The 57,671-nt window shown below is 44.7% G+C and carries 52 protein-coding genes (1 of these 52 running past the window's edge); 31 read left to right on the top strand and 21 right to left on the bottom strand.

What is annotated here, in order from left to right; all coding sequences use genetic code 11:
* Positions 1 to 738, top strand: the 3' portion of a protein-coding gene (gene rlmF, locus ACYVGZ_RS09900; RefSeq protein ID WP_460754713.1) for a 23S rRNA (adenine(1618)-N(6))-methyltransferase RlmF. 225 nt of this gene lie to the left of the window's left edge; only the last 738 of its 963 coding nucleotides appear in the window; its start codon lies beyond the left edge, outside the window; its stop codon occupies positions 736 to 738.
* A gap of 25 nt (positions 739 to 763) precedes the next feature.
* The gene (locus ACYVGZ_RS09895; protein WP_460754710.1) at positions 764 to 1,480 is read left to right on the top strand and encodes a 1-acylglycerol-3-phosphate O-acyltransferase; all 717 of its coding nucleotides are present in this window, start codon (positions 764 to 766) and stop codon (positions 1,478 to 1,480) included.
* On the opposite strand, the gene ACYVGZ_RS09890 is transcribed toward ACYVGZ_RS09895, so the two are convergent.
* From ACYVGZ_RS09890 to ACYVGZ_RS09880, 3 genes are all read right to left on the bottom strand, one after another.
* The gene (locus tag ACYVGZ_RS09890) at positions 1,477 to 2,844 is read right to left on the bottom strand and encodes a DUF3482 domain-containing protein (protein ID WP_460754707.1); all 1,368 of its coding nucleotides are present in this window, start codon (positions 2,842 to 2,844) and stop codon (positions 1,477 to 1,479) included. The two genes, ACYVGZ_RS09895 and ACYVGZ_RS09890, sit on opposite strands and share 4 nt — an antisense overlap.
* A gap of 1 nt (position 2,845) precedes the next feature.
* A complete protein-coding gene (locus tag ACYVGZ_RS09885) occupies positions 2,846 to 4,162 on the bottom strand; it encodes a DUF2868 domain-containing protein (RefSeq protein ID WP_460754704.1) in 1,317 nt (438 codons plus the stop codon).
* Between the two features lie 68 nt (positions 4,163 to 4,230).
* A complete protein-coding gene (locus ACYVGZ_RS09880) occupies positions 4,231 to 4,692 on the bottom strand; it encodes an Lrp/AsnC family transcriptional regulator (protein WP_460754701.1) in 462 nt (153 codons plus the stop codon).
* A 137-nt stretch (positions 4,693 to 4,829) separates the two neighbouring features.
* Here ACYVGZ_RS09880 and ACYVGZ_RS09875 point away from each other — a divergent pair, with 137 nt between their 5' ends.
* The 3 genes from ACYVGZ_RS09875 (at position 4,830) to ACYVGZ_RS09865 (ending at position 8,810) form a co-directional block, all read left to right on the top strand.
* Positions 4,830 to 5,771 carry a DMT family transporter gene (locus ACYVGZ_RS09875; RefSeq protein ID WP_460754698.1) on the top strand — a complete coding sequence of 314 codons (942 nt, stop codon included), beginning with the start codon at positions 4,830 to 4,832 and terminating at the stop codon, positions 5,769 to 5,771.
* A gap of 28 nt (positions 5,772 to 5,799) precedes the next feature.
* The gene (locus ACYVGZ_RS09870) at positions 5,800 to 6,987 is read left to right on the top strand and encodes an amino acid aminotransferase (RefSeq protein ID WP_460754695.1); all 1,188 of its coding nucleotides are present in this window, start codon (positions 5,800 to 5,802) and stop codon (positions 6,985 to 6,987) included.
* A gap of 209 nt (positions 6,988 to 7,196) precedes the next feature.
* Positions 7,197 to 8,810 (top strand): methyl-accepting chemotaxis protein, encoded by a 1,614-nt coding sequence (locus ACYVGZ_RS09865; RefSeq protein WP_460754692.1) that lies wholly within the window; start codon positions 7,197 to 7,199, stop codon positions 8,808 to 8,810.
* 70 nt (positions 8,811 to 8,880) lie between these two features.
* On the opposite strand, the gene ettA is transcribed toward ACYVGZ_RS09865, so the two are convergent.
* Both ettA and ACYVGZ_RS09855 read right to left on the bottom strand, forming a co-directional pair.
* Positions 8,881 to 10,542: an energy-dependent translational throttle protein EttA gene (gene ettA, locus ACYVGZ_RS09860; protein WP_460754689.1), complete on the bottom strand. Its 1,662-nt coding sequence runs from the start codon at positions 10,540 to 10,542 to the stop codon at positions 8,881 to 8,883.
* A gap of 100 nt (positions 10,543 to 10,642) precedes the next feature.
* Entirely contained in the window at positions 10,643 to 11,548 is a 906-nt protein-coding gene (locus ACYVGZ_RS09855) for a DMT family transporter (RefSeq protein ID WP_460754687.1), read from the bottom strand.
* A gap of 147 nt (positions 11,549 to 11,695) precedes the next feature.
* On the opposite strand from ACYVGZ_RS09855, the gene nrdR reads away from it, so the two are divergent.
* The 5 genes from nrdR to ACYVGZ_RS09830 all read left to right on the top strand — a co-directional run bounded on the left by nrdR (position 11,696) and on the right by ACYVGZ_RS09830 (position 15,641).
* The gene (gene nrdR / locus ACYVGZ_RS09850) at positions 11,696 to 12,193 is read left to right on the top strand and encodes a transcriptional regulator NrdR (protein ID WP_460754685.1); all 498 of its coding nucleotides are present in this window, start codon (positions 11,696 to 11,698) and stop codon (positions 12,191 to 12,193) included.
* Between the two features lie 23 nt (positions 12,194 to 12,216).
* Complete coding sequence (gene ribD, locus ACYVGZ_RS09845; protein WP_460754683.1) at positions 12,217 to 13,335, top strand: bifunctional diaminohydroxyphosphoribosylaminopyrimidine deaminase/5-amino-6-(5-phosphoribosylamino)uracil reductase RibD; 1,119 nt, start codon at positions 12,217 to 12,219, stop codon at positions 13,333 to 13,335.
* Positions 13,336 to 13,524: 189 nt separating this feature from the next.
* Complete coding sequence (gene nusB, locus ACYVGZ_RS09840) at positions 13,525 to 14,025, top strand: transcription antitermination factor NusB (RefSeq protein ID WP_460754682.1); 501 nt, start codon at positions 13,525 to 13,527, stop codon at positions 14,023 to 14,025.
* 112 nt (positions 14,026 to 14,137) lie between these two features.
* The gene (gene thiL / locus ACYVGZ_RS09835) at positions 14,138 to 15,112 is read left to right on the top strand and encodes a thiamine-phosphate kinase (protein WP_460754680.1); all 975 of its coding nucleotides are present in this window, start codon (positions 14,138 to 14,140) and stop codon (positions 15,110 to 15,112) included.
* Positions 15,113 to 15,161: 49 nt separating this feature from the next.
* A complete protein-coding gene (locus ACYVGZ_RS09830) occupies positions 15,162 to 15,641 on the top strand; it encodes a phosphatidylglycerophosphatase A family protein (RefSeq protein ID WP_460754678.1) in 480 nt (159 codons plus the stop codon).
* A 59-nt stretch (positions 15,642 to 15,700) separates the two neighbouring features.
* Here the strand turns inward: ACYVGZ_RS09830 and ACYVGZ_RS09825 are convergent, their stop codons facing one another.
* From ACYVGZ_RS09825 to ACYVGZ_RS09815, 3 genes are all read right to left on the bottom strand, one after another.
* Positions 15,701 to 16,732 carry a Fe(3+) ABC transporter substrate-binding protein gene (locus ACYVGZ_RS09825; protein WP_460754676.1) on the bottom strand — a complete coding sequence of 344 codons (1,032 nt, stop codon included), beginning with the start codon at positions 16,730 to 16,732 and terminating at the stop codon, positions 15,701 to 15,703.
* 146 nt (positions 16,733 to 16,878) lie between these two features.
* On the bottom strand, positions 16,879 to 17,679 hold the full coding sequence (locus ACYVGZ_RS09820; RefSeq protein WP_460754674.1) for an amino acid ABC transporter permease: 801 nt from the start codon (positions 17,677 to 17,679) through the stop codon (positions 16,879 to 16,881).
* A 62-nt stretch (positions 17,680 to 17,741) separates the two neighbouring features.
* The gene (locus ACYVGZ_RS09815) at positions 17,742 to 18,530 is read right to left on the bottom strand and encodes a transporter substrate-binding domain-containing protein (RefSeq protein WP_460754672.1); all 789 of its coding nucleotides are present in this window, start codon (positions 18,528 to 18,530) and stop codon (positions 17,742 to 17,744) included.
* A 162-nt stretch (positions 18,531 to 18,692) separates the two neighbouring features.
* Here ACYVGZ_RS09815 and ACYVGZ_RS09810 point away from each other — a divergent pair, with 162 nt between their 5' ends.
* The 13 genes from ACYVGZ_RS09810 to ACYVGZ_RS09750 all read left to right on the top strand — a co-directional run bounded on the left by ACYVGZ_RS09810 (position 18,693) and on the right by ACYVGZ_RS09750 (position 31,196).
* On the top strand, positions 18,693 to 19,493 hold the full coding sequence (locus ACYVGZ_RS09810) for a hypothetical protein (RefSeq protein WP_460754669.1): 801 nt from the start codon (positions 18,693 to 18,695) through the stop codon (positions 19,491 to 19,493).
* A gap of 36 nt (positions 19,494 to 19,529) precedes the next feature.
* Positions 19,530 to 19,985, top strand: coding sequence for a GNAT family N-acetyltransferase (locus ACYVGZ_RS09805; RefSeq protein WP_460754667.1), 456 nt, complete (start codon positions 19,530 to 19,532; stop codon positions 19,983 to 19,985).
* Between the two features lie 14 nt (positions 19,986 to 19,999).
* Positions 20,000 to 20,551, top strand: coding sequence for a DJ-1 family glyoxalase III (locus ACYVGZ_RS09800; RefSeq protein WP_460754664.1), 552 nt, complete (start codon positions 20,000 to 20,002; stop codon positions 20,549 to 20,551).
* Positions 20,552 to 20,796: 245 nt separating this feature from the next.
* On the top strand, positions 20,797 to 21,927 hold the full coding sequence (gene carA / locus ACYVGZ_RS09795) for a glutamine-hydrolyzing carbamoyl-phosphate synthase small subunit (protein WP_460754662.1): 1,131 nt from the start codon (positions 20,797 to 20,799) through the stop codon (positions 21,925 to 21,927).
* 23 nt (positions 21,928 to 21,950) lie between these two features.
* On the top strand, positions 21,951 to 25,166 hold the full coding sequence (carB, locus tag ACYVGZ_RS09790; protein WP_460754659.1) for a carbamoyl-phosphate synthase large subunit: 3,216 nt from the start codon (positions 21,951 to 21,953) through the stop codon (positions 25,164 to 25,166).
* Positions 25,166 to 25,642: a transcription elongation factor GreA gene (greA, locus tag ACYVGZ_RS09785; RefSeq protein ID WP_460754656.1), complete on the top strand. Its 477-nt coding sequence runs from the start codon at positions 25,166 to 25,168 to the stop codon at positions 25,640 to 25,642. The genes carB and greA overlap by 1 nt, the downstream gene beginning before the upstream one ends.
* Positions 25,643 to 25,839: 197 nt before the next feature.
* Positions 25,840 to 26,811 carry a transposase gene (locus ACYVGZ_RS09780; RefSeq protein WP_460754653.1) on the top strand — a complete coding sequence of 324 codons (972 nt, stop codon included), beginning with the start codon at positions 25,840 to 25,842 and terminating at the stop codon, positions 26,809 to 26,811.
* A 258-nt stretch (positions 26,812 to 27,069) separates the two neighbouring features.
* Entirely contained in the window at positions 27,070 to 27,702 is a 633-nt protein-coding gene (locus ACYVGZ_RS09775; protein WP_460754651.1) for a class I SAM-dependent methyltransferase, read from the top strand.
* 122 nt (positions 27,703 to 27,824) lie between these two features.
* Entirely contained in the window at positions 27,825 to 28,481 is a 657-nt protein-coding gene (locus ACYVGZ_RS09770; protein ID WP_460754648.1) for a nitroreductase family protein, read from the top strand.
* A gap of 116 nt (positions 28,482 to 28,597) precedes the next feature.
* Positions 28,598 to 28,960: a hypothetical protein gene (locus tag ACYVGZ_RS09765; RefSeq protein ID WP_460754645.1), complete on the top strand. Its 363-nt coding sequence runs from the start codon at positions 28,598 to 28,600 to the stop codon at positions 28,958 to 28,960.
* 47 nt (positions 28,961 to 29,007) lie between these two features.
* Entirely contained in the window at positions 29,008 to 29,349 is a 342-nt protein-coding gene (locus ACYVGZ_RS09760) for a zinc ribbon domain-containing protein YjdM (protein WP_460754643.1), read from the top strand.
* A gap of 87 nt (positions 29,350 to 29,436) precedes the next feature.
* A complete protein-coding gene (locus tag ACYVGZ_RS09755) occupies positions 29,437 to 30,633 on the top strand; it encodes a DUF3500 domain-containing protein (RefSeq protein WP_460754640.1) in 1,197 nt (398 codons plus the stop codon).
* A gap of 38 nt (positions 30,634 to 30,671) precedes the next feature.
* Positions 30,672 to 31,196, top strand: coding sequence for a hypothetical protein (locus ACYVGZ_RS09750; RefSeq protein WP_460754637.1), 525 nt, complete (start codon positions 30,672 to 30,674; stop codon positions 31,194 to 31,196).
* Positions 31,197 to 31,198: 2 nt separating this feature from the next.
* On the opposite strand, the gene queE is transcribed toward ACYVGZ_RS09750, so the two are convergent.
* A complete protein-coding gene (gene queE, locus ACYVGZ_RS09745) occupies positions 31,199 to 31,894 on the bottom strand; it encodes a 7-carboxy-7-deazaguanine synthase QueE (protein WP_460754634.1) in 696 nt (231 codons plus the stop codon).
* On the bottom strand, positions 31,891 to 32,247 hold the full coding sequence (locus tag ACYVGZ_RS09740; RefSeq protein WP_460754631.1) for a 6-pyruvoyl trahydropterin synthase family protein: 357 nt from the start codon (positions 32,245 to 32,247) through the stop codon (positions 31,891 to 31,893). The genes queE and ACYVGZ_RS09740 overlap by 4 nt, the downstream gene beginning before the upstream one ends.
* A gap of 285 nt (positions 32,248 to 32,532) precedes the next feature.
* Here ACYVGZ_RS09740 and ACYVGZ_RS09735 point away from each other — a divergent pair, with 285 nt between their 5' ends.
* Positions 32,533 to 33,669 carry a Fic family protein gene (locus ACYVGZ_RS09735; protein ID WP_460754628.1) on the top strand — a complete coding sequence of 379 codons (1,137 nt, stop codon included), beginning with the start codon at positions 32,533 to 32,535 and terminating at the stop codon, positions 33,667 to 33,669.
* Positions 33,670 to 33,691: 22 nt separating this feature from the next.
* Here the strand turns inward: ACYVGZ_RS09735 and ACYVGZ_RS09730 are convergent, their stop codons facing one another.
* The 9 genes from ACYVGZ_RS09730 to dksA all read right to left on the bottom strand — a co-directional run bounded on the left by ACYVGZ_RS09730 (position 33,692) and on the right by dksA (position 43,895).
* Positions 33,692 to 34,342: a hypothetical protein gene (locus ACYVGZ_RS09730; protein ID WP_460754626.1), complete on the bottom strand. Its 651-nt coding sequence runs from the start codon at positions 34,340 to 34,342 to the stop codon at positions 33,692 to 33,694.
* Positions 34,343 to 35,319: 977 nt separating this feature from the next.
* Positions 35,320 to 36,966: a glucose-6-phosphate isomerase gene (pgi, locus tag ACYVGZ_RS09725; RefSeq protein ID WP_460754623.1), complete on the bottom strand. Its 1,647-nt coding sequence runs from the start codon at positions 36,964 to 36,966 to the stop codon at positions 35,320 to 35,322.
* 29 nt (positions 36,967 to 36,995) lie between these two features.
* Positions 36,996 to 37,847: a pantoate--beta-alanine ligase gene (panC, locus tag ACYVGZ_RS09720; protein ID WP_460754621.1), complete on the bottom strand. Its 852-nt coding sequence runs from the start codon at positions 37,845 to 37,847 to the stop codon at positions 36,996 to 36,998.
* Positions 37,844 to 38,671 (bottom strand): 3-methyl-2-oxobutanoate hydroxymethyltransferase, encoded by an 828-nt coding sequence (gene panB, locus ACYVGZ_RS09715; protein ID WP_460754618.1) that lies wholly within the window; start codon positions 38,669 to 38,671, stop codon positions 37,844 to 37,846. The genes panC and panB overlap by 4 nt, the downstream gene beginning before the upstream one ends.
* A gap of 4 nt (positions 38,672 to 38,675) precedes the next feature.
* Positions 38,676 to 39,161: a 2-amino-4-hydroxy-6-hydroxymethyldihydropteridine diphosphokinase gene (gene folK, locus ACYVGZ_RS09710; RefSeq protein WP_460754615.1), complete on the bottom strand. Its 486-nt coding sequence runs from the start codon at positions 39,159 to 39,161 to the stop codon at positions 38,676 to 38,678.
* 5 nt (positions 39,162 to 39,166) lie between these two features.
* Complete coding sequence (gene pcnB / locus ACYVGZ_RS09705) at positions 39,167 to 40,597, bottom strand: polynucleotide adenylyltransferase PcnB (RefSeq protein WP_460754613.1); 1,431 nt, start codon at positions 40,595 to 40,597, stop codon at positions 39,167 to 39,169.
* 552 nt (positions 40,598 to 41,149) lie between these two features.
* A complete protein-coding gene (locus ACYVGZ_RS09700) occupies positions 41,150 to 42,517 on the bottom strand; it encodes a sigma-54-dependent transcriptional regulator (RefSeq protein WP_460754610.1) in 1,368 nt (455 codons plus the stop codon).
* Positions 42,518 to 42,586: 69 nt separating this feature from the next.
* Positions 42,587 to 43,459 carry a tRNA glutamyl-Q(34) synthetase GluQRS gene (gene gluQRS / locus ACYVGZ_RS09695; RefSeq protein ID WP_460754607.1) on the bottom strand — a complete coding sequence of 291 codons (873 nt, stop codon included), beginning with the start codon at positions 43,457 to 43,459 and terminating at the stop codon, positions 42,587 to 42,589.
* Position 43,460: 1 nt separating this feature from the next.
* Complete coding sequence (dksA, locus tag ACYVGZ_RS09690) at positions 43,461 to 43,895, bottom strand: RNA polymerase-binding protein DksA (protein WP_460754604.1); 435 nt, start codon at positions 43,893 to 43,895, stop codon at positions 43,461 to 43,463.
* 156 nt (positions 43,896 to 44,051) lie between these two features.
* On the opposite strand from dksA, the gene ACYVGZ_RS09685 reads away from it, so the two are divergent.
* Entirely contained in the window at positions 44,052 to 45,224 is a 1,173-nt protein-coding gene (locus tag ACYVGZ_RS09685) for an aminotransferase class I/II-fold pyridoxal phosphate-dependent enzyme (RefSeq protein WP_460754601.1), read from the top strand.
* 19 nt (positions 45,225 to 45,243) lie between these two features.
* On the opposite strand, the gene lptG is transcribed toward ACYVGZ_RS09685, so the two are convergent.
* Both lptG and lptF read right to left on the bottom strand, forming a co-directional pair.
* The gene (gene lptG, locus ACYVGZ_RS09680) at positions 45,244 to 46,305 is read right to left on the bottom strand and encodes an LPS export ABC transporter permease LptG (protein ID WP_460754598.1); all 1,062 of its coding nucleotides are present in this window, start codon (positions 46,303 to 46,305) and stop codon (positions 45,244 to 45,246) included.
* The gene (gene lptF, locus ACYVGZ_RS09675; protein ID WP_460754595.1) at positions 46,302 to 47,417 is read right to left on the bottom strand and encodes an LPS export ABC transporter permease LptF; all 1,116 of its coding nucleotides are present in this window, start codon (positions 47,415 to 47,417) and stop codon (positions 46,302 to 46,304) included. Before lptF ends, lptG begins: the two co-directional genes overlap by 4 nt.
* A gap of 122 nt (positions 47,418 to 47,539) precedes the next feature.
* On the opposite strand from lptF, the gene ACYVGZ_RS09670 reads away from it, so the two are divergent.
* The 6 genes from ACYVGZ_RS09670 to purL all read left to right on the top strand — a co-directional run bounded on the left by ACYVGZ_RS09670 (position 47,540) and on the right by purL (position 57,346).
* The gene (locus ACYVGZ_RS09670; RefSeq protein ID WP_460754592.1) at positions 47,540 to 49,003 is read left to right on the top strand and encodes a leucyl aminopeptidase; all 1,464 of its coding nucleotides are present in this window, start codon (positions 47,540 to 47,542) and stop codon (positions 49,001 to 49,003) included.
* A gap of 157 nt (positions 49,004 to 49,160) precedes the next feature.
* Positions 49,161 to 49,571 (top strand): hypothetical protein, encoded by a 411-nt coding sequence (locus ACYVGZ_RS09665; RefSeq protein WP_460754590.1) that lies wholly within the window; start codon positions 49,161 to 49,163, stop codon positions 49,569 to 49,571.
* Between the two features lie 114 nt (positions 49,572 to 49,685).
* A complete protein-coding gene (locus tag ACYVGZ_RS09660; protein WP_460754588.1) occupies positions 49,686 to 52,469 on the top strand; it encodes a valine--tRNA ligase in 2,784 nt (927 codons plus the stop codon).
* Positions 52,470 to 52,540: 71 nt separating this feature from the next.
* Positions 52,541 to 52,801 (top strand): cold-shock protein, encoded by a 261-nt coding sequence (locus ACYVGZ_RS09655; protein WP_460754585.1) that lies wholly within the window; start codon positions 52,541 to 52,543, stop codon positions 52,799 to 52,801.
* A 39-nt stretch (positions 52,802 to 52,840) separates the two neighbouring features.
* Positions 52,841 to 53,329 (top strand): tRNA adenosine(34) deaminase TadA, encoded by a 489-nt coding sequence (gene tadA / locus ACYVGZ_RS09650; protein ID WP_460754582.1) that lies wholly within the window; start codon positions 52,841 to 52,843, stop codon positions 53,327 to 53,329.
* Positions 53,330 to 53,446: 117 nt separating this feature from the next.
* Positions 53,447 to 57,346, top strand: coding sequence for a phosphoribosylformylglycinamidine synthase (purL, locus tag ACYVGZ_RS09645; protein WP_460754579.1), 3,900 nt, complete (start codon positions 53,447 to 53,449; stop codon positions 57,344 to 57,346).
* Positions 57,347 to 57,671: the final 325 nt, after the last annotated feature.

The raw sequence follows: 57,671 nt of genomic DNA, 5'->3' as shown, positions 1-57,671 counted from the left end.
CCACAAGGCTATTTATGTCCACCTATTCCGGGGCGCGCAGACTATATTCATTATCTGGCAGACCTATTGGCGAGCAGTAATCAAGGAGTCATTCCCCGAGGCAAAGGAGTGAAGGTGCTCGATGTCGGCGTTGGTGCTAATTGCGTGTATCCGATAATAGGACGCCAAGAATATGGGTGGCAGTTTGTCGGGAGTGATGTGAACCCAGTTGCGATAGCGACCAGCGACACAATTGTTCGCTCTAATCCCGCTCTAAAAGATACTATCGCAGTGCGTTTACAGACTGAGAAAAATGCTATTTTTTCTGGTATTTGGAAAGCAAATGAACGCTTTGATGTCACCCTTTGCAACCCTCCTTTTCATGCCAGCAATGACGCCATGTCGAATGAAAACCAGCGTAAATGGCGCGGCTTAAAAAAAGCCCCACAAGGGGCGGCTTCGAAGCTCAATTTTGGTGGAACAGATTTAGAGCTTTGGTGTGAAGGTGGGGAAACGGGTTTTATTACTCGTATGATCACAGAGAGCATAGAGTTTAGAGATCAATGCTACTGGTTTACCTCCTTGGTGGCTCGTAAAGAAAGTCTTAATAGTATTTATAATGCGTTGCAAAAGGCGGGTGCAGTGCAAGTAAAAACCATTGAAATGGCACAAGGAAACAAAGTTAGCCGGTTTGTCGCATGGAGCTTTTTAGCCAATGATCAAAGAGATTATTGGCAGGATACCTATTGGCGTGATTAAGCCAAAATGAGTGTGAGTATTTGACATGTTACTGTTGTTTCGCGGCCTTGCTTTATCTGTGTTAATCCTATTTGTTACCTTGTTCGGTATTCTTTTTTGTCTGGCGATTTTAACGTCTAAAGATAGGGTGTTTTATATAGCTAAAGTCTTTAGCTCGGTGAGTCGTTTATTTGGGCTGAGTGTAGAGACTCGCACTGACCCTGAGTCAGTAAAAGTTCAACAGGCTGTTTACCTTGCTAATCATCAAAATAATTTTGATATGTTTACTCTTTCCGCAGCGGTGCCAAGAGGGGTTGTTACTGTCGGTAAGTCCACCTTAAAGTGGTTGCCTTTCTTTGGTCAGCTATATTGGGTCAGTGGTAATGTGTTGATTAATCGTAATAACAACGAAAAAGCCATAGCCACCATAGACCAAGTGGTCGCCAGTATGAGAGCTACGGGATTGTCCATTCTCATGTTTCCTGAGGGCACACGCAGTAGAGGGCGAGGTTGGTTACCCTTTAAAAGGGGGGCATTCTTCGCTGCTGTACAAGCTGGTGTGCCTATTGTGCCTATGGTGTGTAGTGATACCCATAAACAGGTGAAGTGGAATCGTCGTGATAATGGCAAGGTGATTGTGCAAACACTTGCCCCCATTTATACCGATGGCTTGTCAGAAGAGGATGTGCCAGCCTTATTAGAAGACTGTCGGCACAAAATGCAGGAAGCAAAACGTCTACTAGACCAAGAATTAGCTTCCTAGGCCTGTGGCGCCTTTAATAGCTGCGCTTTAAGAATGGCGTGAATTGAAACCAGCTCTGAAGTCTCTTTACCCAAATCCTGTGTTGCTAATTCAGGATGTTGACGTACTTTGGCCCAAATAGGTTGAAGTTGGCTGATTAGGTTTTTACCTTCAGATAGTTTTGATGATTCAAGGGTATAGGTTTGTTGTGAAGCGTGCCCTCTATGGTGCAAATGTGCAATCGCACTCAAGCCTCTTAAAGCAAGTAACGACAGAGTGGCATCTTGGCTACAAATAAAATAACGCCCTGTTAGTTTACTTTTGATGGTGTCTTTATAGTGGCGACCCGTTTTCCAGCTGGCTCCTAAAAGAGCCCCAACACTGGTGGCTGTGCCTAGTGTAAGACCGGCTGACATAACATCAATACCCGCACCAATAGCGGCGCCCGTAAGCGCGCTAGTGCCTGTGTCTATTCCCCAAGACTTTAATGTGGCTGGCGCAAAAATGTCTTGCTGCCAACGGCCATTTTTAATGTCGAGGGGGTCACTGACCAAGTCGTCTTCGCGGAACTCATACAAAGTAATGAGTTGCGCCAAGAAGTGCGCTTCATACGATCTTAATTGCTGCTCAAACTGATTGCTTTCGGCTTCATGAGGTGGATATTGGGCGCATTCCAAACGGCTTGCTCCAGCCTTTATTAATAGGCTAGAGAGTTGCCATGTGGCGTTATCTAAGCGCTGTTGTGCAGCTTGTTGCCGGTGTTCTATCAATTTTTCCAGTTCTGTATAGTGATCGGGCAATAGGCTTTGCAAGCTTTGATAGAGGCGTTTTTCGTCCTCGAAAAAGAAGGCTACTGAATCATAGCGAATAGTGGCATGTAGGTGGCGCTCGGCTAGTACGCTGCGCCAAGTTTGCGAGTGAGGGCTGGGGGAGGCACTGAAGTTAAGGACAGGGACGATAGGCTTACTGGCACAGGCTAGGAGGCTTAGTTCATCTAGGTATTTACCTAATGGTGCTTGGCGTAAGTCAATGACATACAAGATAACATCGCAGGATTGCAGTTGCTGTAAGATCTTAGTTTCCTGCTCATACTCGTATTTGGCCAAGCTGCTTTGGCAAAAATCGTTCAGCCACGCAAGGTCAGATAACTGATTGTAGGCCGGCGCTTTACGGTTTTCCCAGAGCCCCATTGAATCTTCAAAGCCTGGGGTGTCAATCAAGTTAAGCAGAGGCTTATGGTTAAGAGACAGGGTAACACTCTCAACATGCCTGGTTGTTCCTGCTCTGTTGTCGACTTGGCCAAAATCGTGTCGCTTTAAGAGGGTTCGAATTAAAGACGTTTTACCCGTGTTGGCATGCCCAACAATCAGTACCGAAATAGCCATGTTACTCTCCTGCTGCCAGTTCGGTACAAGCAATATGGAGTTTGCTTGCGAGCCTAAGCCAGTCGTCTTTAAAATCTTCATGGCCCTGAAATAAGGCCAAACATAGATTGGGGTAATGCTTACTCGCTTCCTGTAAAAAACGTTCACTGCCTCTATCTGGGCTGAGTTTAGTGTCTATCAACAAGTAGGTTTTCTGATCATTCCCTTGTGCGATGAAGCTCTTTTGATCGGCTCGATGATTAATAAAAATAAGTCTCTGTACGCTACTCAACTCTTTAGGCAGTGGGGCACTCCATTCAAATAACGCCCAAGGTGCCTTGTCCTTAGTGCTTGCTTGAGTCAAATCAATCCTGGCCTCTGGTGCTGTAGGTTCAGCTTTAGTGTCCCGATCAAGGATTTGCTTTTGCTGGCTTTCATTATTATTAAGCCGATGCAGTAAATTTTGTTCGGCAACCGAATAGGGCAAGCGGCGATTGATCACACTCAGTTTTATTAGACAATATAAGGCGAGTAAAAGACGAGGTAATACGCCGTACAAAAAAAGCGCCGCAAGTATAAAATTTGCCCAGTGTTGGCGAGTGCTTGATTGCTGAATGGTCTGGTTAAGCTGACTCAACTGAATGTCTAAACTGGTAGGCATTGTTATACCTAACCCGGAAGGTAGCCAGGCTAAAGTGCTTGTTAAAGACGCGAAGGCCGTTTCGTCGAGCAAGCTGGTTTCCCAAACAAAGTTAACCTGTTTCGTAAGCAGTAATAAAAAGGTGGTCAACCAAGCCGCGAGCAGGTAAGTCCCCCATGCACTGTGAGTCATCAATCCCATGAGCCAACGGCGAGTATCGGTATGTATTCGGTAGGACATAAACGCTTGTTGAACATCCTTATTTATTTGCAGCAAATTCGCGAGTTTAAGTGACAGTATTCTTAGGGTTCCTAAGGTTACACCGACTTCTTCCTGATGAGTTAGCGGTTTTCTAAACAGGGAAATGAGCCAAATAAACAAGCCAATAAAGTGAGTGCCTAGCAGGAGTGCTAAAAGCCAGAAGATATTGGCATTTTGATAAGTGGCTGAGGTAAAAGCAGAAGGTACGGCTAAACAGCCAAGTAAGCCTGCTAGCAGCACAAGGCCCAGAGCAAGTTGTTTCATATTGCGATTTAAGCGTTGTAACTGACACTCATAGCTGAGATTAGACTGTGGGACAGTAGTATGCGCCAGCGCTTTGCTAACACTGCCGCCTTCATATGAGAAACGCGCTTGGCCTTGTTCTTCAAGATGGGCACAAAAATACAATGCCGCTCGTTTGCCTGGAAATGTCATCATAAACCTTCTTGTTTGTTCAGCGTGCAGAAAGCCTTGGTATTGTTTAGGCCTTTGTTAATGTTTTTACTCTATGTGTTTTCTAAAGGCAAAGGGGCGTCTGATTTGATGGCACGAATGGCAAAATTGCTATGTATATCTTTAACGTAAGGTAAATTCTGAATGGATTTAAGAATTTCTTCATAATCCGCTAAATCTTTACTTACTACCTCAAGCCGATAGTCGGCATAGCCAGAAACCAAATAAGCACTCACAACATTCGCTAAATTTTTCACACTGTGCTCGAAAGCGATGCTGGCGTCTCGGGCATGATTACTTAATCTGACTTCGATAAACACTGTCATGGAAAATCCCGTTTTTTTGCGATCAAGAGAGGCGCGGTAGCCTTTAATCAGCCCTTGTTGCTCTAGCTGCTTTACTCGTCTAAGGCAGGGAGAAGGGGAAAGGTTAATCTGTTCGGCAAGGTCGACGTTTGATAAACGGCCGTTGTCTTGTAACGACTGCAGAATTTTTTTATCAGTGCTTTCTATCATAATTGAAATATATGTTATTTATATCGTTTTTAATTGGTTATATGTTGCTAAATATAGAGCTTTTAGGGTGGAAATAGCAAGGACATGCTCTCGACAATGAGGACATAATAATGTCATCAGAATAGAGGAGTCAGCAAATGTCGCAATTTCAACCAGCACAAGCAACACCTGCTTATCGTCACATTGCAACGGGAAAACTTTGGTATTTAGGTGTGTTTGCCGCTTTGATCACAGTGTGCATCTGGGCAAGCTGGTTAGTCAGTGTTAAGCAAGGAGCTCAATCGGTGTTAACGACATTTGACTTGGCGATTATGCGCTTCGCGATTCCTGCCGTTGTCCTGCTGCCCATTGTTAGTCGGGCGTGGCGAGATATTATTAGGGCTCCAAAATGGACACTCGTAGGTGTTCTAGTGGGGGCGGGTGTGCCTTTCTTCTTTTTAAGTTCGCAAGGCATGCACTATGCGCCAGTGTCACATGCGGGCTTATTAATTCCAGGTACCTTTCCCTTATTTGTGACGGCTATTGCCGTTCTAGTTTTTAAAGAACCGATTAGTCGACCAAGGCTGTTCGGCCTGCTGGGGATATTGTGTGGCGTAGCTACCCTGCTGGGGTCATCATTGTTATCCCTTTCGCTAGATGTATTGAAAGGGGATGTGTTTTTCATTGGCGCCAGCTTTTTCTGGGCTGTGTATACGATTAGTTTGCGTGTTGCCGGTTTGAAGCCCTTGGTTGCAACAGGCTTTTTATGCCTGGTGTCGACACTGGTGCTTTTGGCTTTGCTTATCATGGGTGGAGTAGATTCAGGGTTACAACTTGCTAGCACCCAAGAAATTGTTTGGCAGTTACTGGTACAGGCTTTGTGCGTTGGCTTGTTGGCTGGTTTTAGTTATGGTTACGCGATTAATACTCTTGGGGCTGAGCGAACTGCTGCAATGGGCGCATTAACACCAGTTTTGGCATCATTTCTGGCTATCCCGTTATTAAATGAGTCTGTTGATAGCACCACTATCTTAGGCTTGCTATTTGTTGGTGTAGGTGTTGTTCTCGCCAGTGGTATTGTTAAAACAAGCGATCATTAAGGTCGCAGGAAAACATGAGGAAGCATTGATGTTCGAAAGTTTAAAGCCAGCTGCGAAAGATCCTATTTTATCTCAGTCTTTAGCTTGCCTTCAGGACCCTAGGACCAATAAGTTAGACCTAGGGATTGGTGTGTATCGTAATGAGTTTGGCCAAACACCCGTACTTGATGCGGTGAGGCGAGCTGAGCAGGTGGTTTATAATGAGCAAACGAGTAAAGCTTATGTTGGCTTAGCTGGGTGTGAAATCTTTAATCAACGTGTTATGGACTTGATCATAGGTGAAGACAACGCCAGTCGCTCTCGCGCAGTAGGCGTGCAAACTCCTGGTGCAAGCGGAGCGTTAAGGCTATTAGCGGATGTGATTGCTTTATCCACTCCCAATGCAAAGGTTTGGCTAAGTGATCTGAGCTACGCAAATCATGCTCCGATTATGCGTGCCGCTGGTTTAGAGGTAGCTTACTACCCCTATTTCGATAAGCAAACTAAGGGTGTCAATGAAAATGTGATGCTTGAGGCTTTAAAAAGCCTGGGTACACAAGATATCGTACTTTTACATGCTTGCTGTCATAACCCAACTGGGGCAGATTTGAGTTTCGCTGGGTGGCAAGAGCTAACTCAAATGGCCCTTAGACAAGGCTTTTTACCTTTTATCGATATTGCATATCAAGGTTTTGGGGATGGGATGGATGAAGATGTTGCAGGCTTTCGTTATTTGGCGAATAAAGTCCCCCAGTATTTGCTTGCTGGGTCCTGCTCTAAGAATTTTGGCTTGTATCGAGAGCGGACTGGCATTGCCGCTGTGGTCATGGCATCGAAAGAGCAGGGTGAATGTGTGAAAAGTCGGTTGCTAGAGCTGGCGCGAAGTACCTATACCATGCCACCTGATCATGGTGCCGCAATTGTTCGAACGATCCTGTCTGATGAGGTGCTAAAAGCGTCTTGGCTGGATGAAGTAGGGATTATGAGGGCCCGAGTTCAAGGCGTACGCCGTGAATTGGTTGCTCAATTAAGAGTGGAAACTCAAACAAACGATTTTGATTTTATCGCTCAGCATAAAGGTATGTTTTCCGTTTTGGGTGTTAGTGATGAGCAGGTTACCGCTTTGCGTGAAGAGTATGCCATGTATCTTGTGGCTGGTGGAAGAATGAACGTCGCAGGTGTATTAGAGAAAGATGTCCCATTACTAGCGAGCGCATTAGCGCAGGTTAGCCGTTAAATAAATAAGCCAAGCTAGTTTTGTTGTTCAAAGCACCTGATATGCTTGGCTTTAATTTTTTTCTTGGAGTATTTGGTTAATAACTGTGTTGATTTGTTAAAAGTGACCTTTCGCTTTTGAGTTCCCTTTAGGCTGAGGATATTCTTTCCTTATGAAACTTAAGGACATTCCTGTCTAGTAAGACGTTTAAATCTAATTGGGGATTATTTATGCAGTTCCGCTCCATTCGAGTCAAAAGCTCTTTGCCAGTGTTGATCATGGGGGTGACTTTTCTTGTTGCCATGTTGTTTCTTGGTACTATGATTCAGCAAAGTCGAGAGGCCTTAAAAGAGCAAACAGAGACCTACTTGCAAGCTGTGTCCTTAGTGCTCAATGCGGATAGAGACCTTTATCAAGCGAAGTTAGCGGAACTACATCTAAGAGAAGATGAAGGTGACCCAGCTGAAGAAGAGCAAAGTCGGCTTGAGAATGCCCAACAGGTGAAAGACAGGTTTGCTCAATTCCGTGAATTAATGGCAATTCACAGCGACGTTTTGGCGAAGCTTAATGGCTTTGATCAGGCTTTTGACTCATGGTTGGAATCTTCAAATGCTCTTGTTGCTAGCAACAAAGGGGCTGTGAATTATATTGAACAGAATGACGATACTAACCAAAAATTTTCAGCTTTGAGAGATATTTTAGATCAAGCGGGTGAAGAAGCTAGCAAACAGTCTTTACAAGCTAAACTGTCTATTGAAGAGGTTATTGAACGTGAATTTACCATTGCGACCGTTGTCATAGTGATTGGTTTATTGATTGCTATTTGGTTTAGTTATCAAGCACCTAAAGTACTGTCTTCGCAAGTTAAGTATCTAGGACAACGAATTCGCGAGATCTCCGAAGGCGACGGCGACTTAACCCAGCGAATTGAATTTGATACTCACGATGAACTGGGAGACTTAGCGAAAGAGTTTAATGGTTTCATGGAGAGACTGAGACGTATTATCGGTAATGTGCGTAAGCAGTCTTCTGAACTGGGTAAAACCACGCAAGGTTTAAATTCGGCCTCGGAACAAACAGCAAGTGTGACCACGGCACTGGCCAATGCCTCCGCTTCCATTGTTAGCGCTGGCCATCAAATGGACATGTCGAACCAACAAATGGCTACGGTAGCAAGCGATACAGCGAGCGAGGCTGATCATTCTAATACGCTTACTCAGCAAGGAATCGAGGCGGTACAACGCTCTGAAAAAGCGGTGGCAGAATTAGTAAAAGATATCTCCCATGCCCTAGAGCAATCCGGAGAATTGCAAAAAAGCTCTGACAGTATCGCTTCGGTGCTAGAAGTCATTCATAACATTGCTGAACAAACTAACTTATTAGCATTAAATGCTGCTATTGAAGCCGCCCGAGCTGGTGAATATGGGCGTGGTTTTGCGGTTGTTGCTGATGAAGTCCGTACCTTAGCGACTCGTACCCAAGATAGTACGAATGAAATAGAAGCCATGATTGAGAAACTAAAGTTAAATGTGACTGAGTCTTCCAAGGCGATTGGTAATAGCCAAGATAATGCAACTCAGACGGCAAATAACTTTGACCAAGTGACGCAAGTCTTCCAGGATTTACAAGCATCTTTTGCCAAAGTGCAAGAAATGGCCGCGCAGACAGCCCAAGCGACCCAAGAGCAATCGATTGTGGCAAATGAAATCAATCAAAATATGGTTGCCCTGAAAGATCAGTCTGAATCGGTAAAAACTGTCTCTGAAGAAATCTCTAAACAATCTAAAGACATAGGTCAGTTGTATCAGAAACTGGATGAGCAGGTAGGTAACTTTAAAGTCTAGGGAATGCCGATAAAGAAAAGGCTGATCACTTTACCGTGATCAGCCTTTTTTATGCACAGATGTCTAATGGTTAGGCATCAATGCGTTTGTACTTGATTCGAGTCGGAGTTGCGTCATTGCCGGTACGTTGTTTGTAATCCGCTTCGTACTCTTGGTAATTACCTTCAAAGAATACGGCTTTAGAATCTCCTTCGTACGCCAGTATATGAGTCGCGATGCGGTCAAGGAACCAGCGATCGTGGGAAATCACAATGGCTGCGCCAGGGAAAGCTAATAAGGCATCTTCTAGGGAACGCAAAGTTTCGACGTCTAGATCGTTGGTTGGTTCGTCAAGGAGTAACACGTTACCGCCTTCTTTAAGCAATTTAGCAAGGTGAAGACGGTTACGCTCACCCCCTGACAAATGCTTAACAAACTTCTGTTGGTCAGAACCTTTAAAGTTAAAACGCCCAATGTAGGCACGAGAAGGTACTTTGTAATTGTGTACCGTGATCATGTCCTGACCGTCGGAAATCTCTTCCCATACGGTTTTATCTCCGTCTAGTTCACGCATTTGATCAACGTAAGCCAACTGAACGGTTTCACCTAGGGTTACCGTACCGGAGTCAGGCTGCTCAACACCGGCAATCATTTTGAAAAGTGTGGATTTACCCGCACCATTACCACCAACAACCCCTACAATCGCCCCTGGCGGAACGACCATGTTAAAGTCTTCAAGCAATACTTTATGCTCAAAGCTTTTGTTAACATTGGCAATCTCAATGACTTTAGAGCCTAAGCGAGGTCCTGGTGGAATATAAAGTTCGTTGGTCTCATTACGTTCTTGGAACTCTTGCGAATTCATTTCTTCGAAACGAGCTAAGCGGGCCTTTGACTTAGATTGACGGCCTTTCGCATTTTGACGAACCCACTCAAGCTCAGACTTAATGGCTTTCTTATGGGAAGCTTGCTGCTTCGCTTCATGTTCTAAACGTGCGTCTTTTTGTTCAAGCCAAGATGAGTAGTTACCTTCGTATGGAATACCGTGTCCACGGTCAAGTTCCAGAATCCAGCCAGCGGCGTTATCTAGGAAATAACGGTCGTGGGTAATGGCGACAACGGTTCCTGGGTAGTCTTTAAGGAAGCGTTCTAACCAAGCAACAGACTCTGCGTCCAAGTGGTTAGTAGGTTCATCCAATAAGATCATGTCTGGCTTATCAAGCAATAAACGGCAAAGGGCCACACGGCGACGCTCACCACCAGATAAGTGTTCAACACTCACATCCCAAGGTGGTAAACGCAAGGCGTCCGCAGCCACTTCTAAAGCACGCTCTAGGTTGTGACCTTCTTTGCTTTCAATGAGCGCTTCTAACTCTCCCTGCTCCTTGGCTAGGGCATCAAAATCAGCATCCGGTTCGGCGTATTCAGCGTATACCGCATCCAATCGAGCCATGGCTTCAATCACGTCGGCAAAAGCTTCTTCTACTATGCCACGGACATTTTTTGTTGGGTCAAGGTGAGGCTCTTGCTCTAAATAGCCTATCTTGATGCCTGGCATTGGGCGAGCTTCACCATTGTATTCAGTGTCTACACCCGCCATGATGCGTAATAAGGTAGATTTACCTGAACCGTTTAACCCCAGAACACCGATTTTTGCACCGGGGAAAAAGGATAGGGAAATGTCTTTTAAAATTTCGCGTTTAGGAGGGACAACCTTTCCCACGCGATTCATGCTATATACAAACTGAGCCATAACAGAGTCAACTTATTCCTAATTAAAGAGTACACCAAGACGATCTTTATGATGTCCTGATGCTTGGAAAAATGGTGGCCTAAGAATAGCACATCCAGTGCTAATGCAGAATAATTAGCCCTGCGCCACTGACGACTAATATTGCACCAATCCAAGCGCCCAGCGCCGGACGTTGCTTTGTGGTGATCCATAACGCTGGTAAAATTAGCACCGGGGATGTGGCTGATAATGTCGTAACTAGGCCAACATGTGCGTGGCCGACACCCCATACGAGAGCGCTCATTCCTATTACCATACCGATAGTAGCGAGGCCGGTAATGCCTAAGAAATCATAGCGGGTTAACTGTGTGAAAGGCAGACCAAGCTTATTATCTTGGTGGCGGTAGTAGAAATAATAAGCAAAAATAAGAGCTAAGGCGCCAGCACTGACTCGCAAGGCAGAGACCGCAATAGGGTCTGCGCCATTAAGTAAAGCGGGTTTGCTTAATAAGGCACCACTGGCTTGCCCTAGGGCGCCACCTAACGCTAGCAACACTCCGACTGCTAGTGATCCCTTAGTGTCTTCCCAGGTGTGGTTGTTTTGGCGTTTACCGAATAAGATTGCCGTTGCAACGCCTAGTGAAACCAAAGCACACGCCATTAACTGCTGGAATGATAGGCTTTCGTCTAACAGCAGCCAGCCCAATACTATAGATATTGGTGCGTTGGTCGCGAATAGTACGCCTGCTCTTCTAGGCCCTAGCCGATGAACGGCGCTAAAGAGTAGAGTATCTCCCAAAAAAATACCTAATAGCCCAGAAAGAATAATCAAACCAGAGTGCTCCCATAGCACTGGACTGAAACGGTCGCTAATGAGCGAAATAACAATAAGTAGAGTGCTGGCAATGATAATACGAGTGGTATTAAAACGAATGATGCCAAAGCGAGCTATAAGCCTTGGAGCCATTAAACTGGAAACGGTCCAACACATGGCCGCCATTAAGCCTGCAAGTTCTGGGTAAATCATTCAATATCCTTATTTATGGCGAGTTAATCGTGCGACAAAGATGATTGGGTCAGGTAGCTATCTAGTAGTTGGATTGCTATTATTTGCTCACAATAGCATGCCTATTAAAGACTTATCACCGTCATTATTTTATCAGTTGGAAAAATCATGCGATGCCCATTTTGCGGTACACAAGATACCAAGGTTTTAGATTCTCGGCTAGTTTCAGAGGGGGCGCAGGTTCGTCGACGTCGAACTTGCAATGAATGCCAAGAAAGGTTCACCACATTTGAAGTAGCTGAACTGCAAATGCCAAAGCTTATTAAAAGCGATGGCAGCCGTGTTCCGTTCGATGAAGAAAAGTTGCGCAGCGGAATTTTAAAGGCCATTGAAAAACGCCCTGTTAGCATAGAAGCAGTGGAAACAGCCATCACCCGAATCAAAGAAAAAATGCAGGCTACGGGGGAGCGTGAACTTCCTTCCCGTTGGACGGGAGAAGCCGTGATGGAAGAGCTGCAGCGTTTAGATCAAGTGGCTTATGTTCGGTTTGCTTCGGTGTATCGTAGCTTCAAAGACATTAATGAATTTCGTGAAGAGATCGACCGTTTAGAAAGCTTAAAAGAAGAAATTACCGCCTCTCCAGGCACAGAAAAGAAGGCTAAATAATGACACAAGGGCACGAGTTGTGGATGGCAAAAGCTATCCAGTTGGCACGTAAAGGGCTTTATACTACACATCCAAACCCTCGAGTTGGTTGTGTACTCATAAAGGACGACGTCATTATCGGGCATGGTTTTCATCGCAAAGCGGGTGAAGGACATGCGGAAGTGAATGCGCTGGCACACGCGAAAGAAATGCAACAATCTACCAAAGGGGCTACTGCTTATGTCACTCTTGAGCCTTGTAGCCATCAGGGGAGAACGCCGCCTTGTGCGAGTGCCTTGATCGAGGCTGGGGTTGCTTGCGTGGTATATGGTATGCAAGACCCTAACCCTAAAGTTGCAGGTAACGGTTTAGCAATGCTGGAGCAGGCTGGGGTGAAAGTGATTGGTCCGGTGTTAGAAGCTGAATGTGAAGCTTTGAATCCTGGTTTTTTGAAGCGTATGCGTGAAGGGCTACCTTTTATTCGTGTCAAAATGGCCATGAGTTTAGATGGGCGAACAGCAATGGAGTCTGGTGAAAGTCAGTGGATTACAGGCCCTGATGCGAGGTTAGATGTACAGCGTTGGCGTGCTCAAAGTGATGCTATTGTGACAGGAATAGGTTCAGTATTAATGGATAATCCTAGTATGACGGTCCGAATTGATGAAAATGATCAAGATAGTGACCCTCAGCTGGTTCGTCAACCTCTACGTGTCATTATGGATACAGCGTTGTCCATCTTGCCAGAGGCAAAAATTCTCTACCCTAGCTCGCAAGCTTGTGTTTTTGCAATGCAAGAGGAGGTCGAACCTGAACACTTGAAAGTATTACAAGATAAAGGTGTCAGTGTTCGTTTTGTTGAGCCGGATGAAGATGATCGTTTAGACCTAGTGGCGGCCATGGAGCAATTGGCCGATAGCGGAATAAACGAGGTGCTAGTGGAAGCGGGAGCTGAACTGGCTGGAGGCTTCTTGCAAGCTGGGTTAGTGGATGAGCTGATCGTGTATATGGCCCCTAAACTACTTGGATCGTCTGCAAGGCCATTATTCTCGCTACCTTTAGATGAAATGGCACACGCTCTCGATCTGGATTTAATGGCTACCCGCCAAGTGGGGCAGGACATACGTTTGACATATCGTCCCTTGTATTTAGATGAAGAGTCATGAAAGAAAGCTTAGAGAGTAAGAAAATGCTCTTATTAGGTAAAATAGCTGGCAGATAGCCGAGAAAGATCCTCTTTTTATTGATATAATCGCCGGTCAAAATGACATAGATACTTGCTTTCTTGTGGTTAGAGAAAGCGCTAGTACAGCTGGCTCGATAATTCGGGGCAGACTGCATAACTGAGGCAAAGAATGAGCGAAGTGGAAACAACAAACGAGCAAAGCCCGGCACCGAAACGTAAGGTTAAAAAACCGTCGCGTTCGCAACTGCGTAGTGCTTCACGCCGTTTGGCATTGCAAGCCGTTTATCAATGGCAAATGAACCAGTCGGCGGTAAGCGAAATCGAAACACAGTTTGCACTGGACCAAGACATGGCATCATGTGATAAATTGTATTTCAGAGAGCTACTGCAAGGTGTCGCGTCTCGTGCTAAGTCCCTAGATGACTTGTACGAGAACTTATTGGATCGTGCGTTAAGTGAGCTGGACCCAATTGAATTGGCGGTATTAAGAATTGGTACTTTCGAATTGTCCGAACGTCTGGATGTGCCTTACCGTGTGGCAATCAATGAGAGTGTTGAATTGGCGAAAAGCTTCGGTGCTTCTGAAAGCCACAAATACATTAATGGTATTTTAGATAAATTGGCTCAGCATACTCGTCGCGAAGAAATTGCAGCTCGTCGCGGTAACTAATTTACCTCGATCAAGCAATAGCGATATAAAGGCCCTGCTTCATTTGAAGTGGGGCTTTTTATTAGAGCGGATATGATTGAGATCATATTACTAAGTCGTTAAAGTTGATTCCGTGTGCAAAGCTAGCGAGAGTAAATTGAAAGAATTTGAGCTGATACAGCATATTTTTAAAGCCTCGCAAATGGCGAACATTGAGGGGCGGAGTGATCTACGAATAGGTATAGGGGACGATTGTGCACAAGTAATAGTGCCGCAACAGCGCAGTCTTGTGTTTTCTATTGATACGTTAGTAGAAGGCCGACATTTCCCTTACGATGCAGACCCCTTAGATATAGGTTATCGAGCGTTGGCAACGTGCGTGAGTGACTTGGCGGCCATGGGCGCACAACCGGCGTTCTTTACGCTTGCGTTGACCTTACCTGAGTCGGATCCACAATGGTTGGCTGCATTTGCGAAAGGTATGGCGGAGCTCGCTGAGCCAATAGGTTTGGTGTTAGTTGGTGGTGACACCACTAAGGGACCTCTGACCATTAGTCTACAAGTGCACGGTTATGTAGAAGCTGCACAGGCTGTGTTAAGGTCTGGAGCGAAACTTGGAGACGACATTTATGTCACTGGCACATTGGGTGACGCGGCAGCGGCCTTGCCAATAGTGACAGGGGAGTTGCAAGTATCGAGCGAACGCTTTGACTATTTTTACGAGCGTTACTGGCGTCCAAGCCCTAGGCTGATCGCGGGCATGGCGTTAAAACGCGTAGCGTCTGCCATGTTAGATGTATCGGATGGTATAGCGCAGGACATTCAACATATTCTAACGGCTTCTGGTGTCGGCGCGACTCTCAATGCTCAGTCTATTCCTATTTCAACTCAGCTTAAAAGTTGGCATGCTGATAGTGCAATAGGCATTGCTTTAACAGGTGGAGATGACTACGAACTGTGCTTTACTGCGGCACCAGAGCAAGCCTCAGAAGTGCAATTGATTATGCAAACCTTACATTTGCCTTGTACTCGAATTGGACAGATTTGTGAACAAGGGCTTACTATTCAAGGGTTCGATGGCGATCTGATCGGTTGGCAGCACTTTTAACGCTCAGCGTAAGCTGGCTTTTAACATTGATAATATAACGGGAAATATTATGGCAAATTCTGCCCCGGCGTCAGTATGGCGCAACCCTATTCATTTTTTAGCCTTTGGGCTTGGGTCAGGTGCTGCACCGAAAGCGCCAGGAACGTTTGGTACCTTAGCCGCAGTTCCTCTCTATTTATTAATGACGGGTCTTTCGGATACTCATTACTTCATTATGTTGTGTGTCACAGGGCTAGTAGGCATTTATCTGTGTGGCAAAACCTCACAAGACCTTGGGGTGCATGATCATTCAGGTATCGTTTGGGATGAATTTGTTGGCTATTGGATTACCATGTGGATGGCTCCAGTAGGCTGGTTTTATATTATTCTCGGCTTTGTTCTTTTTCGACTTTTCGACATTTTAAAGCCTTGGCCTATTTCTTGGGCAGATAAACAAGTGCATGGCGGATTGGGGATTATGCTGGACGACATCATAGCTGGAATCATGTCTTTTATCGTGTTGCAAGGCTTAGCTCATTTCGTATTTTAAGCGCATAAAAAAATGCCGCTATGAGAATTCATAGCGGCATTAACGTGTGCAGCGGAAAATTATTTCCAGCCACCTTTATCCATCAGTTCTACTGCTAAGCGGTTATTGTCACCTAACACGCTCAAAGATAGGGTGTCAGAGCGAAATTCGCCAAATGGTTGTAGGCTCTTAGGTGGCGCGACACCTTCAACGACAGGGTATTCATTATTAACATCTGCGTACCACTGTTGGCTCTCATGATTCGTTAGAAACTCCACTAATAAACGAGCATTGTCTTTGTTACTTGCTGATGCTGTCATGCCTATGCCACTCACATTAACGTGGGCACCACGGTCACCTTCTGCTTGGTTTGGCCAGAAAAGAGCAACCTTGTTATAGACTTCGCGATCAGCTGGGTTGCTGCTTTGGCCTAGGCGTCCAAAGTAGTAGGTGTTTGCCAAAGTAATGTTACAAACCCCAGCAGCCACTGCTTTTAATAGATCGGTATCCCCTCCAAAAGGAGGTCGAGCTAGGTTGTTAATGAAGCCGTTGATCCATTCTTGTGTTTTAGCTTCACCGTTTGCATCAATCATTGAAGCAACTAAAGACTGATTGTAAATATTAGAAGAAGAGCGGGTGCAGATTTGTCCTTTCCATTTTGGATCAGCTAAATCTTCGTAGGTTGAAAGGTCTGCTTTATCCACTTTTTCGGGGTTATAAAAAATCACCCTAGCTCTTTGCGAAAGCCCGTACCAGTAATGCTCTCGATCATGCAGGTGGCTTGGTACGACTTCATCTAGTGTGTCTGTTTCAAACGGTTGTAATACCCCTGCGTCTTTTGCACGGTAGAGACGACCAGCATCAACGGTAATGAAAACATCGGCTGGACTGGCATCGCCTTCTACTTTAAGGCGGCTTAGCAAGGTGTCGGCATTGCCTGTTACTAAGTTAACGTTAACGTCGTACTGTTTAGAGTAGGCATCTAAAGCAGGCGCGATTAAGGCTTCTTTGCGAGCGGAATAAACATTTAGTTCGCCGGCCGCTTGAGCTGCGCTCGTCAAAAAAGGTAAGGCAATAGATGTCGCAACAACAGATAAGGAGCTTAGTTTCATTGAACAATCCTATGAATAAGAAAACAACAGGTCAGAGTATAAGTGATATTGATTTTTATTAACAACATGAAAGGTGAGAACTTTACACTCTACTAAGGGGGATATTGAGTATCTTGTGTCAAGATTACGAGCTTTTTGAGCTAACACTAGTGGTGATCGTTGCGTCTTAAATGGGCTTCAAAGGCGCGGATAATCAAGGAGAGACCTAAAGTAAGAACAAGGTACATAAAGGCAACAACATTATAAGTTTCAAAGAACTGAAATGATGACGCGCTGAAGACTTTGCCAAGTTGAGTGATGTCTTGCACCCCCAACACTGACACCAAGGCAGAATCTTTGATCATGGCGACGAAATCATTACCTAGGGGCGGTAAGATCTTACGCATGGCTTGAGGAAGGATGATGAGTCGAAAGCGTTGCCAGCTTGATAAACCAAGCGCTTGAGCTGCCTCTATTTGTCCTTTGCTGACCTCTTGAATGCCAGCTCGAAATACTTCTGCAATGAAGGCGCTATAGCTAATGGAAAGGGCGAAAACGGCGCGCCATAGTAAGGTGAAGTCTCGAGTTCTGGCGCTTTCAACCCAGCCTGCTTCGATAGGCCACTGTAATAGCCAGTTGTACAGAGTGACCATTTCCGGTGCGGCAACAAAGGCAATGTAGAAAAGCAATACAAGGACAGGGATACCGCGGAATATTTCTACGTAAAAACGTGCGACCTCGCGTACCAAACGAAACCTTGAGAACCCAGCAAGGGCGATGATCAAGCCTAAGATGCTCGCCAGAAAGAAAGCAGAAATCGTTACACCTAGAGTGGTGAGTAAGCCCTTACTTAATGTGGTGGCAATACGATGGTAATCTTCATTGGCTACCATGTTCCATGTTAAAAGGAGTCCGATAATAATGGTGGCGACTAGCCACCAAGGGGTACGGTCAAGTGTCTTTTTCAATGTTTGTTCGGCTGTCTAAGTTAGCGAAGGGCATGAAGCATGCCCTGTGTGAGAGCATATGATTATTGATTGTAGTCAAAGAACCATTTTTTATTGAGCGTATCCATTGTTCCGTCTTTTTGCATGCTGCGAATGGCTGCATTTACCGGCTCTACTAGGTCGGAATTGGGAGTGAATATAAAGCCAAAGTCTTCTGTTCCTAGAGGGCCGCCAATGACTTTGAATGCACCTGGATTAGCGCCAATGTAACCACGGGCAGATGTGGCATCCATTAGAACGCTATCCACATCGCCTGATTTTAGCGCTTGAACGGAAGCGCCAAACGTTTCCAAAAGAGTAATGCGAGGGTTATCTTCATTGCCATCTAACACGTCATAGACAGCTACATAGAAGTTCGTCGTACCTGGTTGCGCCCCAAAGTATAGGTCCTCGTTGGCGGCAAATGACTCTGCATCAGTGAAGCGATCTTCATCAGCCCGTACCAGCATAAATTGTTGTGATGTTAGGTAGGGAATGGAAAAATCGATTTCTTGGGCTCTTTCTTCGGTGATGGTGATGCCATCCATACCGACATCGTATTGGCCTTGTTTAACGGCTTGGATCATGGTGTCCCAGCTACTTAATTGCCAATCAACTTTTGCATTTAGGCGTTTGGCGATTTCGTTCATGGCGTCGTATTCCCAACCGATGCCTTGGCCTGTATTCGGGTCAACAAAGTTTAGCGGTGTGTAAGCGTTCTCGGTCACCGCGACAATGGTGCGTCCTTCTAAGTTAGGTAGCTCTTGAGCAAAACTGAATGGGCTCAAAATAAGCAGAGACAAAACTGCTAAGCGCGGAAATATAGAAGGCATGTTATGTCCTCGTAGGATTAGATGTATGAGATGCAAAAAGAATCGTGCATTATACATACAGATGCTGATATCGGCCATTTGATTTTTCTCTATGGTGTAGTAACTAACCCTTGAAAAGCGTATATTCGGTGTTTTTCTTATGCTGAAAGAAGCCTTCTTAATATGACTCGACAATTAACTGCGCAGCAAGCATTTCAGACTCAGTGCTTATCTCAAATGGGAGTGAGTAGCTGGTTGTCTTCAGAGCATGAAGTAGAAGGGGTGGCATATTTTTCATCTCAACCTTGGCCTATGTTGGACGCCTTCGAAATTCAGCCTCCCAAACAAGTGTTAGACGCTTTTGCTCCAGTTACGGCCACTACTCAAAAGCTAGCCCCAGAAGAAAAAGACCAAACGGTTGCCAATTTACGAGAACAGCTTAATACTGGCCCAGAAATCATTGTTGAAGATTTGCAGCCAATAGAAGAGTTGGCGGTGGATATTGAAGTGGAAGCCCCTGCGGTAGACACTGGACAGCGCCGTGCTGCTTTGGATATTCGTTGTTATAACTTGTCAAATAAGTTGTTGTTAATAACGGATTTGCCGCAAGCGTTTTCTGATTTAGACGGTGTCGATAAACTAGCGGTAAACATGGCCCAAGCCTTGCTAAAAAGCTCGATAGACGAGTGGCAGACACGCCAGTTAAATTGGCCTGGAAAGCTTGTTAATCCTCATTTTTTGTATCGTCAAGATTGGCTGTTAGGTGCATTAGAAGGCCAGATTGAAGCCATGCTGACCGATTTTCAAGACCCCCTCAATATTATTATTGCGGGTGAAAATATTGCCAGTTTCTTAAGGGAACATTCGGTTAAGCGAGTCAATTCGGCTAATGTTGCTTATATAGCCAGTTTACCCGAACTGTACCGGATTCCTGAATTACGCAAAGAAGCTTGGCAAGAGATGCAGCAACAACTGTTTTCATAAAAATATTTTATCGCTCATTAAAGGGTATTTTCTTAGATGGACATGCACGTAAGACCGGCTATTTTAGCTGACTTGGATTCCTTGGTGCGCTTAGATCAAGATTCAAATCCATACCCATGGGGGGCGGGCTTAGTGAACGAGGCTCTGCAAAGCCGCTCGAATTGGGTGATAGAAGATACTTCTCGTCAGATTTTAGCATGGTTGTGCTCCTCCCCAGTTATTTGTGAGCAATCTGAACTTGAGTTGGTTTTGGTTGCCACTCAGGCTCGTCGCCAAGGATTAGCGCGGTGTGTGATTAATGTGTGGCTGTCGAGTCTTTCCCAGCAAGGTGCCAAAGAGTGTTTATTAGAGGTTCGTGAATCAAATATTGGGGCGATTGAACTCTATAGAAAGCTTGGCTTTAACCAAGTGGGGGTGCGTAAAGGGTACTATCCTAGTGACAATGGTCGAGAGGCCGCACATCTTTATACCTTGGTACTTCAAGCTCACTAATAAAGGAGAAACCTATGACAAAAGTATTAGTTCCTATAGCAAACGGTAATGAAGAAATCGAAGCGCTTACTATAATCGATGTGTTGCGCCGTGGGGGTGTGGAAGTGAGTGTCGCCAGTATTCATGAGTCTAAACAGGTGGAATTGGCTCATGGTTGCATATTGCAAGCCGATTGCTTGCTGCCTGAGGTACAAGATGAAATGTTTGATTCGATTGTGGTGTCAGGCGGTATGCCAGGCGCAGAACATCTAAGGGATTCTGCATTACTGGTAGACATGCTGGAGAAACACGACATCCAAGATGCCTTGCTAGGGGCTATTTGCGCGGCTCCGGCACTTGTTTTTGGTACTCATGGATTCGTGATGGATAAACAGGCAACCTGCTACCCAGGTTTTGAAAGTGGGTTAAAAGGAGCGGATTATGTTGCCGACCAACCTGTAGTGATGGACGGTAATATCATTACAGGGCAGGGACCGGCTGTAGCAATGGCATTTTCTTTGACTGTGCTAGCTAACCTTAAGGGCTATGAAGTAGCTCAAGAGGTTGCAGATGGTCTACTTTGTTAAAATTTAATACTGACTTTTTAGTCAGCTAAAAAGCAGGGAAAAGCCTGTAAAATTGTGGATTTACTGGTGATTGTAGGTGGACGTTTAGCGATCAAAAGAGTAAAATTGTACAGATTTTTAAGCGCAAGTTTCACTGCTGTTAATTCAGTGAAACTGTGCTGAGAACGCTATTTTAAAAAAGCGAGATGGGCCAATGGTTTGTCTCGCTTTTTTGCAACCTGACTGGCTTTATATGGGAGGCTCCTTTGGCGACAACAGCAATTCTAGCTCTTGAAGATGGCACAGTATTTAAAGGCGTGTCAATCGGAGCGGATGGCTCCTCAACAGCAGAAGTAGTATTCAATACTTCGATGACTGGCTATCAAGAAATTCTTACTGACCCTTCCTACGCACGACAAATGGTTACTTTAACCTACCCTCACATTGGTAATACGGGTGTTAACTCTGAAGACGAAGAGTCTAGCAAGGTATGGTGTGAAGGTTTAATTATTCGCGATTTGCCTTTGTTAGCAAGTAGCTGGCGCTCAGAAGAAACATTAGATGCATACTTAAAACGCCGTGGCGTGGTAGGTATTGCCGATATCGATACTCGTAAGCTTACTCGTATCTTACGCGAAAAAGGCGCTCAAGCTGGCTGTATTATGGCTGGTGACGACATTGATGAGGCAGCGGCAGTTGCGGCAGCGAAAGCTTTTCCTGGGTTAAAAGGCATGGACTTGGCGAAAGAAGTGACCGTTGCTGACAGTTACCAATGGACTGAGTCTACATGGGATCTTGTGAACGGCCATACAACGCCTGATAGCAGCGAATTCCATGTTGTTGCTTATGACTTTGGTGTGAAACGTAATATTCTTCGCATGTTGGTTGAGCGTGGATGCCGCCTAACAGTTGTGCCTGCTAAAACGCCGGCAAAAGAAGTGCTAGCCTTAAATCCAGATGGTGTTTTCCTTTCTAATGGCCCTGGTGATCCAGAGCCATGTGATTACGCCATTCAAGCCATTAAGGACATTCTTGCAACAGATACCCCAGTATTTGGTATTTGTTTAGGTCACCAATTATTGGCCTTGGCATCGGGCGCAAAAACTAAAAAAATGAAGTTCGGCCATCATGGTGCAAACCACCCTGTACAAGATATTAAACAGGGAACTGTGATGATAACGAGCCAGAACCACGGTTTTGCGGTTGATGAAGAGTCTTTGCCTGCTAACCTTGAAATGACTCATAAGTCTTTATTTGACGGCTCTTTGCAGGGTATTTCACGCACTGATAAGAGCGCTTTCAGTTTTCAAGGTCACCCAGAAGCAAGCCCGGGCCCACATGATGTCGCCCCCTTGTTTGATCAGTTTATTGAAAATATCAAAGCGGCCAAAGCCTAAATACAGGAGCGAATGAAACTATTATGCCAAAGCGTACTGACATAAAGAGCGTTTTAATTTTAGGTGCTGGCCCAATTGTTATTGGTCAGGCCTGTGAATTTGACTATTCTGGCGCCCAAGCCTGTAAAGCACTTCGCGAAGAAGGGTTCCGCGTTATTCTAGTTAACTCGAACCCTGCGACTATCATGACAGACCCTGTCATGGCAGATGCCACTTATATTGAGCCAATAGAGTGGAAAACAGTCGAAAAAATTATTGAAAAAGAACGTCCAGATGCGGTTTTACCGACTATGGGTGGTCAAACAGCATTGAACTGTGCGCTTGACCTTGAGCGTCACGGAGTGTTGGAAAAGTACAATGTTGAAATGATCGGTGCAACAGCTGACGCTATTGATAAAGCGGAAGATCGTCATCGTTTTGACGAAGCAATGAAATCCATTGGTCTTGAGTGTCCTCGTGCAGGCATCGCTCATAACATGGACGAAGCTTTACAAGTACAGAGTGAAGTGGGCTTTCCGTGTATTATTCGTCCATCTTTTACCATGGGTGGAACCGGTGGTGGTATCGCTTACAACATGGAAGAGTTTGAAGAAATTTGTACTCGAGGCCTTGATTTATCGCCTACCAATGAGTTGCTCATAGATGAATCTCTGATTGGCTGGAAAGAGTATGAAATGGAAGTGGTACGTGACAAAAATGATAACTGTATCATTGTTTGTGCCATTGAAAACTTCGATGCCATGGGCGTACACACAGGTGACTCCATTACCGTTGCGCCAGCGCAAACTCTAACGGATAAAGAATACCAAATCATGCGTAATGCCTCTTTGGCGGTACTGCGTGAAATTGGTGTGGAAACGGGTGGTTCTAACGTACAGTTCGGCATGGACCCGAAAACGGGCCGTCTAGTCGTTATTGAAATGAACCCGCGTGTTTCACGTTCTTCTGCTTTGGCTTCTAAAGCGACGGGCTTCCCTATTGCTAAGATTGCCGCGAAGCTGGCGATTGGCTATACCCTTGATGAGTTGCAAAACGACATCACAGGTGGTCAAACTCCTGCTAGTTTTGAGCCTGCTATCGATTATGTTGTTACCAAGATTCCTCGCTTCACTTTTGAAAAATTCCCAACAGCGAATGACCGTTTAACAACTCAAATGAAGTCTGTTGGTGAAGTAATGGCTATTGGCCGTAGCTTCCAAGAGTCGATGCAGAAAGCATTGCGCGGCTTAGAAGTTGGCTCAGATGGCTTCAACCCGCAGTTAGATTTGTCTGAAGAGAACAGCAAAGAAAAATTGGCTTACGAATTACAATCCCCGGGTGCTGATCGTATTTGGTATATCGGTGATGCATTCCGTGCGGGCATGAGCGTTGAAGAGCTTTACGCAGTAACGGGCGTTGATCCATGGTTCTTGGTGCAAATCGAAGACATCATTAAAGAAGAACAAGCCCTAGCGAACAAAGGTTTAGTCGATCTAGATCATGATGTATTGCGCCGACTAAAGAGAAAAGGTTTCTCAGATGCGCGCCTAGCAAGCTTGCTTGATGTAACTGAAAAGTCATTGCGTGAGCGTCGTTACTTAGTTGATGTACACCCTGTCTACAAGCGTGTTGATACGTGTGCGGCTGAGTTCGCAACTAATACAGCCTACATGTATTCCACTTATGAAGATGAGTGTGAAGCGGCTCCTAGTGACAAAGAGAAAGTCATTATTCTAGGAGGCGGACCTAACCGTATCGGACAAGGTATCGAATTTGATTACTGTTGTGTTCATGCGGCATTAGGTCTTCGTGAAGACGGTTTTGAAACCATCATGGTGAACTGTAACCCTGAAACAGTTTCTACCGACTACGACACTTCGGATCGCTTATACTTTGAACCGGTTACTCTTGAAGACGTATTAGAGATTGTTCGCACTGAAAAGCCTAAAGGCGTGATCGTTCAATTTGGTGGACAGACACCACTGAAGATTGCCCGTGCTCTACAAAATGAAGGTGTACCTATTATAGGTACAACACCAGAAGCGATTGACCGCGCAGAAGACCGTGAACGTTTCCAAAGCATGATTCAACGCCTTGGCTACAAGCAGCCTCGCAATGCTACGGTACGTAGTGCTGAGCAAGCGGCGGTGAAAGCGTCTGAGATTGGTTATCCGCTAGTAGTGCGTCCGTCGTATGTATTGGGTGGTCGAGCAATGGAAATCGTCTATAACGAGAAAGAGCTTAATCGTTATATGACATCTGCTGTTAAGGTGTCTAATGATAGCCCTGTACTTCTTGACCATTTCTTAAATGCGGCCATTGAGGTTGATATCGACTGTGTATCAGACGGTCAACAGGTTGTGATCGGTGGTATTATGCAACACATCGAACAAGCGGGGGTTCACTCTGGTGACTCTGCATGTTCATTGCCTCCTTACTCTTTGCCTGCGAACATTCAAGATGACATTCGCAGCATGATTAAGAGAATGGCTCTTGAGCTTGGTGTAGTTGGTCTTATGAATACACAGCTTGCTGTTCAGGATGGTGAAATCTTCGTTATCGAAGTAAACCCACGTGCCTCTCGTACTGTGCCTTTTGTGTCTAAATGTATTGGTCGTTCCCTAGCGCAAGTCGCCGCGCTTGTTATGTCTGGTAAGACTCTAGCTGAACTTGGCTTTACTGAGGAAATCGTACCTTCTTATTACAGCGTAAAAGAAGCGGTTTTCCCATTCAACAAGTTCCAAGGCGTTGATCCTATTCTTGGCCCTGAAATGAAGTCAACGGGTGAAGTAATGGGGGTTGGTGACACCTTTGCTGAAGCCTTTGGCAAAGCAGTTCTTGGTGGCGGTACTGAGCTACCAACTTCTGGCCGAGCGTTCATCAGTGTGCGTGATATGGATAAACTGGGAGCTGTTGAAGTAGCTCGCCGTTTAGCTGGTTTAGGTTTCGACCTAGTGGGGACGGAAGGAACGGCTAAGTTCTTAACGGAGCAAGGTGTTGATGTTCGCAAGGTAAACAAGGTCAATGAAGGCCGTCCACATATTGTTGATATGTTGAAAAACGGTGAAATTGACTACATTGTGAATACCACATCTGGTACTCAAGCCATTGCTGACTCTTCTGTGATTCGTCGTACAGCATTACAGCGTAAGGTTTGTTACACTACAACATTGGCCGGTGCTGAAGCGACAAGTTTGGCGATCAGTCTGAACGGCGAAACTAAAGTCAGAAGATTACAAGAATTGCACTTGAGGAAATAATGAATAAGGTTCCAATGACAGTTGAAGGTGAAGGCGCTCTTAGAAAAGAGCTGAATCACCTAAAAAGCGTTGTTCGTCCTCGCGTGATTGCGGATATCGCAGAAGCACGTGAGCACGGCGACCTAAAAGAAAACGCTGAATACCACGCGGCTCGCGAAGAGCAGGGGTTCACTGAAGGCCGTATTAAGGAAATTGAAGGTAAACTGGCAGACGCGCAAGTTATTGATGTTGCTGCTATGCCTGCTTCTTCAAAAGTGATTTTCGGAACGACAGTAACCTTGTATAACATAGATACTGAAGAAACAGTGACTTACAAGATAGTGGGTGACGATGAGTCTGATGTGAAAGCGAAGAAAATTTCTTATGCTTCACCAATCGCTAAAGCGATTATCGGTAAAATGGAAGGCGACGAGATCGTTGTAAAAATTCCAAGCGGTGAAGCAACATACGAAATTGAACAAGTAGAATACATCTAACCTCCTTGTTGCATTCCACTGATCAACCACCTAGCGAGCACTCGCTAGGTGGTTTTTTTATTCTCCACCCTCTTACCCTTACCAAGACAGGCATGCTTATTTAGTCGTGCTTACCAAGACAGGCATATTTATTTAGAGCGACGTCCTAAATTTGTTCTACACTTTAGTTCTATGTTCTCAAGGAAGAGGAACGAGCTATGGCGATCGCAAGAAGTCAGCTGGTGAGTGTGCAAGACACGCCTTTTTACCACTGTGTTTCCCGTTGTGTGAGACGGGCATTTCTATGTGGAGAAGACCCATTAACTGGGGTAAGTTATGAACACAGACGAGCTTGGGTTGAGAAGCGTATATTGTACCTAGCCAGTGTGTTTTCCATTGATATCTGTGCTTATGCCGTAATGAGTAATCACTTGCATTTGGTACTGCACATCAACCTTCAAAAGGTGAACGCTTGGTCCACCATGGAAGTGCTAAGAAGGTGGCATAAACTTCATAAAGGAACGACGTTTACCCAGCAATTTGTGAAAGGGGAAGCGCTGCCTGAACATACTCTAGCTTTAGTAGAAGAAACCGCAAACACCTATCGAAATCGTCTTTGTGACCTAAGTTGGTTTATGAAAGAATTGAACGAGCCTATCGCAAGAAAAGCCAATGAAGAGGATGATTGTACGGGGCATTTTTGGGAAGGAAGGTTCAAATCTCAAGCCTTGTTAGACGAGGCTGCACTTATCGCTTGTATGGCGTATGTAGACCTAAATCCTATAAGAACAGGCGTATCTAACACTCCTGAAAAATCAGACTTTACCAGTATTAAGCAGCGTATTAATGCACTCAAACAAAAACGACAACCGAAAGCACTATTTTCTTTCGTAGGGAATCCAAGAGACTTAATGCCAGCAGGCCTTCCTTTTGTGTTAACGGATTACGTGGAATTGGTTGATATAACAGGGCGTATTCTAAAATCAGGTAAAAAAGGCGCAATAAATGCTTCATTAGCTCCCATTTTACAAAGGCTCAACATATCTTCAGAGAACTGGCTGTGTATATCGACAGAGTTTGAAGAAAGAACAAGTGGGATCGTCGGGCAAGAGAGTTCCATTCAGTATTATTGTGAATGCCATTCTAGAAGAAGAAAACCAGACAAAAAAACTTTCCATAAGCTAGCTTAGCATTTGAAAGCGGCTACATTCCCCTCATAGTATTAATTAGCCACTGGCTAAGGATCCCCCTTGCCTAGCCTTCTTGTTTAGGCCTTTAGAACGATTAAAATAGTTGGTAAGAAGCACAGAATTCCTTTTAATAGAGAACTTAAAGTTCAGAAATAAGAAAATTGATCAAAGCAGGTGATCTTTTAAAGTTAATTATATGCCTGTCTTAGTTTAATCGTGCCTGTCTTGCTTAGGGCTGGTAGTGTGTAGAGTATGTTAATGGAACAGGAATGTATGATGACGCCAAAAGAGGTTGGAGAAGCCTACGATACAATTACTCATTTATGGGATGAGGGTAGGTTTGATTGCTCAAATGGAATAGAAGCACTTAAAAAGGCTCTCTTTTTCTTAGAAGCTCGCAAAAGCGGAGGCAAGCTTGCCCTAGATGTAGGTTGTGGACGGACAGGGCGTTTTATAGGTTATTTGTCTGCTATTAGGTGGCAAGTCGATGGGGTAGATGTATCCGCTAAGATGCTTAGTTTGGCTAGGCAGAGGCATCCTAAAGTTCAATTTTATAATGAAGATATCTGTCAATGGGAGCTGCCTAAGCAATATGACTTTATCATCGCTTGGGATAGCATTTGGCATGTGCCATTAGCTGAGCAAGAAAGAGTTATGAAAAAGCTTATTGATGGGCTTGCTCCTCATGGAGTGCTGCTGTTCTCTTTTGGTGGTGTGTTTGAACGAGGCGAGCATGTGGATAGCAATATGGGGCCGCAAGTATATTACTCAAGTCTTGGGGTAAATGGCTTTTTAGACATTCTCACTCGATTAAACTGTCTTTGCCGACATTTGGAGTTTGATCAGTATCCATCGGAGCATGCCTATCTGATTGTAGAAAAGCTAGGGTAATTACGATTTATTATATATTTTTTATTGAAAGAGTTTGTGATTAAAAATGGATTATCTATCTAATATAACTCTATATACTCTCTCGTATTGAATTTTGGTGATTAAATTAACGGGAGAAGAGCATGTCTCATCAAATTATTACTGATTTAAACAGTCGCTACACGGCAAAAAAATACGATGCAGATAAGCGCATCTCTAACGAAGATATTGCTGTTATTAAAGAAGCAATTCGCTTGTCTGCTTCCTCAATTAACTCTCAACCATGGAAGTTTATTTTGGTTGAAAGCGAGGAGGGTAAGCAGCGCTTACATGATACATTCGAAAACAAACATCAATTTAATCAACTGCATGCGAAACAAGCATCCCATACCATCTTGTTAGCATACGATCCAAAGTTTACAAAAGATAAGTTCCGTAAGCGTGTTGATGCTGAAGTGAGTTCAGGTCACTTACCTGCAGAAATGTACGATACCTTTATGGGGGCTTATGCGTTTGCTGAAATGAATACGGATGAGAGTGGAGATAATGGCAGCTGGACAAAGGCGCAAGTGTATTTAGCCTTGGGTAACTTGCTGCATACTTTGGCTCGTTTAGGGATTGCTTCTACGCCTATGGAGGGAGTGGATCCTGAGCTAATTGGTGAGCTGTTTGAGAAAGAGTTAGACGGCCATGTTTGTGAAGTAGCTGTTGCTATGGGGTACCACAAAGATGGTGAAGACTGGAATCGCGGCCTACCTAAAGCGCGATTAGCCATAGATGATGTGATCACGACTGTTTAAGAAGTCCGGATACTCTGAGCCGTTAGTTTTCAAACAAAGCTAACGGCTTTTTTATGGCATGATTCTTCTCATTTGACCATAATAAAAGCTGAGTTGGTACTGTGGGTGGGGAAGTCATGAAGTGGTTGCGACAGAGAGTCTATGTAGGCCTTACTTTATCCTGCTCTGTAGTTTATGCGACTCAAGACATCAACACGGGCCCTTCGCAGCTATCTCATGAGCGAACTGTTTTATTAAGCTGTACGGCTTTGGCGAACTTGCTAGAACAGCGCCAAGATTATTCTATTTTGTACGATTTAGCCTTGGAGAGAGAAAGCAATAAAGCGGCGTTGAACTCAGAGCTCTTGGCTCAGCAAGCCTTTTGGAAAAACGAAGTGGCAGGGCTAACCGAGTCTCAAAGGCGAACCGTTTATAGTGTCAATTATTCTCGATCGTGTTTGTCAATTCTGTATTCGCAGAATGTTGTTTTGCCGAACTAATCGTTAATATAATAATGCTTTGAGTCTATCCAATTCAGAGGTTATGAATGTCCACCCTTCCTCCTTGTCCTAAATGTCAGTCTGAATACGTTTATCAAGACCAATTAAGTTTAGTTTGCCCAGAATGTGCTTTTGAATGGAGCCCAGACGACAAAGAAGAAGCTCAAGATCTGTTCCAAATAAAAGATGCCAATGGCACAGAGTTGCAAGAAGGCGATAAGATAACATTAGCGAAAGACTTAAAGGTTAAAGGTAGCTCTTTAGTTCTGAAAATTGGCACTAAAGGGCTAATTAAGCGAATCCACGATAAAAAAGATCACCAGCTTGATTGTAAGTTAGATGGGGCTGGAGACATGATGGTGACTGCAAAGTTTGTGAAAAAAGCATAATTTTCCTTTCTTATTTGTTTTATGCAATATCATAGTATTATTTATCGGGTAATATTGTGGCAGTAATTCAAAGAACAGGAAGATGATATGGCATTTACAGGGCAAACGAATTTTAAGCAGGCTTTATTAGGGGCGTTGTTAATCGCTGCTACCACAGAAAGTGTTGCGCAGGAAGATCACCCTCCCCATGGTCCAGGACCAGGTGGCCGGCCTTCTCCTGAAGACTCTGCCGAAAATGCTGCCATTCAAGCACGAATGGGGGACGTTAGTAGTCAAATGGGTTTTCTTGAGATTCCAACAGCAGTGGCCGCTTGCAGTAGTGACACAGGTCTAACCCGTTTGGTGTGTTTAACTGAAGTGCTTAAAGCAAGTCTATCTGATGAACTGCTAGAATTGCTCCAGCTCGATTATTCTGTTTCTGAAGCTCAGAATTGGAGCAATTTACCAGCTGGGGCATTTCCAGCGAGACCGGGTGCTTTTCTTGGCGAATTTAGCGCTGAGCAACGGGGTATTGTCAAAGCGATTCTCATGGAAGCGACAGGCGCTGATGACAATGAAGGCTTTGACGAAATAGTACAAACCCTAAATGCTGATGATTATATTGGCACGGTAAGTACAGATTACAAAGCAGGCTATTCTTCCTACAACGGTAAAATTGCGTTCTTGGGTGAGCCCTCTGAGCAGGGAACGTGGCAATTGTATTATGGCGGCCATCACTTTGCTTTTTCCAATACCTACTCCAATGGCAAGTTAGTTGGGGCAACACCTTCATTCCGGGGTATTGAGCCTTTCCCTTCCTTTGAAATGAATGGTCGAACGAACATTCCAATGCTACAAGAAAGAGATGCATTTGCAGCATTACTGAACTCTCTAAACGATACGCAACTGGCAGAGGCACGATTAGAAGGAACGTACCGAGACATCCTAGCAGGTCCTCAGGCAGATGATGCAATTCCTGAAGAGCAAGAAGGGATCAGTGTTTCCGAACTCAGTGATGAACAGCAAGATTTGCTGATGGCGGCAGTAAAAACCTACGTTGCAGATATCTCTGAAGTTGAAGCTAAGCACTACATGGAAAAATACACCGCTGAGCTAGATAGCACTGTCTTGGGGTTCTCTGGCACCGTCGATGTAAATAGCGAAGACGACTATGTTCGGATTCATGGTCCTTCCCTCTGGCTTGAGTTTTCTTTGCAGTCGAATAAATCCACCCCGACGGAAGGGAATCACCCTCATTCAGTGTGGCGTGATATAAACGATGATTACGGCGGCCAAGAGGAATGATGGGAGTGTTGTTAAAGCGAGCCATTAGGCTCGCATTAATGTCTCTGGCTTTTAGTGCTCATATTGCTTTTGCTCACTCTTTGCCTGGTAGTGTGCTGACTTTTTCTCAACAAGGGACATCACTAAAGCTTACAGTGAAGTTTCCTTTGGAAGACCTAGCTATCGCGGAAGAGTACTTTCACTCATTAGAAAAAAATCCCTCAACAGGACCCCTGTCAAAGCAAGACCAAGAGTACTTGTTTACCTATTTTCAGCAGCACCTAGAAATCCAAAAAGACTCTAAAACGCTGCCTTATAGCCTAATAGATGCAGAACTAAAAAGTGCTTACCACCACGACCTAGGAAATTATGTGTTGGTGGTTTCGCATCTTACATTTTCCCTAGACTCCGCGAACGCAGCGCTGCCTCTTGTTCTGGATTATGAGGCCATTATGCATGAAGTTCGTAGTCATCGAGCGAATGTTTATTGGCAAAGGGTAGATGGAGCGCTAGAAAAACTATCAAGCTTTCGATTTAAAAGAGTAGAAGGCAAAGTAGTTACTTACCCTCTACATCATTCTTAGTCTTATACGCCTTTTTCATTACCCCATAAATACACATGAAGTTGTGGCAAAACAGTGGTATCGAACCAGCCGCGTTGAATCACTTCATCCACTAAATTCAGTGTTTTGGATGTTAAAGTATCTATACTTGGCGAACCTTCTAACTCTAGGTTACAAGGCTGAAGGTAAAGAGGGATACTTGGGTATGAGGATTTGAGTTCCTCGGCCCACCTTAAATCCTTCTCGTCAGCAATGACGATCTTTAAGGTTTTGTCTGCGCTCTTTGCTTGCTCTAACGCTATGTCAAAGCGCATTTTGTCAAACTTCATTTTACTGGAAGGGGGTTTGGGGCTGAGTGTAAGGTAATCGAGCTCAGCAAACCAAGCTGCACTAATACTGCCTTGAGTTTCCATTGCAAAGGTATAACCTTTGGCTTTGCCAAGTCGGATTAGCTCTGACAAATCTTGAGTGGCGGGGTTTCCGCCAGACAGAGTTACCAAAATAGGTTTACTTCCACTCAATACTTCGACTTGATTGAAAACATCCTCAGCAGACATATCTCTCCAATCGTTCTTGTACTTTTTGTCCACTGCATGAAGTGTGTCGCACCAACTGCAACGGTAATCACAACCGCCTGTTCGTACGAAAACCGTAGGCGTTCCTATGAGCGCCCCTTCGCCTTGTATCGTTGGGCCAAAAATTTCTGAAATCGCAATCATGGTCGATATTCCGCCCATGTTTTTGGTGTTTCAGACACACTTACTGCACTGACTTCTGACCAACGCTTTTTACTCCACTGGTAAAGGTGTTGAGCCAAACGTTCAGCAGTGGTGTTCTCGGCGTCAAGCATATCATTCAGGTGGCGATGGTCGAGCGTTTCATCGATATAGATTTTGAAATCGGCAAGCTCGCGGTAATCCCGAACAAACCCCACACTGTTCAATGTGTCAGAAGTCAGTTCGATGATAACCTCATAATTATGACCATGCAGGCGACTGCAGGGGTGAGAATCGGGTAAGCCTTGCAACTGATGCGAGGCAGAAAATTGAAAAGATTTACGAATACGAAACATAATGCATTGTCCTAATGGTTAATAACAATGCAGCACTCATCCCCTAAAAAATTTAGGTTCGTGTTTTTTACCTGGTGCTACGACAGGGCCAAAAAAGGCGCGGTTAGTATACACCCACTTGCCAGTCTTCCATAGTGTGACGGGGGTTCGGTTGTGAGGCGTGAGCCGAATAGATCAATTAATCGGCTCATAAAAGTGCATAATTGTGAGCCGAATAGAGTGTTTATTCGGCTCATAAAAATGTGGTATTGTGAGCCAAATAGATTGATTAATCGGCTCATACTTATGAAATACAGCTGGCAACACCCAGATTGGCCAAACTTTGTCTTTGAAGAAGCGCAATGCAAGGAGGCTTTGTATCGTTACGCTTTGGAAGCAGGACGTTTGACAGGTGGAACGAGTCAGCTTGAAAGTGCTCTGCAATACGACGCTTACATTGACCTTATGGTGAATGAAGCCATTCATACCAGTCAAATAGAGGGCGAGCGTTTGGATAGAGATGACGTGCGCTCTTCTATAAAGAACTTCTTAGGTTTGAGTTATCCTCCGACACGAGTTGCTGATCCACGAGCAGAAGGAATAGCGGCTTTGATGGTAGATTTACGTAATCACTTTGCAGGGGAACTGACAAAAGACACTTTGTTTCAGTGGCATCGGTTGGTTCTTCCTCAGCAAAAAAACAGCTTACTTTCTCGTGACCTTAAGGTTGGTCAATGGCGAGACTCCGAAGAACCAATGCAAATCGTCTCTGGTCCAATTGGTTATGAAAAAGTGCATTACGAAGCGCCGCCAGCTGATCAAGTGGATGCAGAAATAACTCGATTTCTAGATTGGTTTAATCACTCTAATCCATTAACTGAAGAGCGAGGAATTGAGTTGTCTGGTCCTGTTCGAGCAGCTATCGCCCATTTGTGGTTTGAAACCATTCACCCATTTGATGATGGCAACGGTCGAGTAGGGCGCGCGATTGCAGAAATGGCATTGGCTCAAGACCTGAACCGACCGCCATTATTGAGCCTGTCTACAGTGATAGAGAAAGATAAAAACGCCTATTACAATGGACTAAACAAAGCCAGCCAGTTCGATTTAGACATCACGGATTGGGTCACATGGTTCGTCAATTCCGTTTTATTAGCGCAACAAGAAGCCGCTCAGAAAGTTGATTTTGTGCTGAAAAAAGCCAAATTCTGGGAAAAACATAAACACACCGAACTGAATGAGCGTCAAAAGAAAGTGCTTAACAAACTCTTGAATGCCGGAGCAGAAGGCTTTGAAGGCGGCATGACGGCGAAGAAATACATGAGCATCACCAGTAGCTCCAAAGCCACCGCCACCCGTGATCTTAGTGACTTGGTTGAGAAAGAGTATCTGTGTCGTTTAGAAGGCGGCGGCAGGAGTGCGAGGTATGGGGTGAAGCTCTAGTTACTAATAAATAAGTCTTTCATTAATATTCTGCATTAGTATATCTATTAGAAAGGTCCTGTTGCCTTTCAATCCAAGCGTCAAACATATCTGGATCCTTTGCTGCTTCAAGCATTTCTTGTAAGTTGTCATTATCCATAGCGAGGTTTAGTCCACTTAGAGCGAACTTCCAAGCATTTGGAAGAGCAGTGTCAGATAGATACTTATCAAAAGCATCGAGCTTTAAGCAGGTATCTTCGAATATTTCTTTATCTATCGGGAGGTGATTGAAGTGGACGCTACCCTTTCTGCCAGACATGCTGGCTGGTACAGTTCCAATATCCCCGAGAAGGAAGAAAAACGATTGGCCTTCTTTTTCAAAACCTCCATGCGCAAATGTGTTTCGATATTTCTCTTTTATTTTATGTAAATTCTCATAATCTTCGTTCTCTTCTTTATTAATATTGAGGACTTTCTCGAGCTTTTTAGACCAAACTTTACCAACAAATTTTTTTATATCATCTTGTTGCCTGTTGTAATTGGAAAAAGGAAGTGCAAGTACTAAAAAATGCTCTAAACGACTAAAATAAGCATCAATCATCGCTAGTGTATAGTGTCCTCCTTCATGACTAGCGTTGCTTGTTGCCCCGAAGTATTTAACTATTTCTTTAATATCCTTTATATCATCTTTCATTTATTGTGGAGTGTAATTCAACTCTGCTTGTTCTCTAAAGTAGTGATATCGATCATCAAGGTGATTGAATTGGTTGGAGATGGTTATATTTCCGTCTTTTATTTGTTGTTTAGCAAAGTCTTCAAGAATATTTTTTTCAGCTGATTTGAGGGATTTTTCAAGTTTTCCTAAAACTTCTTTTGGCTTTGCTTTAGTGTTTTTTTACAGAGTAAAAGTATAAACCGAATTTCTCATTCGAAATTGCGCAGTCTTCCCCTTTATAGGTAAACGGGATTATCCAATACATCTTTTCTTCAGGATGTCCTAAGGGGAATTGACAGATTCCTTGTAAAAGAAATCGTAATAGATTTGGAGAAGGGAATTGGCTTCTTGGAATTGAGTGGCGTTCTGAATTAGACCGTATCAATGCTGGAGAGCTTTCTTTTGCTGGTGCATAGTCTTTCAAGCGACGCTTGATATGTTCGGTTGGAGTCATTAGGTAAGCTCTTGTCAGTTAATGTTGGTGGCATCTAGATATATTTATTGATACTAAAAGGCTTTGTATTTCACTGCTAGTGAAAACATGAAATACGCTATATCAGAAAATATCATAACCTTCTTAAGCTTGCCGTTCTAAGATATGAATTATGAAAATCAAGGGGCGTTTCGATGAGGTAGGCGCGAGTTTCGAAGAGAAACGCCCCTTGGTTTTATGTCATGTGATGCAGTAGTCGGGCTAAAGCCGCGACTTACAACACGCTTTGTTTTCAACGGCACATTACGGTCTTTTCTTCTACATCGTACTCTACAATATGTGGTCGAGCGAAGAGAAACGCCGCTTGGTTGGCGTTGTTTATAATCGTTAAGACAGTGCGGTGCCGGGCTAAAGCCGCGACCTACCCTGAGAGGTAAGGCGTAGGCCAAGTCTCATTCGATGTGACATAAAAAAACACCAGCCGAGGCTGGTGTTTTTAGTTCAATGTAAAAAAGCGAGCAGCTTAAGACTGAGCTTTCTTAAAAGCTTCAATTAGTGCTTGGGTTGAAGCATCCAGTGCGCTGTTGTCGCTGTCGCTAACAAGGCGGTTATAGATGTCTGTTCCCAATACTTTGCCCAGCTCAACACCCCATTGGTCAAACGAGTTAATTCCCCAAATTGTGCCTTGTACAAAAGTACGGTGCTCATAAAGGGCGATTAAAGCACCAACGGTAGCTGGTGTCATTTTCTCGGTCAGTAGTGTGTTGCTAGGGCGGTTACCTTTAATCACCTTGTGAGGAGCAACTGTTTCTACCTGCTCTTCACTGGCGCCAGCGTCACGCAGCTCCTGTTTGGCCTGCTCAAGGCTCTTACCAACCATTAGTGCTTGGGACTGGCTAAGGCAGTTTGCAAACAAATGAGCGTGGTGTTCGCCAATCGGGTTATGGCTTACTAAGGGTGCGATGAAATCCACAGGTACAAGGCGTGTGCCTTGGTGTAAAAGCTGATGGTAAGCGTGTTGCCCATTTGTACCAGCGCCACCCCAAATGATAGGGCCAGTGTCAGTTGCTACGCCATCGCCATTTAATAGGTTCGCTTTACCGTTACTTTCCATGTCCAGCTGCTGAATGTGGGCAGGCATGGCACGAAGGTAATGGTCGTATGGAATCAGGGCATGAGTTTGAGCATTATGGAAGTTGATATACCAAACCCCTAATGCCCCCATGATGACAGGTAGGTTTTCTTCAAATGGTGCCGTGCGGAAATGCTCGTCCATTTGATGTGCGCCATCAAGTAGCTGGTAGAAGTTGTCCATGCCTACGGCAATTGCCACAGGAAGACCAATGGCAGACCATAGAGAATAACGGCCACCAACCCAATCCCACATAGGGAAGATGTTTTCTTCAGCCATACCGAAATCAACAGCTTTTTTCACGTTCGAGCTGACCGCAGCGAAGTGTTTACTTACTGTCTCTTGAGTGCCGCCATTTGCTAAGAACCATTCACGGGCTGCGTTAGCATTAGACAAGGTTTCTAAGGTGCCAAAGGTCTTAGAGGAAATGACAAAGACAGTCGTTTCAGGGTTTAGTTGTTTCAGCTTTCCTGAAATGTCAGAGCCATCAATGTTAGCAACAAAATGTACTTTTATGCTGTCGTTTGCATAAGGTGTTAGGGCCTCTGCAACGACTTTAGGGCCTAGGTATGAACCACCGATGCCAATGGAAACAACATCAGTGATTTTTTGGTCGCTGTAACCACGCCATTCACCACTGTGTAGTTGCTTAACAAACTTTTCCATTTGCTCAAGTGTCGCACGAACCTCAGCAAGTACGTTAACACCATCAACCATCAGTGTTTCTTGTGCTTGGCTCGCTCTAAGGGCGATATGAAGAACAGAACGATCTTCGGTGTTGTTTATATGAGCACCGCTGAACATGCCCTCGATCGCTTCATTTAGGCCTGCTTGTGTAGCGAGCTCATTAAGCAAAGAAAGAGTCTTGTCACTTGCGCGATTTTTAGCGAAGTCTAGTGTCCAGCCTGCCGCTTGCGCACAGTATTTTTCAGCACGATTAGGGTCTTCTGCGAACAAAGAGTTGATGTCTTTGTTGGCCATTTCTTGTTGATGCTCAGTTAGTTTCTGCCAAGCGGCTAATTCTGTGGGTGAGCGCATTACAATCTCCCTAGTTTAATGAAAGTGAATTAGGCAAGTTCTAATCGCACGTTATCTATTAGGCGTGCGCTGCCTAGGTATGCCGCAGCCAAAATGACTAGGCGTTTCTCTTCCTCTGATGGTATTTGTAAGTTATGTTGTGCGCGTATTTCAAAATAATCACGACGGAATCCAGCCGCTTCAAGCTTCTGCTGAGCTTGTTTGCGAATGTCCTCGTGACTCGCACTGTTTGTTATGAGCGCTTCTTTCGCCCATAACAGGGTTTGATACATTGCCGGAGCAATGTGTCTTTCTTCCTTAGTTAAGTAACCATTACGAGAGCTCATAGCAAGCCCGTCATGGTTACGAGCGGTATCAACTCCTATGATCTGAATGCTGGAACTTAAATCACGCACCATGTTTTCGATCACTTTTAATTGTTGATAATCTTTATTACCAAAGATCGCACAATCAGGTTGAACAATGTTAAATAATTTTGTGACAACGGTCGAGACGCCAACAAAATGCCCCGGTCTTGAAGATCCGCATAAAATATCAGAAATGCCAGTCACTTCGATCTGTGTTTGGCTACGCTTGCCGTCAGGGTACATTTCTAGCGCATCTGGAGCAAAAAGGTAATGACAGCCGTTTTCTTCAAGGAGTTGCTGATCTTCTTTGAGGGTTTTAGGGTAGCGTTCTAAGTCTTCATTGGCTGAAAACTGCATCGGATTCACAAAAATAGACGACACAATGACATCACCTTCTTTGGTGGCTCGTCTAATTAAAGACATGTGTCCATCGTGTAAATTCCCCATAGTAGGGACAAACACTATGCGCTTGTCTTGTAGCCTTTCAACTTTTAGGGCAGATCGTAGCTCTTTGGTAGTGTGAAATGTTTTCATGACTTAAACCCGTGCTCTGCTCCTGGGAAAATACCTTTTTTAACTTCGTCTACGTACGCTTCGATGGCTTGTTGAACGTTTCGGCCATCGCTAAGGAAGTTTTTCACGAAGCGAGGAGTATGCCCCAAGTTAATACCAAGCATGTCATGTAAAACTAGCACTTGGCCATCGGTATGTTGGCCAGCGCCAATGCCTATCGTTGGGACAGGTACGGTGTCAGTTAAAGTTTGTCCAAGCTCTGTAGGAATGCATTCATAAAGTAAAATGTCGGCGCCTGCTGCGACTAAATCCAGTGATTCTTGTAGCAGTAGCTCTGCGGCAGTGTCACCTTTGCCTTGAACTTTATAGCCTCCGAGCTTGTGAACAGATTGGGGTGTTAAGCCAAGGTGTGCACAGACAGGAATACCTCTTTGACTGAGTAACTGGACCGTCTCGGCTAACCAGCTACCGCCCTCTAGTTTCACCATACTAGCGCCAGATTGCATCAGTTTGGCAGCGTTATCGAGCGCTTGTTCTGGAGTGCTATAACTCATAAATGGCATGTCCGCCAAAATGAAAGCATTGCTGTTGCCGCGCTTTACGGCTGCAGTGTGGTAGCACATATCTTCTATGGTAACAGGTAGGGTACTGTCTTGACCCTGAATGACCATTCCAAGAGAGTCTCCAACCAAAATTGTGTCTATACCAGCCACGTTCATAACGTGAGTAAAGGAGGCATCATAGCTGGTAAGGCAGGTGATTTTTTCCTTCTCTTGCTTCATCTTTTTGAGAGTCGAAAGAGTAACGGGTTTGCTAACTTTAGTTTGAGACTTATCTGAATACATAGCTTTATTCTTCTTTAATAATAACAAGATCGCTGGTGTCCAGCGGTTCTAAATGTTGCGTAACGGTCTGGCCATCAGGCAACACCAAGTCGGCTGCTAGATCACATAATGGTTGCATGACAAAACCGCGTTCCAGCATAAAGCGGTGCGGTACAGTTAAGCGCTCATCCTCTATTGTAAGTGATCCATAGAGTAAAATATCTAAATCTAGGGTACGAGGGCCCCAGTGCCTTTCTCTGACTCTACGTTGAGATTGTTCTATACCTTGTAAAACATCAAGCAAATCATGGGGGGAGAGTAAAGTGGAGAAAGAGGCAACAGCATTAACAAAATCCGGTTGGTCTTGGGGGCCAACCGGTTTGCTAGAATACAGGTTTGAAACTTCAACCTGATCGAGATCAGGGTGCTGCTGAAGAGTGTGTAGGGCTCTAAGTAGCTGTTCTTTAGGGTTGTCTAGGTTGCTCCCCATGCCAATATAGACGCGAATCATAATAATTAGCTCTCAGTATTGTCTTTGCGAACAGCGTTACTTTTTTTGCGGCGGCGTGGTCGGCGCTTTTTAGGGCCTTCTTTGCTATTAGATCGAGCGTCGATACTGCTTATTAGCTTTCTTTGTTCTACCTCATTAGCAAATTGAAAGGCTTCCCACCATGCCCCTAGACCACCCAGCTCCGTGCCACTGAGTTCTCGGATGAGTAAGAAGTCAAACCCTGCGCGAAATCTAGGGTGACCAAGTAATGCAAAAGCGCGTTTTCCATAGCGTTTTGGAAGACGGAATTGCATGTCCCAAATCTCTCGCATAGGTGTTGAGAAGCGGCGAGGAATAGCAGTCGAAGCGACCTGGTTATCAAGCACCATACTGGCCGCTTGGTGCAGTGCTGGCGTTGCAGGCATGCCTTGCGCCATGAACTCTTCATGGCGCATAACAACACTAGGCCATAACAGGATGGCATATAAAAAATAAGGTGCTGTGCTTTTGCCACTTTGTATGCGTACGTCTGTATTTTTTAAACCCTGTAGGATGAAGGCTTCAGGAGATATGTCTTCTCGTTTCCAGCCGCTTTGTAAAATAGCTTCCGTATCAGGGAATAGATACTTGAATAAACCGTACTGTCTTAGTAAATGGAACGTTTCTATGCCATTACCGCTACCAAGCAGCTTTAATACCTCTTCAAATAATCGTGCAGGAGGAATATGGTCTAACAGATGCGCCATCTCTTTAATTGGTGCTGCAGTGGTTTCTTCAATTTCAAACCCTAGTTTTGCAGCAAAGCGAATAGCCCGTAACATTCTTACAGGATCTTCCTGATAGCGTTGGCGTGGGTCGCCAATAATACGAATTTTTTTCGCTGCAATGTCTGCTAAACCACCACAATAATCATGAATGCTAAAGTCTTGAACATTGTAGTAAAGGGCGTTAAAGGTGAAATCGCGGCGTTCAGCGTCTTCATCAATAGTGCCATACACATTGTCTCTGAGAATGATGCCGTGGCTAGATTTAGCTGAGTCCTTACCTTTTAAACCGCTATTCGCTGTAGGTTCAGGTACTTCTTGTCCCTGATTGGCTCGGAAGGTAGAGACTTCAATAATTTCACGTCCAAAAGTAACGTGTACCAATCGAAAACGGCGGCCAATCAGGCGTGAGTTAGAAAATAAATCGTGGACTTCCTCTGGTGTTGCGTTGGTTACCACATCAAAATCTTTCGGTTCAATGCCGATCAAATGATCACGAATGCAACCACCTACAAGGTAGGCATCAAACCCTGCTTTGTTGAGCCGATAAAGCACTTTTACAGCATTCGGGCTTAAGTGTTGGCGCGAAAGCGAGTGTTCATCACGAGAAATAATAATGGGAAAGCTCTGCTCAGCACTCGGAGCGAGAAAAGAGGTGGCTTTACGTACCAGAGATTTTAATCCTGTAAGCATTAGACGACAAATTCAAAGTTAACTAAAAGGGTTATTCTACACGTGAATACAAGATAATTACACGACTATATGTAAGCTTACTTGGAGTGTGAAATGAGTTTGGAATTACGGAGAGAAAGACGGTTGCTTTTAAATAAAAGGAATCGCTTTGGATACATGAAGATACTAGTTCCGAAAACAAAGTGGGTGCCGCTTCTGCGGTTCTACTCAATTTTATTTTTATTATTGCATTGTTCTCATTGCCCGAAGGCTGGTATATCTAAAAAAATCAATTATCCAAAGCGATTTTCCATCCATGACCTCAGGTTTTATTTTTATTTTAAGAGGTCATGGTGTTCTTGTATTTTATTTTTATTTTAAGAACATCTTCGACGATTAACTTATTCTTATTCTTGTCAATCTTCTTATCATTGTGCCATCTATAGAGCATTACTTGTGCCAGTTTTTATAAATTGTTGATTTATATGAATTTTGTTTTCTTGTTATGCACTTTTCTTGCTTTTTCTGTACTGAAATGTGTTCCCTTAGGTATCACGTGTTACTTTTTGGTTGTTACCTTTTGTTTAAATCGAGCTTTTGTCGACGTTCCCATAAACTTTTTCTTGAAATGCCCAGAGAATGTGCAAGTTCGGTTTCGGTCATTTTGTGTTGGTGCGAAAGCACAAAGTGGCAGAAGTAATCATTGAGTGTGGTGCCCGCCATTGCAGACTCTGCAGGAGGGGGCATTTTAGTCGTTTGAGAATGTTTGGTTTGGCTGGCCAGCTTTAAGTTTTTGGCTTCAATTTTATGCTCGGGGCTTAAAATGACAGCACGTTCAATAGCGTTCTCAAGCTCCCTTACATTGCCAGGCCAATGATGGCTGCGAATGGCTTGATCAAACTCTTTATTAAACTTATAAAGAGGGCGACGGTGTTTAAGGCAAGCTTTTTCTAAGAGTGCTTTGGCGATTAATACAATGTCATCCCCTCTATCTCGTAGAGGGGGAAGTAGCAGTTCCATTACGTATAAACGATAGTAAAGGTCTTCCCTAAATTGCCCTTCCTCTACCATTTTGTATAGGTTTCTGTGGGTTGCTGTAACGAGTCGTATATCCACTTTAGTGGATTGAATAGCGCCAACGCGACGGATCTCTCCCTCTTGTAAAACCCTTAGTAAACGGGCTTGTGCTTCCAAGGGGAGCTCACCAATTTCATCAAGGAATAAGGTGCCTTTATCTGCGGCAAAGATTAAGCCGTCTCGAGCGGATACGGCACCCGTAAATGCGCCTTTCTCGTGGCCAAAGAGCTCTGATTCTATTAGGTTTTCAGGGATGGCTGCGCAGTTTACGCTGATTAAAGAGTGCTTTTTTCTGTGGCTTAAATTATGCAAAGCTTTGGCGACGAGCTCTTTACCTGTTCCTGACTCTCCGCGGATAAGAACGGTGACATCAGTGCCAGCCACTTTTTGAATGTCACTATAAAGCTCTTGCATGGGAGCGCATTGGCCAATAATACCGCTTTGAGCGCTGCCTAGTTGAATGTTGTCTTCTTGGGAGACTTCTGCTTTTGGTGCGGGTTCGGTTTTATCTGTTTCACTCTCATCAAGGGCGTCGATAATATGGCGAAGCAAGGTTTCAGAGTCTGTAGGTAAAGGTAAATAATACTTTGCTCCCGCCGCCATGCTATCGATGCCTGAATTGAGGCTGGGACGAGCGTCAAGCACGATACGAGGTGGTAAGCTGTTAAGAGTGGACTGCTCATCGTCAAGCTCTTGTATGCTTGTCTGATCCACTAAGGCCAAGTGGAATTCTGAAAGCTCGTAGTATTTTTCGGCTTGCTTAAAACTGACGCAGGTATTGACGTGGAAGCCGTATTTTGAAAGCCAGTTGTCTGCAGAATGGAGGTCGGAACTCTCTGGGCAGATAACAATAATATGATGCAATTTTGTCACCTCTTGTAACTAGTGTAACCATTATACACACAAATTTAAGTGGCAGGGCAAGTGAGAAAACTACAAAAAAATCAGGTCTTGAGGTTTGATAGGCAGGCAAGTTTTGCCAACAAGCTTGATCGGTTCCCAAAGAAAAATGGCTTGTTGAATCGTATCTTTAATGGAAAGGTTTTTATTTGTCTCAATTCCCAAGTAACTCAGCGCCCGTAACAAGGTGTGATGATCGTGGGGCATTATGCCTTTAGCATGATTTTGTTTGCTGAGCTTAGCGCCATCTTGGTTAGTAATAAGAGGAATGTGGGCAATACTGGGTACATCCCATTGAAATATTTTATAGAGTTGCAGCTGTTGAGCGGTCGTTTCAATAAGGTCAGCTCCCCTCACAAGGTGACTGATTTGTTGCAAGTGGTCGTCTACAACAACGGCAAGCTGATAAGAAAAAAAGCCGTCTTTGCGCTTGAGAACAGGTTGGTTAAGAGTATGCTCGAAGTGCAGTGGGCCTTGTATTGGGTCTTGCAAAGAAAAGGCTTCGTGGCTACTTTTTAAACGCCAAGAATGGGGCTCTAAATGGCTACTATGACAAACTTGCGTGTGTAAGCCGTTTTGTTGTGCTAACAAGCGGCGAGTGCAGTTACAGGGGAAAACCCAGTTTTGCTCAATCAGCTGAGCTAAATGGTTTTCATAGCAATCGTGGTGCAAGCTTTGTTGGCGAATGCCTTCGTCAGAAATTAGCCCATAGCTTGCCAAAGTATGGATTATATCTTGGGTGTGTTTCTCTGAACAGCGAGTGCCGTCCACATCTTCGATACGGATTAGCCATTTACCCTGCTGTTGCTTAGCATCCAAATAGCTCGCGAGTGCGCTGACAAGCGAGCCAAAGTGGAGTGGGCCGGTCGGTGAGGGGGCGAAACGGCCGCGATAAGCTGTCGACAAGTTAGCCGCCGACTTGTTTCTCTTTGATTTCTGCTAACGTTTTGCAGTCAATACATAGAGTGGCAGTTGGGCGAGCCTCTAAGCGGCGAATGCCGATCTCAATACCACACTCATCACAGAAACCGTAGTCGTCTTCGTCAATGCGTTCAATGGTTTGAGAGATTTTTTTCACCAGCTTACGCTCACGGTCACGAGCTCTTAGTTCAAGACTGAACTCTTCCTCTTGGCTGGCACGATCGTTTGGGTCTGCATAGTTAACCGCCTCTTCTTGTAGGTGGTGAACAGTACGATCAACCTCTTCCATTAGGTTTTGTTTCCAATTGAGCAGAATGCTTTTGAAGTGCGCCAATTGGTCTTCGTTCATGTATTCTTCGCCGTCCTTAGCTTGGTAAGGAGTGAAGTCTTTTAATAATGATTCAGGATTCATTTTTGGCATAGCATTGCCTCACTTCGCAGGTGTTCCTTATGGTAACCTGTTATCTAAAAATAGTAGATGGTTTATTTTGCGGGCGGAAAGTTACCAGATAATGCGCGTCTAAACCAGATAATTGCGTAAAATTTGTTAAAAAAATAGCACAAATCGAGGGCTTATATGAATAAACACCAACTGGCTTCTAGAGTCGGAGATATTTCGCCGTTTCAAGTGATGGCCGTATTGGAGCGCGCTAAAGCGTTGCAGGCACAAGGTGAAGACGTGATTCATTTAGAAGTTGGAGAGCCGGATTTTGTTGCGCCTCAGGCGGTTAGTCAAGCCGGTATTTCGGCTTGCTTGGAAGGTAAAACAGGTTACACGCCAGCAACAGGTTTGCCTGAATTAAAGCAGGCGATTAGTCAGCATTATCTCAAGCGCTATAAAGTCGATGTTCCAGCCGAGAGAATCATAGTGACTCCGGGAGCGTCTGGGGCCTTGCTGCTGATGTCCTCGCTTATGGTGGATGTTGGTAAAGAGGTTATTATGCCGGACCCTTGTTACCCTTGTAATCGACATTTTTTACTGCAGGTGGGGGCTCAAGCTAAACTGGTTGAGACCCAAGCTCAGTCAGGGTTTGAAATCAACCTAGACTCTTTAGATCAATATTGGTCAGAGAATACAGCTGGTATGTGGTTAGCGTCACCTGCCAATCCAACAGGTGCAACCTTATCGAAAAAATATATTGAACAAGCGTGGCATAAGGTCTCCACCTCAGGTGGGCATTTAATGGTCGATGAAATCTACCAAGGTTTGGTCTATGAGGGTGAGGACTTTACTGCCTTAAGTGTTAGTGATGAGATATTTGTGATCAATAGTTTCTCAAAATACTTTGCTATGACAGGCTGGCGTTTGGGTTGGATCGTTGTGCCCGAGTGGGCTGTTGAAGGGGCGACTAAATTGGCGCAAAACTTATTTATTTCTGCGCCCTCTGTTTCGCAATATGCCGCGATACGAGCTTTTTCTGAGGATGTGTTGGAAGAATGTGAGCTACGACGGGTGCAACTCAACCAGCGTAGAGAAACATTGCTTAATGGCTTGAAAGAAATTGGTTTACCTGTTGTGGCTCCTGCCCAAGGAGCGTTTTATGTCTACGTGGATGTGTCTAGTGTTACCTCAGATGCGATGCAATGGTGTTTGGCCTTGTTGGAAGAGGAGTTTGTAGCGCTTACCCCGGGGGCAGATTTTGGCAAGAAAGAGGCCCATAAATACGTTCGCTTTGCTTATACCTGTGATGAACAAAGGTTGCAGCAGGCTATTCAACGTATTCAGCGCTTTATACAAAACGCTGAATAAATTGCAGTGAGGTGTGGAGCTAGCCTCTGCGCCTCATTAGCCACACTCCGGCTAGTAAACAAATGCCAATCGGGATGCTAACCCCAATGAATGGTGGGAAGTCAGCGGCAATGCTCATGCGCCCAAAAAGGTTTAAACCGTTTTGAAAGGCTAGGCCTATCATGACCCCTGAAAAAATTCTGCCCCCCATTGTTGAAGAGCGAAGAGGGCCAAAGACACTTGATAATGCAACAATAACCAGAGCTAATGACGCGGCGGGGCGTAAGGCCTTGCTCCAAAATTCTAGCTCATGGGGGCCACTGTCTAAATTTTGTTGGTGCAGGTATCTCTGATAGCTGAGTAGTTGCGAGAGCGACAAGCTTTCAGCTTCTTGGGATGCTAAAAATAAATGCTCGGGTTGAATGCTCATTGACCAAGTTCTGGTCTCAAAATGGTTTACTTCTGTTTTATCAGCATAAAAAATGGTTTCGGATACGTCATTTAGCATCCAGTTAGTGCCGTCTAAGTGTTCAGCAGACTTTGCGGTCGTTGCGCTTTTTAGTTGTTGTTGATTGGGTGAAAAAATTTGAATGCCATAAATCTTCCCATCATTGTCGGCGGCGTCAATGTAAATAAAGTTGTTGTCGGCTTTTAACCACACCCCTCCGGTTAATGAGAAGGTACCACTGTTCTGGTCCTGCAGTTTTTCAATTAGGTTGGCTCTTTGTTCTGCCGGAGGGGCAACGAACTCAGATACGCCCATGCCAACCAAAGAGACAAATAAGATGGGCTGGCAAGCTGCTACACCTATTCGCCAAATTGGCATGCCAGCGGCACGCATTACTGTCAGTTCGGAGGTTGATGCTAGGGTGCCTAGTCCCATCAATGTGCCAATTAGCGAGGCAATTGGAACGTATTCAGAAAACTTGCCTGGCAGGCGGTATAAAAGTACCTGCAAAAGTGACTGGACTGTGTAGTTATCATTGACCTTTTTGATTTGCTCAATGAAAGTAAGGGCGTAATCCAAGCCTAGTAAGACTAGTACTACAATTAAAAAGCCCCACATTACGCTGCTGGAAACATAGCGATCGATTCTACTCACGCTGGTTCTCCTTGCTTCAGTTGAGGCCGTTTCTTACGCCTAGCGAATACTTGGTTGAACTGCATAAATAATACCCCTGCGATTACACAGAACATGCCATGTATCCACCATAGTCCCAAGTTCAAAGGTATTTTGCCCTTTTCTAGGCTGGTGCGGCCCCAAATTAACAGGGCGATATAGAGAATCATGAGTAAGATGGCGGGTAGCATCTTAAAAAAGCGCCCTTGGCGTGGGTTAACTTGGCTTAGTGAAAGCCCAATGATGGCTAGAATAGGAATCATAATAGTGAGAGAAAGCCGCCACTGTAGTTCGATTTTCGCCAGTGGGTCATTGCTTTTTATAAGTTGCAGTGTGCTTTGAGTATAGGCTTCATCAATTGGCGAAGGGGTGGGGTTCTCCATGCGCACAGCATAGGTGTCAAACTGTGTGATGCGATAGTCAGCTTGTCCCGGCGAGCCCTCATATTGAGTGCCATTTTTAAATACTAGGTAATTGTCGCCATTTTCTTCATCCAAACGGATTTGCTCAGCATAAGAGGCAAAAGTAAGAGATAGTGCGTTTTTATCCTGCTTCTTTACGATGTTAGATAGGAAGATCTGGTTCATCCATCCTTCGGATGTGAAGCTGTCTATATACGTGGTGCGTTGGCCGTTACCTTGAAAACGCCCAGGCAGTAAGAAGTCAAAGCTAGACAGCTGATCCTGCTCTTGGGACGCCTTTGCTGCGTAGTATTCTGAAGTGGGGGCTAGCCAAAGGTTTAGGAAAGCACTAGCGCTGCCAATCAAACCAGCAATGCCAAGAGTATATAAAGCCAGTTTGGCTTTGCTTATGCCGCTAGAAAAGAGCACTGACATTTCATTTTCTATGTAAAGGCGGCCATAAGCCAGCAATAGAGAAAGGAAAAACGCTAAAGGAAGTATGGTCTGTACAAAGCTTGGAATATGAAAGCCAAGAATAATAAAGAGGAATTCGAAGGTCATTTTACCTTCAGTGGCTCGTCCTAGGTAGCTGACAAAGCGTCCACTTAGTATGACAAGAAGTAAAATCAGCGTGACACCAGCCGTTGACACGAGTACTTCTTTTGCCAAGTATTTGAATAATCTCAAGTTCACCTCTATTGATTTGTGCTTTCTTACGCGTAGAGTTGATTACATCTATAAATGTCCCCATTATCTCGTAGTAAGAAGGATATTATCCAGTTTTTTTAAAAAGTATTGCGTATTAGGGAGCTCCCATGAATACAGTGTTATTTGATCGAGTATCGAGTGTGCAGGCTGATTTGCTTGTTGTGTTTGTGCCAAGTGAAGGTGAATTGCCAGAGTCTACGGCATGGGTAGATGAAAATGCAGCGGGTCAAATTGCTCAGTTGCGAGCAAGTGGTGTATTTAAAGCAGGTTTAGGTCAAACGTTATTGTTGCCTGCCGTATCGCAAGATTTCTCACAGGCTGTATTGTTGGTAGGGACTGGCAAAGGGGCTGAGCTGAGTGATATGCAAGCTCGCAAGGTGGTTGCTGCTGTAGCCGCGCAGATTAAAGGTTTGCCATTTGAATCAGTTGCTGTTGCAAGCGCTGCCTTAAGCTTGAAAGGACGCACAGAGTCTCAAACTGTTGCTCTGGTTGCGCAATGGTTGAATGAAGGTTTCTATCAGTTCTTAGGATTGAAACAAGACGATGAAGAAAAGGTCTCGAAAGTAACGACTTTGATGCTAGAAGGGAAGGATCAAGGTGCTCTTACGATTGGTGCAGCGACTGCGCAAGGCTCTGCTTTTGCGCGTCAGTTAGGGAATCTGCCAGGTAATATTTGTACGCCAAGCTATTTGGCTTCTAAAGCTCAGCAGTTTGAAGAAGACTACGGTATTGAGGTTGAGTTGCTAGACGAAACCAAAATGGACGAATTGGGTATGCACTGCTTGTTGTCAGTAGGGCGTGGTAGTGATCAGCCGAGCTATTTAATTGTCATGCACTATAGAGGTGGCCAAGAAGGTGATGCTCCTCACGTGCTGTTAGGTAAAGGTATCACATTTGATACAGGGGGAATTTCCCTTAAACCTGGCGCTAAAATGGATGAAATGAAATACGACATGTGTGGTGCTGCGAGTGTATTCGGTACCATGAAAACAATCTGTGAATTAAAACCTAAACTGAACTTCACTGCAGTGGTCGCTGCGGCGGAAAACATGCCAAGTGGGCGTGCAACCAAACCTGGTGATGTAGTGAAAACCATGTCAGGAAAAACCGTTGAAGTGCTTAATACAGACGCTGAAGGTCGCCTAGTATTATGTGATGCTTTAACTTACATTGAGCGTTTTGAGCCCAAGTCTGTGGTGGATATTGCAACCTTGACTGGCGCTTGCGTAGTCGCTTTAGGTAGTGTGAATTCAGGTATGTATGCTAATGACGAAGCTCTAGCTGCCTCTCTGAAAGAAGCGAGCCAGGTATCGGCAGATAAAGTGTGGCAAATGCCTCTGGATGAAGAATATCAACAGCAGCTCGATAGTAACTTTGCTGATATTGGTAATATCGGTGGCCCGGAAGCTGGCTCTGTTACGGCGGCGTGTTTCTTGTCTCGTTTTACAGAATCTTACCCTTGGGCGCACTTAGATATTGCTGGTACCGCTTGGACGGGTGGTGCAGCGAAAGGTGCCAGTGGTCGACCTGTTGCCTTGCTAACTCGCTATTTGTTGGATAAAGCCAAATAACGAAAGCCAATAGATGAAGGGGTAGTAAGGGAAACACCTTACTGCCCCTTTTTTGTTTCCTTGTTGTGCATGTTCTTGTTGTAAGACATTTGCTAGTATCAAGGGAAGAGTTGTAGACTTTCTACGAGTTCGTTTATATACAGTAGTGGTTTTGAGTATGTCTGAGTCAGTAGTGCAAATAGAAAATGAGGCTTATGAGCCCGATGAAGCAACGCTTATGAGTGCATTGCGAAATCAGGACGATATTCCGATTTTGATGGACGTAGTTACGGATCAGTTAACAGACGCCGTAAGCCAAGCAGAGCACCTACAACAATCTATTCATGAGAGTCTTCAGCCTAATAGCAACGATATTGCTTCTAAGTCTGTTGAGCCAGTGCAAAGCCATAAAATTTCCGCAGAAACGTCTGAAACTCAAGTGAAAGAAGAATCTGAAACGTCTTCTATGGTAGCCCAAGAGCTGGCTCACGAAGAAATATCGCATGTTATCCAGCAAGTGTTAGAAAAGCGTTTGCCTGATCTCGTGCAAGAGGTTGTGCAGAACCTAGCCGAGTTGAAAGCTAAGTAGATCCGCTTTTGCTTAGACAAATACCCATTGTTTATTTTTTATCTCGCTGCAACCAGTTATAATTCCGCCAAACTAATTTTTACCGCCTTATTAAAAGAGCTTTAAGACATCATAATGGAAAAAACATACCAACCTCAGAGTATCGAACAACCCATTTATCAACGCTGGGAAGAAGGGGGATTTTTTTCTCCCCAAGGGCAAGGTACGCCTTTCTCAATCATGATTCCACCGCCCAATGTAACGGGTAGCCTACACATGGGGCATGCTTTCCAGCACACTCTTATGGATGCCATGATTCGTCGAGAGCGAATGAAAGGAAGTCGAACCTTGTGGCAGCCAGGCTGTGATCATGCTGGTATCGCGACGCAAATGGTAGTGGAGCGTCAGTTGGCGGCTCAAGACATTACTCGTCATGATTTAGGTCGTGAAAAATTTCTAGAAAAAGTATGGGAATGGAAAGGCCAATCTGGTGGCACTATTTCTGACCAAATGCGAGTGTTGGGTGACTCTGTCGCGTGGGACAAAGAACGTTTCACCATGGACCCAGGTATGTCTGCAGCTGTCCAAGAAGTGTTTGTCCGATTATTTGATGAAGGCATTATTTATCGCGGTCAGCGCCTCGTAAATTGGGATCCAGTTTTACATACAGCTATCTCTGATTTGGAAGTGTTATCAGAGGAAGAGAACGGCTTTATGTGGTATTTCCGCTACCCATTAGCGGATGGTGTGAAAACGGCTGACGGTAAAGATCATATTGTTGTAGCGACGACTCGTCCAGAAACCATGTTTGGTGATGCTGCTGTCGCTGTTGCTCCAGATGATGAGCGTTTTACTGACTTGGTGGGTAAAGAGATAGAGTTGCCTTTGGTGGGGCGTCGCATTCCTATCGTTGCCGATGAGTATGTTGATAAAGAATTTGGTACTGGCTGTGTAAAAATTACCCCTGCCCATGACTTCAATGACTATGAAGTCGGTAAGCGCCATGACATGCCGCTAATTAATATCATGACCGACGATGCTGCAATTAATGATGTCGCACCGGAGAAGTATCGTGGTATGGACAGATTTGATGCTCGTAAAGCGGTTGTTGCGGACTTTGACGCATTAGGTTTGTTGGAAAAAGTTGAAGACCATAAACTTAAAGTGCCACGTGGAGAGCGTGGTAATACTGTGATTGAGCCTTACTTAACTCAGCAGTGGTATGTGGCGGTGGAGAGTCTCGCTAAGCCTGCTATTGAAGCAGTTGAAAATGGTGATATTCAATTTGTTCCCAAGCAATGGGAAAACACTTACTTTGCTTGGATGCGTGATCTGCAGGATTGGTGTATCTCTCGTCAGTTATGGTGGGGGCATCAAATTCCTGCTTGGTACGACGCAGACGGTAAAGTGTATGTGGGCAAAGATGAGGCGCAAGTTCGTGCCAAATACGGTTTAGCAGAAAGCGTAACCTTAACTCAAGATGAAGATGTTCTTGATACTTGGTTCTCGTCAGCGCTTTGGACTTTTGCAACGCAAGGTTGGCCTGAAGACACTCAGGACTTTGCAGAATTTAGTGAATCAGACGTTCTGGTAACAGGGTTTGATATTATCTTCTTCTGGGTTGCCAGAATGATTATGATGACCTTGAAGTTTACCAACAAGGTCCCTTTTAAAACTGTCTACATCACGGGGCTTATTCGTGATGAACGTGGCGATAAAATGTCTAAGTCGAAAGGGAACGTTATTGATCCGTTGGACTTAATAAATGGCATTGATATCGAATCGCTGGTTGCAAAGCGTACATATGGCATGATGCAGCCGCGCTTGGCACAAAAGGTTGAGAAAAACACTCGTGAAACCTACCCAGAAGGGATTCAAGCTTACGGAACGGATGCCTTGCGCTTTACCTTATGTTCGTTGGCGTCTGGTGGTCGCGACATTAAGTTCGATCTGAACCGACTAGAAGGTTATCGCAACTTTTGTAATAAAATCTGGAACGCGACGCGTTATGTGTTGATGAACACAGAAGAACAAGATTGCGGTCAAAATGGTGCTGAGGTTGAGCTATCTCTTGCTGATAAATGGATTATCTCTCGTTTGCAGCAAGCAGAAGAGGCAGTCAACAAAGCTTTTGATACACACCGTTTTGATCTGGCAGCTCAAGCATTGTATGAATTTATGTGGCATGAGTATTGTGATTGGTACTTAGAGCTTTCTAAGCCTGTTCTATGGGATGAAGCTGCAACGCAAGCCCAGCTCACCGGTACTCGTCGTACCCTAGTGAGAGTCTTGGAGGTCTTTTTGCGCTTAGCTCATCCTATGATGCCTTTCTTAACAGAAGAAATTTGGCAGCGTATTGCACCTCTTGCCGGTGTGACGGGTGACACGGTTATGATGGCTGAGTACCCTCAGGCAGATGATAGTCGTAAAGATGAAGCAGCAGAGGCTGATGTTGAATGGCTAAAAGGTGTGATCGAAGGTGTGAGGAATATTCGAGGTGAAATGAATATTGCCCCTTCTAAGCCACTAACCATATTGTTCAGAAATGGTACAGAGCAAGACAAAGCTCGTTTAGAGGCGAATGTTACCTTCTTGCAAACACTGGCTAAGCTAGAGTCTGTTACTTGGCTTGCTGCTGGCGATGACGCTCCAATGTCTGCCACCGCTTTGGTGGGGGATATGGAAGTGCTTGTGCCAATGGCGGGCTTGATTGATAAAAATGCCGAGCTTGCTCGTTTGCAAAAAGAGATCGATAAAGCGAGCAAAGACCTGCAGCGTATACAGGGTAAATTGTCGAACGAAAGTTTTGTCGCTAAAGCGCCTGAGGCTGTGGTGGCAAAAGAAAGAGCGAAGTGTGATGATCTACAACTTGCTCTAAGTAAGTTTGAAGAGCAAAAACGAGCGATCGAAACACTATAAAATAGCTACAAAGCGGTAGGTTTAACCTGCCGCTCGCTGACTTTAATAAAAATAAAAAAGAGGCGTCTAGAATGGAAAGACTAAGTGGAAAGGTCAAATGGTTTAATGATGCGAAAGGTGTTGGCTTTATAGAGAGAGTCGAACACAGTGATGTTTTCGTACATTATAAATCCATTAGCCTAAATGGCCATAAAACGTTAAAAAAAGGGCAAGTAGTCAGCTTTCAACTGGCTGAGACTGAGTTTGGTACTCAGGCGGTTGAGGTGGTCCCTGAATCAATGTCAGCTAAAAAGCAACAGACAAACTCTCTTGGTGAAGTGTCACTTGCTTAACAGAGAAGGTGTTTGCCTGTGTTTGGATAAGGGTAAACAATGAGTGATGAGAAGTGGATGAGTCGGGCTTTGCAGCTTGCTGAGCAAGCGGCTGGTCAAAGTGAAATTCCTGTGGGTGCCTTAGTGGTGCTTAATGACCAAGTGATTGGCGAAGGTTTTAACTCTCCTATTTCTCATTGCGATCCAACGGCTCATGCAGAAATTCAGGCAATCCGAGCAGCCTGCCAAACAATGAATAACTATCGCCTGCCTGGCGCAACTTTATACGTCACTTTAGAGCCTTGCTCTATGTGTGCAGGGGCGATAGTCCATGCCCGCATTGAACGTGTTGTGTATGCTGCCACTGAACCTAAAAGTGGTGCGATTGAAAGCCAAGGGAAATTTTTTCAGCAGGTGTTTCTTAACCACAAAGTGCTTCATGAGGGAGGCGTAATGGCGGAACAAGCATCTCAGCAGTTAACGAGTTTCTTTCAATATCGCCGTGAGCAAAAAAAGAAGCTTAGAAAAGCCGCTAAAAATAGTCTGTGAATCTTTTTTTACAGATTTTTCGTATAAATAGCATACTTTTCTAGCTAACAATTACCTCCTTGATTTAAAATACCCCGCAATCTTTCCCCAAAACTACCAAGTGAGGTAAAACTCAACATGCTAACCCTGCATGGTTCTGCAGCGCTATCTGCGTTTCGTAAAGCAAAGTTATTGGCTAATATGCAAGCATCTGTTTCATCAGTTACTGATGTTGATGCAGAATTTCTCCACTTCGTGGAGCTACATAGTGGTCAATCCCTTTCAGATGAACAAAATCTTGTTCTACAACGCGCGCTAGCCTACGGTCCAAAATCCTCCCAAGTCAGTTCCTCCGATCAAAGTGTTTTAGTGGTTCCCCGTTTAGGGACAATTTCACCTTGGTCTTCCAAAGCAACCGATATTCTTCATAACTGTGGTTTGAGCTTAGTGTCACGTGTAGAGCGTGGTGTTGAGTATTTTATTCACAGCGATAAACCACTTTCTTTAGAAGAGTTAGATCTGTTGTCAGAAATGCTTCATGACCGTATGACTGAAAGCGTATTGCCTTCATTGGGCGAGGCGCAAACCATGTTCTCTCATGCAGAACCGGCACCAATGACTAGTGTGGATATACTAGGTGGTGGTCGAGCCGCGTTGGTCGAGGCTAACCAAAGTTTGGGGTTAGCATTAGCTGAAGATGAAATCGATTATTTGGTTGAGTCTTTTATGGAGTTAGGTCGTAACCCAATCGATGTTGAGCTCATGATGTTTGCTCAAGCTAACTCCGAGCATTGTCGCCATAAAATCTTTAATGCGTCGTGGACTCTTGATGGTGAAGAGCAAGAACGTTCGCTATTTAAGATGATCAAGAATACCCATGAACATAACCCTGAGGGTACATTATCTGCCTATAAAGATAACGCAGCGGTTATGGAAGGCCATAAAGCGGGTCGTTTTTATCCGTCGCCAGAATCTCGTGAATACGATTTTAGCCAAGAAAATATCGACATTTTGATGAAGGTCGAAACTCATAACCACCCAACTGCAATTTCTCCTTTCGCTGGAGCGGCAACAGGCTCAGGCGGTGAAATTCGTGATGAAGGTGCAACGGGTATCGGTGCTAAGCCAAAGGCAGGGTTAAGTGGTTACACTGTGTCTGACCTGAAAATTCCAGGCTTTGAACAACCTTGGGAAAGCCAATATGGCAAGCCTGCTCGTATTGTGACACCTCTAGATATTATGATTGACGGGCCTATTGGTGGAGCAGCTTTTAATAATGAGTTTGGGCGTCCTAACTTGCTAGGTTACTTCCGTACTTACGAGCAAAAAATTCAAGGGGCTTCTCAAGAAGAAGTGCGTGGGTACCATAAGCCCATTATGTTAGCGGGTGGCTTAGGTAATATTCGCCGTGAGCATGTTGAAAAAGACGAAATTAAAGTAGGCGCTAAGCTGATTGTGCTGGGGGGACCAGCCATGTTGATTGGCCTTGGTGGCGGTGCAGCCTCTTCAATGGCGTCGGCGGATGGCAATGAAGACCTTGATTTTGCCTCTGTACAGCGTGGTAATCCTGAAATGGAACGCCGTTGTCAGGAAGTGATTGACCGTTGTTGGCAGCTGGGTGATAAAAACCCAATCAGTTTTATTCATGACGTGGGTGCTGGTGGTTTATCCAATGCTTTGCCAGAACTAGTGAAAGATGGCGAGCGTGGCGGAAGTTTTGATCTTCGCAAAGTGTTGAACGACGAGCCAGGGATGTCGCCACTAGAAATCTGGTGTAACGAGTCTCAAGAGCGTTATGTGTTGGCTGTTTCACCTGACCGTATTGCCGAATTTACCGCCATCTGTGAGCGTGAGCGTTGTCCTTTTGCCGTCGTGGGTGACGCGAAAGAAGAAATGCATTTAGAGGTTGCTGACCCGCATTTTGATAACAAGCCGGTTGATCTACCAATGTCCGTGCTATTTGGTAAGCCACCTAAAATGCATCGTGAGGCAACTAAAGCAACTATTGCTGGAGATGACTTTACTGGAACGTCTTTGGATCTAGCAGATGCAGCAAAACGCGTTTTAAGTTTGCCGACAGTGGCAAGTAAAAACTTTTTGATCACCATTGGTGACAGAAGCATCACAGGTATGGTGGCTCGCGATCAGTTAGTTGGACCTTGGCAAGTGCCAGTGGCAGATGTGGCGGTAACAACTTCGTCACTAGACAGCTACACTGGCGAAGCTATGACCATGGGTGAGCGTACACCTGTAGCCTTGCTGGATGCGCCAGCATCAGGACGCATGGCCGTTGGGGAGGCACTAACAAACTTAGCGGCTGCCCAAATTACAGCTCGGAAAAACATTAAGTTGTCAGCAAACTGGATGGCCGCTGCAGGTCATGAAGGGGAAGATGAAAAACTTTACCAAACCGTTAAAGCGGTTGGTATGGAATTGTGTCCTGCACTGGATATTGCGATACCTGTTGGTAAAGACTCTATGTCAATGAAGACTGTCTGGAAAGAAGAGGGTCAAGAGAAAGCCGTGACTTCTCCTCTTTCTTTAGTGATAAGCGCTTTTGCTCCTGTCGCGGATGCGCGTAAAACCTTAACGCCGGAATTGCAAAATAAAGCAGATACGCGCTTACTTTTGATTGATTTGGGTGCAGGCAAGAATCGTCTAGGTGGATCTGTCATTGCTCAGGTTTATAACAAGCTTGGACAGCAAACGCCCGACGTTGATGATGCAGCAGCACTTGCTGGTTTCTTCGATACAACTCAAGCCTTGAATGCAGCAGGCAAATTGCTGGCGTACCATGACAGATCAGATGGTGGTGCGTTTGCCACCTTGGCCGAAATGTCTTTCGCGAGTCACTTAGGCCTTAACATTGATATGGATGCACTGGCTGCAGATTCAGCCCAAGTTGCTCCGGCATTGTTCAATGAAGAACTGGGTGCTGTTGTTCAGGTCAATGATACTGATGTCGTAGAAATCATTGCAGCCTATCAAGCCGCTGGTGTACAGGTGAAAGAAATTGCTACCTTGTCTGGTGATGATTCGATTCGTGTGCGTTACCAAGGTGAAGTGCTGTTAGAAGAAACTCGTATCAACTGGCAGCGTGTCTGGTCTGAAACGAGCTATCGTATCCAAGCCTTACGAGACAACCCTGAGTCGGCTCAGCAAGAGTTTGATAACTTATTAGATGTTAACGATCCTGGTTTATCTGCACATGTGACGTTCGATCAAAATGAAGAGCTTGTAGCGGATTTAATTAAGGCTGGCGAAAAACCTAAGATCGCAGTATTGCGTGAGCAAGGTGTAAATGGTCAAGTTGAAATGGCTGCTGCTTTCCATAAAGCAGGCTTTACCCCAGTAGATGTTCATATGAGCGACATTCTAGAAGGTCGTATTGACCTTGCGCAGTTCAGTGGTTTGGTCGCTTGTGGTGGTTTCTCTTATGGTGATGTGCTGGGAGCTGGTGAAGGTTGGGCTAAGTCTATACTCTTTAATAAGGTAGCTCGCGAGCAGTTTGAAACCTTCTTCCACCGTCCAGATACTTTTGCGTTAGGTGTATGTAATGGTTGTCAGATGCTGTCGAACCTACATGAGCTAATTCCTGGTGCGGCTCACTGGCCTAAATTCGTACGTAACGAGTCAGCACAGTTTGAAGCTCGTCTTGTACAGGTTGAAGTTCAAAAATCTAACTCTATCTTGTTGGCAGGAATGGAAGGCTCTCGTATGCCAATTGCTGTCGCTCATGGTGAAGGTCAAACTGAATATCGTGAAGAGCAGGATATGGCGACTCTTGAGGCAGCATCCCAAGTTGCTTTACGCTATGTTGATAACTATGGCGAAGCAACCGAGCGTTACCCATTTAACCCTAATGGCTCTGCACAAGGGGTAACGGGTTTAACCTCAGCCGATGGTCGTGTGACTATTATGATGCCACACCCTGAACGAGTATATCGCACTGTTCAGCACAGTTGGCACCCTGCTGACTGGCAAGAGCAAGCGCCTTGGTTGCGTTTATTCCAGAATGCAAGAAAGTGGTTGGGATAAAAACCAACTAAGAAGTTCCTAAGCCCAATCCTCGGATTGGGCTTTTTTATGGGTTTCTGTATGAAAAATAAGCAAAAACTCCAATATTTGGTTGTGAAACATACAAATGTGACGGTTTTATAAATTAATTCCCTTTTTTTAAAAAAAGTACTTGCACTAAATCTGTAGATCCTTAATATACGCCCTCGCTGACACGGACAGGGCTTTAAACTCTTACAGAGATTGAGTCGCTTAAGTGTAACGGCAACGCTCTTTAAAATAGATAATCAGATAATTTGTGTGGGCGCTCGCTGGAGGCTTCAAAAAATATTGAAGTCTTACGAGA

The organism is Marinomonas epiphytica, from assembly GCF_054780655.1.
This window is presented reverse-complemented; position numbering and strand designations above follow the sequence as displayed.

Bases quoted from the DNA above. Each gene is read 5' to 3' on its own strand.
- ACYVGZ_RS09880 (WP_460754701.1), bottom strand. From the start codon at position 4,692: ATGATAGAAAGCACTGATAAAAAAATTCTGCAGTCGTTACAAGACAAC.
- ACYVGZ_RS09730 (WP_460754626.1), bottom strand. From the start codon at position 34,342: ATGAAAGATGATATAAAGGATATTAAAGAAATAGTTAAATACTTCGGG.
- nusB (WP_460754682.1), top strand. From the start codon at position 13,525: ATGAGCGAAGTGGAAACAACAAACGAGCAAAGCCCGGCACCGAAACGT.
- ACYVGZ_RS09815 (WP_460754672.1), bottom strand. From the start codon at position 18,530: ATGCCTTCTATATTTCCGCGCTTAGCAGTTTTGTCTCTGCTTATTTTG.
- ACYVGZ_RS09660 (WP_460754588.1), top strand. From the start codon at position 49,686: ATGGAAAAAACATACCAACCTCAGAGTATCGAACAACCCATTTATCAA.
- folK (WP_460754615.1), bottom strand. From the start codon at position 39,161: ATGATTCGCGTCTATATTGGCATGGGGAGCAACCTAGACAACCCTAAA.
- ACYVGZ_RS09870 (WP_460754695.1), top strand. From the start codon at position 5,800: ATGTTCGAAAGTTTAAAGCCAGCTGCGAAAGATCCTATTTTATCTCAG.
- ACYVGZ_RS09805 (WP_460754667.1), top strand. From the start codon at position 19,530: ATGGACATGCACGTAAGACCGGCTATTTTAGCTGACTTGGATTCCTTG.
- ACYVGZ_RS09740 (WP_460754631.1), bottom strand. From the start codon at position 32,247: ATGTTTCGTATTCGTAAATCTTTTCAATTTTCTGCCTCGCATCAGTTG.
- queE (WP_460754634.1), bottom strand. From the start codon at position 31,894: ATGATTGCGATTTCAGAAATTTTTGGCCCAACGATACAAGGCGAAGGG.
- purL (WP_460754579.1), top strand. From the start codon at position 53,447: ATGCTAACCCTGCATGGTTCTGCAGCGCTATCTGCGTTTCGTAAAGCA.
- panB (WP_460754618.1), bottom strand. From the start codon at position 38,671: ATGTATTCAGATAAGTCTCAAACTAAAGTTAGCAAACCCGTTACTCTT.
- ACYVGZ_RS09825 (WP_460754676.1), bottom strand. From the start codon at position 16,732: ATGAAACTAAGCTCCTTATCTGTTGTTGCGACATCTATTGCCTTACCT.
- ACYVGZ_RS09665 (WP_460754590.1), top strand. From the start codon at position 49,161: ATGTCTGAGTCAGTAGTGCAAATAGAAAATGAGGCTTATGAGCCCGAT.
- ACYVGZ_RS09760 (WP_460754643.1), top strand. From the start codon at position 29,008: ATGTCCACCCTTCCTCCTTGTCCTAAATGTCAGTCTGAATACGTTTAT.
- greA (WP_460754656.1), top strand. From the start codon at position 25,166: ATGAATAAGGTTCCAATGACAGTTGAAGGTGAAGGCGCTCTTAGAAAA.
- ACYVGZ_RS09865 (WP_460754692.1), top strand. From the start codon at position 7,197: ATGCAGTTCCGCTCCATTCGAGTCAAAAGCTCTTTGCCAGTGTTGATC.
- ACYVGZ_RS09895 (WP_460754710.1), top strand. From the start codon at position 764: ATGTTACTGTTGTTTCGCGGCCTTGCTTTATCTGTGTTAATCCTATTT.
- pgi (WP_460754623.1), bottom strand. From the start codon at position 36,966: ATGCGCTCACCCACAGAATTAGCCGCTTGGCAGAAACTAACTGAGCAT.
- ACYVGZ_RS09755 (WP_460754640.1), top strand. From the start codon at position 29,437: ATGGCATTTACAGGGCAAACGAATTTTAAGCAGGCTTTATTAGGGGCG.
- nrdR (WP_460754685.1), top strand. From the start codon at position 11,696: ATGCGATGCCCATTTTGCGGTACACAAGATACCAAGGTTTTAGATTCT.
- ettA (WP_460754689.1), bottom strand. From the start codon at position 10,542: ATGGCTCAGTTTGTATATAGCATGAATCGCGTGGGAAAGGTTGTCCCT.
- tadA (WP_460754582.1), top strand. From the start codon at position 52,841: ATGAGTGATGAGAAGTGGATGAGTCGGGCTTTGCAGCTTGCTGAGCAA.
- ACYVGZ_RS09890 (WP_460754707.1), bottom strand. From the start codon at position 2,844: ATGGCTATTTCGGTACTGATTGTTGGGCATGCCAACACGGGTAAAACG.
- ACYVGZ_RS09830 (WP_460754678.1), top strand. From the start codon at position 15,162: ATGGCAAATTCTGCCCCGGCGTCAGTATGGCGCAACCCTATTCATTTT.
- ACYVGZ_RS09685 (WP_460754601.1), top strand. From the start codon at position 44,052: ATGAATAAACACCAACTGGCTTCTAGAGTCGGAGATATTTCGCCGTTT.
- ribD (WP_460754683.1), top strand. From the start codon at position 12,217: ATGGCAAAAGCTATCCAGTTGGCACGTAAAGGGCTTTATACTACACAT.
- panC (WP_460754621.1), bottom strand. From the start codon at position 37,847: ATGAAAACATTTCACACTACCAAAGAGCTACGATCTGCCCTAAAAGTT.
- pcnB (WP_460754613.1), bottom strand. From the start codon at position 40,597: ATGCTTACAGGATTAAAATCTCTGGTACGTAAAGCCACCTCTTTTCTC.
- ACYVGZ_RS09810 (WP_460754669.1), top strand. From the start codon at position 18,693: ATGACTCGACAATTAACTGCGCAGCAAGCATTTCAGACTCAGTGCTTA.
- ACYVGZ_RS09800 (WP_460754664.1), top strand. From the start codon at position 20,000: ATGACAAAAGTATTAGTTCCTATAGCAAACGGTAATGAAGAAATCGAA.
- ACYVGZ_RS09885 (WP_460754704.1), bottom strand. From the start codon at position 4,162: ATGATGACATTTCCAGGCAAACGAGCGGCATTGTATTTTTGTGCCCAT.
- ACYVGZ_RS09780 (WP_460754653.1), top strand. From the start codon at position 25,840: ATGGCGATCGCAAGAAGTCAGCTGGTGAGTGTGCAAGACACGCCTTTT.
- ACYVGZ_RS09655 (WP_460754585.1), top strand. From the start codon at position 52,541: ATGGAAAGACTAAGTGGAAAGGTCAAATGGTTTAATGATGCGAAAGGT.
- ACYVGZ_RS09670 (WP_460754592.1), top strand. From the start codon at position 47,540: ATGAATACAGTGTTATTTGATCGAGTATCGAGTGTGCAGGCTGATTTG.
- ACYVGZ_RS09750 (WP_460754637.1), top strand. From the start codon at position 30,672: ATGTCTCTGGCTTTTAGTGCTCATATTGCTTTTGCTCACTCTTTGCCT.
- ACYVGZ_RS09855 (WP_460754687.1), bottom strand. From the start codon at position 11,548: ATGATTTACCCAGAACTTGCAGGCTTAATGGCGGCCATGTGTTGGACC.
- ACYVGZ_RS09775 (WP_460754651.1), top strand. From the start codon at position 27,070: ATGGAACAGGAATGTATGATGACGCCAAAAGAGGTTGGAGAAGCCTAC.
- ACYVGZ_RS09765 (WP_460754645.1), top strand. From the start codon at position 28,598: ATGAAGTGGTTGCGACAGAGAGTCTATGTAGGCCTTACTTTATCCTGC.
- ACYVGZ_RS09770 (WP_460754648.1), top strand. From the start codon at position 27,825: ATGTCTCATCAAATTATTACTGATTTAAACAGTCGCTACACGGCAAAA.
- ACYVGZ_RS09735 (WP_460754628.1), top strand. From the start codon at position 32,533: ATGAAATACAGCTGGCAACACCCAGATTGGCCAAACTTTGTCTTTGAA.
- ACYVGZ_RS09875 (WP_460754698.1), top strand. From the start codon at position 4,830: ATGTCGCAATTTCAACCAGCACAAGCAACACCTGCTTATCGTCACATT.
- dksA (WP_460754604.1), bottom strand. From the start codon at position 43,895: ATGCCAAAAATGAATCCTGAATCATTATTAAAAGACTTCACTCCTTAC.
- carB (WP_460754659.1), top strand. From the start codon at position 21,951: ATGCCAAAGCGTACTGACATAAAGAGCGTTTTAATTTTAGGTGCTGGC.